Origin of the sequence: Actinoplanes sp. NPDC051411, assembly GCF_040682075.1 — a bacterium.
In the GTDB taxonomy this organism is placed as follows: domain Bacteria; phylum Actinomycetota; class Actinomycetes; order Mycobacteriales; family Micromonosporaceae; genus Actinoplanes.
This window is the reverse complement of the sequence record NZ_JBFBAD010000088.1, coordinates 1-40,619: the sequence shown is the minus strand read 5'-3', so window position 1 is coordinate 40,619 and position 40,619 is coordinate 1. Positions and strand designations below refer to the sequence as shown.

The following is a 40,619-nucleotide window of genomic DNA, read 5'->3' as shown; positions in this document are numbered from 1 at the left end:
CGACGACCGTCATGTCAGGGTGGTCAGGATCGCGGGGACCGCATGCTCGACCGGTCGATCGGGGCGGGCGCGATCCGCTCGCCCCGCTCATAGGCGGTCAGGCGCCGCAGGATCTCGGGACGGTCGTAGCCCGGGAAGCGGATCAGCAGCAGGCGGAGCTGGAACCGCGACTCGCGCAGTTGGTTCAAAATCGCCTGGTCGGTCGGCCCGGCGCTCACGTCCCGGGCGTCGGCGCCGCCCAGTGCGTCATCCGCAGATAGAAGGCATCGCGGGGGCCGGCCTGGGCGAGCGCGGTCAGGAAGGCAAGCCCGTCGTCGACCGGAAAGTCGATGTAGGCCCGGCCGCGCATCGCGGCGACCACCGGGGCCATATGGGGCAGGTCCCAACTGGCATTGCTCTCACCCGCATGCTGAGCAGGTCCACGTGTTCCAGCCGAGGCGCCACTTCCTCGTCGATGTCGGCACTCAGCTCGCCGACGGTGACCCGGCGGACGGGGTGGAGGTTTTTGGCCACGCGCCGACCTTACGAATGGTCGTCCAGGTAGGCGGCCGGCGTGTAGGCGCGGGCCTCGGCCGGGGTCAGCTGGGGCCGGTCCGGGGTGATCAGGGCGCCCGGGCCGTAGTTGCGGTACTCGGCGAAGCGGGCCTCCCGCCACGGCCAGGTGCCGAAGTCGCTCCACGCGGCCGGGCCGATGTGGGCGCCGATCGCCGAGTCGCGGATGACGGTCTGGCCGATCGCGTCGGGGTCGTTGCTCGGGTGCCAGGGGCGGCCCAGGAAGACGCTGCCGGCCGGTGCGTCCGAGGTGAAAGCGCACCGGGTGAACAGGAAGCCGTGCGGATTGGTGAGGTCGGTGCTCGGTGCCGTCGCGTACCCGGCCGGTGTCGACGCCCGGTTGAGGGAGTGGATCCGGCAGCGGTCGAAGACCGCTGTGCCGCGGCCGAAGATGAAGTCGACGTCGCCCTCGACGTAGCAGTCGCGGAAGCTCGCCCGGGCAATCGCCGAGACCGAGCTGCTGTTGACGTAGAGCGTGTCCTGATTGGCGATGAACCGGACCCGGCGGAAGGTGGTCCGGTCGGCCCGGGTCAGCACCGCGACCGCCTGCTGTGAGGTGATCTCCGGGTGGGCGGTCTCGTCGAACAGATTGGCGAAGGTCAGGTTGGAGGCGCTGAATCCGGGGCCGTCGATCGTCACCGAGGCGCTTCCGGTGGTGCCCCAGGTGCCGGAGCCGTCCGGCTTGGGCGTGCCGTTGGCCCGGTCGTCGGCGATGACCACGTCGGACGGCCGGAGGCCGAGCCCGATGAGCCGGACGCCCGACTTGGCGGCCGGCACGATCACCTGGCCTCGGTAGACGCCGGGTCGCACGAGAATGGTGCCGCCCGGTGGCACGGCGTCGACCGCCGCCTGCACGGTCGGGAGGTCGCCGCCGGCCGCGACGACGAGACAGGCCGGGGAGGCGGAGGCCCGATCCGGGTACGCCAGAGCGGCGCCCGCCCCAGCGGCGAGTCCCAGGAAGTGGCGGCGGCGCATGGCGGCTCCTCGAGTCAGGAAAGGCCTTTCCCGCCGGACGGTAGGCCCGTCGTCAACCCTCGTCAAGTCACCCAACGTAATCGACGCGAGAACGTCCTGCGTAGACCCTTGATCTGCAAATATCCGCAGTGGAAAACGCATTCCTAGGATGCCAAGACACTTGCTTTCATCGATGTCTTGGCTAAGCTCGCCCCTCAACGGCTCGACGATGGGTAACCGAAGGGTGGAAGGCATGCGAAGAATCCGGCGGATCTCGATCGCCGCGGCGGTCGTGGCCGCGGTCGGCGCGGCGACCATGCTGCTCGGCCAGAGCGCGAACGCCACGACCGTACCCGGCAACACCGGCTCGATCGCACTCGGCGCGACCAAGGTCGTCTCGGGCACGTTCGACGGCGGTATGAAGCGCTACTACGGCACCGGCGACCTCGGCAGCGGCGGCCAGGACGAGGGGCAGGACCCCCTGTTCGACCTGCCCAACGGCGGCACCCTGAAGAACGTCATCCTGGGCGCCCCAGCGGCCGACGGCGTGCACTGCGAGGCCACCTGCACCCTGCAGAACGTCTGGTGGGAGGACGTCGGCGAGGACGCGGCGACGTTCAAGCCGAAGTCGGCGTCGGCCACGATGACGGTCAGCGGCGGTGGCGCGCTGCACGCCAGCGACAAGGTGTTCCAGCACAACGGCGTCGGCGGCACGTTCGTCATCGACGGCTTCCAGGTGCAGGACTTCGGCAAGCTCTACCGGTCCTGCGGGAACTGCTCGACCCAGGGCAAGCGCACCGTGGTGATCCGCAACGTGACCGCGACCTACAAGGGCAGCGCGATCGCCGGCATCAACACCAACTACGGCGACACGGCCACGTTCAGCAACCTGACGATCATCGGTGACAGCAGCAAGAAGATCACGATCTGCCAGAAGTACACCGGCAACAGCACCGGGGCCGAACCGCCGAAGAACGGCTCAGGCCCCGACGGCACGTACTGCAAGTACAGCAGCTCGGACATCCACTATCAGTGAGTCAACGGCCAGGTGCTCTCGCGCTGAATGAGCTCGGCATCGACCCGCTCCGTCCTCGGGTCGGCGCCGGGCTCGCCGAGTGCCAGCTCCATGGCCCGCGAACCCATCTCGGTCAACGGGAGCCGGACCGAGGTGAGCGACGGCGTCACGTCGCGCGCGATCGGCATGTCGTCGAAGCCGACGACCGCGATCGTCCGGCCGGCCTCCCGGAGGGCGGCCAGGGCGCCGACCGCCATCGAGTCGTTGAGCGCGACGATGGCGGTGAATTCGGGATGCGCGTCGATGAGGGTCGCGGCGGCCGAAAAGCCGCCGTCGCGGGTGAAGTCGGCGTGCACGACGCGCTGCTTCGGCAGCTTTCGCTTGTGCAGACGGGCCGCTCGCCGCAGGCCGTCGAGCCGGTCGGCGGTCGTGGTCAGTCCGGCCGGCCCGGCGATCACACCGACCTCGGTGTGGCCCAGCGCGTACAGATGGTCGGCGGCGAGGAAGCCGCCCTGCTCGTTGTCCGGCAGCACCGCGTCGCCGGTGCGGCCGTGCCGCCCGACCACCGCGATGCGGCCGCCGGTCGCCTCGTAGGCCCGCATCCGGGCGTCGAGCCGGGCGGACGCCTCCTCGTCGAGATAGCCCGAGCCGGCCACCACGATCGCGGCGACCTGGTGGGCGTGCAGCAGTTCGAGATATTCCAGCTCGCGCTCGGGTTCCCGGAAGCTGTTGCAGATGATCACGAGCCGCCCGTTGGCGCTGGCCACCCGCTGCAGGCCACGGGTGATCTCGGCGAAGTAGGGGTCGGAGACGTCGTGCACGATCACGCCGACCGCGCTGCGGTGCGAGCGCGCCAGCATCTGGGCGTGCGCGTTCGGCACATACTGCAGTTCGGCGACCGCCGCGAGCACGCGTTCGCGCAGGGTGTCGGCAACCGGCTTGCTGCTGCCGTTGATGATTCGGGACGCGGTCGCGGTGGAAACGCCGGCTCGGCGCGCGACGTCCGCCAACGTGGCCATGCCCCGCAGGATACCGGCGTGGGTCTTGTGCGCCGGGCGACACGCCTCTAGGTTCTAGGAAAGCGCTTACCTCAGGTATTCGTGGGAACCGGGGTCAGGGAGGAATCGACACAATGAGCCGGACGACGATCGGGATCGTGCTCAACGGCGTCACCGGGCGGATGGGCTTGCGCCAGCATCTGATCCGCTCGGTGCTCGCCATCCGGGAGACCGGCGGCCTGCCGCTCGCCGACGGCTCGACCCTCTGGCCCGAGCCGGTGCTGGTCGGGCGCAGCGAGGCCAAGCTGCGGGCCATCGCCGACCAGCACGGCCTCACCGACTGGACGACCGATCTGCCGGCCGCGCTGGCCCGCTCCGACGTGCAGATCTACTTCGACGCCCAGGTCACGTCGGCCCGCGACAAGGCGCTGCGGATGGCGATCGACGCGGGCAAACACGTCTATACCGAGAAGCCGGTCGCCGAGACCCTGGAAAACGCGGTCGAACTGGCCCGGCTCGCCGACGCGGCCGGCATCAAACACGGCGTGGTGCAGGACAAGCTCTATCTGCCCGGGCTTCGCAAGCTCGCCCGGCTGGTCCGCGGCGGCTTCTTCGGCCGCGTTCTTTCCGTACGCGGCGAGTTCGGCTACTGGGTCTTCGAGGGCGACTGGCAGTCGGCGCAACGACCATCGTGGAACTACCGGACGGCCGACGGCGGCGGCATCACCCTCGACATGTTCCCGCACTGGCACTACGTGCTCGAACAGATCTTCGGGCCGGTACGCGCGGTGACCGCCCTCTCGACCACCCACATCGACCGGAGGTGGGACGAGGACGGGCAGCCCTACGACGCGACCGCCGACGACGCGGCGTACGGACTGTTCGAACTCGACGGCGGCGTCGTCGCCCAGATCAACTCGTCCTGGGCGGTCCGGGTCAACCGCGACGAACTGGTCGAGTTCCAGGTCGACGGCACGCTCGGCAGCGCGGTCGCCGGCCTGCACCACTGCCGCGTCCAGCCCCGGGCCGCCACCCCCAAGCCGGTGTGGAACCCCGACGAGCCGACCACGCAGCGGTTCCGCGGGCAGTGGCAGGAGGTGCCCGACAACGAGGTGTTCATCAACGGCTTCCGGGCCCAGTGGGAGCAGTTCCTGCGCTACGTCGCCGAGGACGGCCCCTACACCGGTGACCTGTGGGCGGGCGCCCGCGGCGTACAGGTCGCCGAGCTCGGGCTGCGGTCCTCGCGCGAGGGCCGCCGGCTGGAGATCCCGGAGCTGCTGCGATGAGCTTCTCCTCGCGCATCGCCTACGCGGCCGTGCCGGTGACCGCCGACCCGCGGGCCGAGAACGTGCCCGGCGCCCCCGCGGCCCTCGACTGGGAGGCGACGCTGGCCTTCCGGCGGCATCTGTGGTCGCTCGGGTTCGGGGTCGCCGAGGCGATGGACACCGCCCAGCGCGGCGCCGGCCTCGACTACGCGGCCACCCGCGAACTGATCCGGCGCAGCGCGGCCGAGGCCCGGGCGGCCGGCGGGCGGATCGTGGCCGGGGTCGGCACCGACCAGTTGCCGCCCGGCCCGGCCACGCTCGGTGACATCCGGAAGGCGTACGCGGAGCAGCTGGAAGATGTGCAGCAGGCCGGCGCCGCGCCGGTTCTGATGTGCAGCCGCCATCTGGCGGCGGCCGCGCGGGGCCCGGACGACTACAAGCAGGTCTACGGCGAGCTGATCGAGCGGGCGGATCAGCCCGTCCTGCTGCACTGGCTGGGGGAGGCGTTCGATCCCGCGCTGGCCGGCTACTGGGGCACCGACGAGACGGTCGAGGAGATCATCGCGGCGCACGCCGACCGGATCGACGGGATCAAGATGTCGCTGCTCGACGCGTCGCGCGAGACCGCCCTGCGGCGCCGCCTGCCCGCCGGGGTGCGCATGTACACCGGCGACGACTTCAACTATCCGTCCCTCATCAAGGGCGACGAATCGGGACACTCGGATGCCTTGCTCGGAGTGCTCGCGACGATCGCCGAGCCGGCCGCGGCGGCTTTCCGCGCCCTCGATCGCGGGGACGCGGACGAATACGACCGCATTCTCGCGCCGACGGTTCCCCTGGCGAGACACCTGTTCGCCGCGCCGACCTACTACTACAAGACCGGCATCGTCTTTCTCAACTGGCTGGCCGGCCACCAGGACCATTTCGTGATGGTCGGCGGCCTCCAGTCGGGACGCTCCCCGGCCCACCTGGCGCGATTGACAGAACTGGCGCGGGAGGCCGGTGTGCTTCCGGTTACCGACCAGACCGACGCCCGCATCGAGGCCTGGAAAACGACCGTGGGATGGGACCGATGAAGTTCTCCCTCAATCAGGCGACGACGAAATACTGGCCGATGGAAGATCTGGTGCGAGGGCTCCTCGACGCGGGAGTCGGTGCGGTCGGATTGTGGCGCGAGGATGTCACCGCGTACGGCCTGGAGCGCACCGCATCCCTGATGCGGGAGTCCGGTCTGGTGGTCTCGTCCCTCTGCCGGGGCGGGTTCTTCCATCGACCGGACTGGCTCGACGACAATCGCCGGGCGATCGACGAGGCCGCCGCGCTCGGCACCGGCACATTGGTGTTGGTCAGTGGCGGCCTGCCCGACGGCAGCCGCGATATCGACGGAGCCCGCAAGCACGTCGGCGAGGCGATCGGCCGGCTGGTCGAGCACGCCACGGCGTCCGGGGTGCGGCTGGCGATCGAGCCACTGCACCCGATGTTCTGCAGCGACCGCTGCGTCGTCGCCACGCTGAGTCAGGCCCTCGCGATCGCCGCTCCCTACCCGGCGTCAGCGGTCGGCGTCTGCGTCGACACCTACCACCTGTGGTGGGACGACACGGTCTGGGAGCAGCTGCGGGCCCACCCGGACCGGATCGCCGCCTTTCAGCTGGCCGACTGGATCACCCCGCTGCCGGCCGGCGTGCTCACCGGCCGCGGGCTGCCGGGCACCGGCTGCGTCGACCTGGCCCGCTTCTCACGGGCGGTCACCGAGGCCGGTTACACCGGGTGGACCGAGGTCGAGGTCTTCAACGACGAGGTGTGGTCCCGGCCGGGCGCCGAGGTCCTCGCCGACGTGCTCAAAGGGCTTCCGGCATGAGAACGCTGCGGGTCGGCGACGTGCAGGTGGCGGCCTATGTGACCGACCCGCCGCTGGACATTCGATTGGCGCCCCGGCCCTATCTGCATCCGGTGCGCACCTTGGGCGGCCGGGTTGTGACCGATGCGCTGTGCTTCGACCACCCGTGGCATCTCGGGGCGTCGCTGACAATGTCCGACGTCAATGGCCACAACCTGTGGGGCGGCCGCACCTTCGTGCGCGATCAGGGCTACGTCTGGCGGCCCGACCACGGGCGCATCCGGCACAATTCCTGGCTGCCCTCGCCGGACGGCATGGCCGAATCGCTGAGCTGGTGCGACGGCGAGGGCAAGGAACTGCTGCGCGAGCAACGGACGATCACGGCCACCGCCGCGACGCACGGTTGGTCGCTCGGATTTTCGTACGCGCTCGCGACGCCCCGCCAGACATCGGTCGCTCTCGGCTCTCCAGCGACCCATGGCCGCACCGGGGGAGCCGGATACGGTGGCTTCTTCTGGCGTTTTCCGCCCGGTCGCGCCGAGGCCTTCACCGCGTCGTCGTCCGACCCCAACGGCAGTGCCGAACCGTGGGTCGCGATGACCGTCGACGACGCCTATACGCTGGTTTTCCAAGGCTTGCGGGGTGACGACCGGTGGTTCGTGCGCACCTCGGAATACGCCGGGGTGTGCGCCGCACTGGCCTTCGACCACCCGCTCGTCCTGCCGCCTGACAGCTCGATGAATCGCGACATAACGGTCTTGATCGTGGACGGTGTGCTGACCCGATCGCAGGTCAATAGCATTGTGCGGTGACTCGGAGGATTCTCGCTCTGCTGGCCGTCGTCGCCGTGCTGCTGTTCGGCGGCGCCGCGCCGGCCCGGGCTGACTTTCAGGTGCTGCGAAGCACCCCGGCGGCCGGCTCGACCGTGCTCAAACCTCCGGCCGAGGTGCAGGTCACTTTCGACCGGCCGGTCAGCGATGTGGCCAGCTCGGTGCGGGTCAGCGCCCCCGGCGGCGTCTACAACGACGGGGTCGTCACCCTCTCCGCAGGCAACACGCTGGTGCAGCCCGTCCGGCGGATGTCATCCGGCGACTACACGGTGAGCTGGACCGCGACGGCCGCCCCGGGCGCCCCGGCGACGTCGGGAAAGTTCACCTTCACCGTCTCGGCGCCGGCCGAGCCCGGCGCGGGCCCCGGCCAGTGGATCGTGCTCGGCGTGCTGGCCGTGATCATCGCGTTCCTCGGCAACGCCCTGATCCGGCGACGCCTGGCCCGGCGGCCCGAGGCCGAGCCCGGCGGCCGGCGGCCCGGGGCGCGAGGCCGGAAATGAGTTGCGCCGGTTTCACCGGCCTGATCTGCTCGGGCCTTCCGACTCGTGAAAGGAGGACCGCGATGTCTGCCCCGCACACCGCGCTCGTGTCCTCAACCCTCTTCGAGGCACGGCGCTCTCTCTCCTAGGAGAAGCTGTGACCCTTGTCGTTCGCCCGATCAGCGGGCTCGGCGAGATCGACCTGTTCAACCACCTGCCCTACCTGCTCAACGACGAGGTCGCCGCCGACCTGACGGCCGGCCGACGCCGTACGTCCTGGTTGTGGGTCGCTCTGAAGGGCGACCGTGTCGTGGCCCGCGCCGGCTGGTGGGCCCGCGCCGGCGACGAGCACCCGTTCCTGATGGACATCTTCGACGTCGACGGCGCACCGTCCGACGGCCTGGCCCTGCTCTCGGCGGCGTTGCCCGCGATGACCGCCCCGGGCGCGCTCGCGCCGCCCGAGTTCCTCCGTTTCGTGCCCGCCGAAGGCCCGTTCACCGGCCCGTGGCGAACCGTTCTCGAACAGTCCGGCGCCCGCCTCCTGGTCGAGCGCCGCCGCCTCGAATGGCGCCCGTCCTCACCGGTGCCGCCTCCTTCCGGCCGCCTCGAATTTCGCCCCGCCGACGACCCGGAGGAGCTCATCGGCCTGATGACGCTGGTTCTCGACGGCACCCTCGACGCGCACAGCCGGACCGACCTGCGACGGCTGAGCCCGCGCGAGGCGGCGGAGGAGCAATACCGCGAGGAGCTGGTTCGCTATCCCAGCCCTCGCGAGTGGTGGCGGATCGCCGGCCTGCCGTCCGGCGAGCCGGTCGGCTTCGTGATTCCCGCCCGCAACGACTACAACGCCGTCCTCGCCTACATCGGCGTGGTCCCGGCCCACCGCGGCCACGGCTACATCGACGACATCCTGGCCGAGGGCACCCGCATCCTGGCCGACGAAGGCGTCCCGCGCATCCGCGCCAACACCGACGTGGGCAACTTCCCGATGGAGGCCGCCTTCGCCCGCGCCGGCTACGAGACCTTCCAGCGACAGATCGACATGACATGGCCGCGGTCCATGGCCTGAGCCTCGACTGTCAGGATCCCGCGTCCCGGCTTCCGGCCGTGACGAGCAGCGCGGCCAGTTCGCGGGGCCGGGAGAACATCGGCCAGTGGCCGGTGTCCAGCTCGACCAGCTCCCAGCGCTCGCCGGTCAGCAGTTCGGCCACGTCGTCGCTGGGCTCGGGGTCGTCGAGAACGCATTTGAGATAGGTGGCCGGCAGCTCACCGAGCGGCCGCGCCAGCACCGCCGGCTCGACCAGGGAGGCGCCCGGGTGCGGCGTCGAGCCCTCGACGATCCGGGCGACCTGCTCGCTGGTGAGGCCGTTGCCGTCGAAGTGGGCCGCACCGACCACGGGCCAGAACCCGCCGTTCGCGGCGATCGACGCCCGCACCGCCGCCCCGCCGTCGGGCCAGACCGAGGCGAACGACTCACCGTCGGCGGGGACGGCCGAGTCGACGAAGATGACGCGGGTCAGCCGGTCGCCGATCCGCTCGGCGGCCTGCCCGACCGGGATGCCCGAGTAGCTGTGCCCGACCAGGACGACGTCGCGCAGGTCACGGCGCTCGATCTCGTCGACGATGTCACGCACGTGGGTCTGCTGCCCGGCCGGGAGACCGCGCTTGTCGGCGAGCCCGGAGAGCGTCAGCGGGTAGGCGTTGTGGCCGGCCGCCCGCAGATGCGGCACCACGTCGTCCCACGCCCACGCTCCGAGCCGCGCACCGGCAACAAGCACGAAATTCGCCACGGTCGCACCGTAGCGGAGTCTCGCCCCCTCCGGTCGCGGTTCAGAGCAGAGGCGGCGGGCTGGACGGCTGGGTGCTCGGGCGGCGCGGGGCGTGTCGTGGGTGGCACCGACTTGGAGCGACGCCACGGGCTGACGCCGAGGCGGCCGGTGCTGCCCAGGTCGAGGGCGCCGTCCGGGGTGAGCAGCTGGGCGGGCCGGCCCGGTTCGGGGGCCATCTGAAGATAGGGCGCGTTGACCGGTGGCCGGCGGATGTCGTCGTACGTGTTGCGCCACACCACCACGCACTCGGCCTGCTGGCCCGGTTTCAGCGTGACCGGGGCCGGCGGGCCGTTCCAGTCCGGGATCGGGCCGGCGATGTCCGCGACGCCGTGCAGCACCTTGACGGCTGCCGCATGGTGGTCCTTGTCGAGTGCCCGCACCGTCGGGTAGCCGTCGACCCGGTAGTTCTTCTTGCCGCAGTTGAGGAGCGTGATGCCGAGCGCCCGCAGGCCCGCCGCCCCGTCGGTGCCGCCGGATCGCAGCAGGACGCCCTCGGGCGGGCAGGTGGGCGGCGGCGTCTGGGCCGGGGTCGTCGGCGGGTCGGCCCGGCGGCCCGGCGTCGTCGACGTCGGCCGGGGAGGCAGCCGGTGCCCGTACGCGTCGTAGCCGGGCTCGGGGGCGTTGCAGGCGGCGAGCAGGGCCAGGGACAGCACGGCGACGGCGAGGCGTTTCACCGGTCCGATCTTGCCGTACCGCCGCAAAACGGCTGGACCCCGGGAACGGGCCGGTGCCACCGTGGCGGCATGACCAGCGTTCGCATGATGGCCCCCGGCCCGGGGTTCTGACGCGACCATGCCCCGCTCACGCGGGGCATTCCTCTCCGCCGGGCGGGCGGAGGAGGGGACATGTCCGGCTTCTATGTGACGACCGCTATTCCGTACGTCAATGCCGCGCCGCACCTGGGGCATGCGCTGGAGTTGGTGCAGGCCGACGCGCTGGCGCGGCATCGCCGCCGGCGCGGCGGCGACGTTCGTTTCCTGACCGGCACCGACGACAACGCGCTCAAGAACGTCACCGCCGCCCGGGCCGCCGGGGTGCCGACCGGGGATTTCGTAGCGGCCAACGCGGCTCGCTTCGCCGGCCTGCGCGGGCCGCTCGATCTGTCGTTCGACGACTTCATTTCGACCAGCACCGACCCGCGGCACGCCGACGGGGTGCGCCGCCTGTGGGCGGAGTGCGGCCACGACTTCTACCGGCGGCGCTACGAGGGGCTCTACTGCAACGGCTGCGAGCGGTTCCTCGACGGGGATTCCTGCCCCGAGCACGCGGAGCCGCCGGCACCCGTAGCCGAGGAGAACTGGTTCTTCCGCCTGTCCCGCTATCAGGCCCGGCTGCTCGACGCGCTCGAATCCCGCGAGCTCGACATCGTGCCCGCCGCCCGCCGCAACGAGGTGCTCGCCTTCGTGCGGGCCGGGCTGCGGGACATCAGCGTCTCCCGTCCCGCGGCCCGGGCCGACGGCTGGGGCGTTCCGGTCCCCGGCGACCCGTCCCAGGTCGTCTACGTGTGGTGGGACGCGCTGGCCAACTATGTGACGGCTCTGTCGGAAGGCTCCGACTATCAGCGCTGGTGGGTCGAGGCGGAACGCGTCCACGTGATCGGCAAGGGCATCGTCCGCTTCCACGCCGTGCACTGGCCGGCGCTGCTCCTGTCCGCGGGCCGTCCGCTGCCCAGCCGGCTGTTCGTCCACGACTACCTGACCGTCGACGGCGCCAAGATCTCGAAGTCCGCCGGCACCGCCGTCGACCCGGCGGCGCTGGTCGCGGAGTTCGGCACCGACGCCGTCCGCTGGTGGCTCCTGCGCGACCCGGCCCCGAACGGCACCACCGACTTCACGGCCGACCGGCTCCGAACCCGCGCGAACCAGGATCTGGCCAACGGGCTCGGCAACCTGGTGCACCGGACGGTGAAACTCCGCGCCGGCCGGCCCCTGGCCGCCGGCGACGACCTGGCCGCCGATCTGCCCGGCCGCATCGACCGCGCGCTGGCCGCCTTCGACTTCCGCGAGGCGACCGAGGCCGTCATCGAGGCCGTCGACCGGCTCAACCGGGTCATCGAGGCGGAACGGCCGTGGCAACTCGCCCACCCCGAGGCCGTGCTGGCCACGCTCGTCCGGAGCGCGCGAACCGTCGCCGCCGAACTCGTCCCGTTCCTCCCGGGCGGTGCCGCCCGGCTGCGGGCCCAGCTCCGGGACGGCGCGGCGCCCGCACCGGTGTTCCCGCGGCTCGGGTGACGGTTTGCCGCGGTCTGGCATCGTGTGGCGGTGCCCGACTCCATCGTGGAACTGCTCGCCCGTCACGCCGCCGAGCAGCCGGAGCGCATCGCCTACACCTGCGGTGATCGCGAGATCACGTTCGCCGGCCTGGACGAGCGCACCCGGCGGTTCGCGGCCGGCCTGGCCGCCCTCGGACTGCGGCGGGGCGAGCGGGTCCTGATCTGCCTGCCCGCCGGCATCGACGCGGTGGTCGCCCTGCTCGGCACCGTGCGGGCGGCCGGTGTCGGCGTGCCCGTCGACCCGCGCTCGTCGACCGCCGAGCTGGCCGGGCTCGTCGAGGACTGCGGGCCGCGGCTGGTGGTGGCCGGCCTTCCGCGCCGCGACGGCGGCCGCACGGTGGACGAGGTCTTCGCCGCGGCCGGTGACGGCGTGGCCCGCGACGACCTCGGGCCGGACGAGCAGGCGTGGATCCACTACACCTCCGGCAGCACCGGGCGGCCCAAGGGCGTGGTCTCGACCCAGGGCGCCTGGCTGGGCATGGCGCGCCGGGCGCTGGTCGAGCACCTCGGCTTCACCGCCGGCGACCGCCTGCTGTGGCCGCTGCCGCTGTTCCACGCGCTGGGACACGCCCGGTGCGTGCTGGCCGTCCCGCTCACCGGGCGAGCGCGACGATCCTCGACCACCCGTCCGACGACGAGCTGATCGCCGCGCTGGAGACGACCCGGCCGACGGTCTTCACCGGGGTGCCGACGGTCTACCACCGACTGCTGAGCGCGCTCGACGGCCGCCGCCTAAACGTGCCCACGCTCCGGATGTGTGTCACCGGCGGGGCGCCCTGCCCGCGGCGGCTGCGCGAGTCGGTGCGGACGCTGCTCGGCGCGCCGCTGGTCAACAGCTACGGCAGCACCGAGACCTGCGGCGCGATCGCGATGGAGCACCCGGCGGTCGAACCGGTCGCGGAGGGCTCGGTCGGGCAGGTGATCCGCGACGTCCGCATCGTCGATCCGGCGACCGGCGACCCGCTGCCACCGGGCGGTGAGGGCGAGGTCGTGGTCGGCCGGCCGTGGCTCATGGAGGGATATCTCGACCGTCCGGAGCGGACCGGGTGGTATTCGACCGGCGACCTGGGCCGGCTGCACGGAGACCAGCTGACGCTGACCGGGCGCGTCCGCGACCTGATCATCCGGGGCGGCGCCAACGTGCACCCGGCCGAGATCGAGAAGGTGCTGCTCGAGCTGCCCGAGGTCGCCGACGCGGCGGTCGCCGGCCGGCCGCATCACCGGCTCGGCCAGGTCGCGGTCGGCTACGTGGTGCCCGCCCGCGCCGGGGTCGACCCGGCGGCGGTGCTGGCCCAGGTCCGCCGGCGGATGTCGGCGGCCAAGGCGCCCGACGACATCCAGTTGGTCGGCGCGCTCCCGCGTACGCCGTCGGGCAAGGTGAAACGCGACGAGCTGGCGGCGGTCCGTGAACCCGATGACCCGGTCGTCATCGTCGCCATGGCCTGCCGCTATCCGGGCGGCGTCGCCTCGCCGGACGACCTGTGGTCGCTGGTGACCGACGAGGTCGACGCGATCGGCCCGTTCCCGGCCGACCGGGGCTGGGACACCGGCCTCTACGACCCCGACCCGGACCGGGCCGGGCACTCCTCCGTACGCCACGGCGGCTTCCTCGACGACGTGACCGGCTTCGACCCGGCCCCGTTCGGCATCGGGCCGGCCGAAGCGCTGGCGATGGACCCGCAGCAGCGGCTGCTCCTGGAAACCTCGTGGGAGCTGTGGGAACGCGCCGGAATCGACCCGGGCACGATGCGCGGCAGCGACACCGGCACCTACGTCGGCCTGATGTACCGCGATTACGCCGGTCAGGCGGTCAACCCGTCGGCCGAGCTCGAGAGTCACCTCGGTCTCGGCTCGGCCGGCAGCGTCGCCTCGGGCCGGATCGCCTACACGTACGGGCTCACGGGCCCGGCCATCACGGTCGACACCGCCTGCTCGTCGTCGCTGGTGGCGATGCACTGGGCGGCCCGGGCGCTGCGGGCCGGCGAGTGCGGCCTGGCCATCGCCGGTGGCGTCACGGTGATGGCGACCCCGGGACCGTTCGTCGCGTTCAGCCGGCTGCGGGGGCTCGCCCCGGACGGCCGGGTCAAGGCGTTCTCGAACGACGCCGACGGCACCGGCTGGGCCGAGGGCGCCGGGCTCCTGCTGCTGGAACGGCTCTCGGACGCCCGTCGCAACGGTCACCCGGTGCTCGCCGTGCTGCGGGGTTCCGCGGTCGGCTCGGACGGCGCGTCGAACGGGCTGGCCGCCCCGCACGGCCCGGCCCAGCAGCGGGTGATCCGGGCCGCGCTGGCCGACGCGGGCCTGCGGACGTCCGATGTGGATGCCGTCGAGGCGCACGGCACCGGCACACCGCTGGGCGATCCGATCGAGGCGCAGGCGCTGCTGGCGACGTACGGACGGGACCGGCCGGCCGGGCAGCCGCTGTGGCTCGGCACGGTCAAGTCGAACATCGGGCACACGCAGGCCGCGGCCGGTGCCGCCGGTGTCATCAAGATGGTGCAGGCGCTGCGGCACGGCCGGCTGCCGCGCACGCTGCACGTCGGGGAGACCAACGCGTACGTCGACTGGACAGCGGGCGACGTACGCGTCCTGACCGAGGCCCGGCCGTGGCCGGAGACCGGCCGCCCGGCGCGCGTGGGCATCTCGTCGTTCGGCATCTCCGGCACCAACGCGCACGTCATCCTCGAACAGGCGCCGCCGGCCGAGCCGGTCGAAGCATCCGGCCACATCGGACAGCCGCTGCTGCTCTCCGCGGCCGACGACACGGCCCTGAGCCGTCGCGCCGCCCAACTTCTCCGCCTTGATCCGGCGTCGTCGGGTGCGATCAGCGCGAGCCGGGCCGCGCAACGGCACCGCGCCGCACTGCTGGGCGGCCCCGACCACTGGCCGGACGCCCTCGCCGCCCTCGCGGACGGGCGCGCCCACCCCGGCCTGGTGACCGGCGACGGCCGACCGGCCGGCCGGGTCGCCTTCCTCTTCCCGGGCCAGGGCGCCCAGCGCGCGGGCATGCGCGACCGGTTGCCCTTCGACACCTTCCGCCGGGCGTACGACGAGGTGATGGCCGCCCTCGGCGACCCGGTGCCCGCGGGCGCCGACGTGGACCGCACCGAGCACGCCCAGCCGCTGCTCTTCGCCTACGGCGTGGCCGCCGCCCGGCTCCTGCGGTCGTGGGGCGTCCGGCCGGACGTGCTCGCCGGCCACTCGATCGGCGAGCTGGCGGCCGCGCACGTCGCCGGCATCCTCACGCTGGAGGACGCCGCGAAGCTGGTGACCGCCCGGGCGCGGCTGATGGGCGCGTTGCCGCCCGGCGGGGCGATGGCCGCGGTCGACGCCACCGAGGAGGAGCTGCGCCCGCTGCTGCGCCCGGGCGTCGAGATCGCCGCCGTCAACGGTCCCCGCTCGGTGGTTCTCTCCGGCGACCGGTCCGCCGTGGCCGAACTGGCCGGCCGCTACCGCCACACGATGCTGCGGGTCAGCCACGCCTTCCACTCCGCGCACATCGATCCGGTTCTCGCCGAATTCGAGAAGGTGGCGGCCGAGGTCACCTATCATCCGTCCGCGGTCGCGGTGGTCAGCACCCGTACGGGACGGCCGGCTACCGGCGACGATCTGCGCTCGGCGGCCTACTGGACGGGTCAGCTGCGTCACGCGGTGCGCTTTGCCGACGCCGTACGGGAATTGCCGCGGCTCGTCGTCGAGCTCGGCCCCGTCCCGACGTTGGCACCGCAGGTGCCGCAGGGCACCGTTCCCGCGTCGGCCGAAGGTGCCGCCGCGCTGTGGGCGCACGGCGTCGAGGTCGACCGCGCCGCGCTGCTCGGCCGGCCCGATCCGCGCGTGGCCGCGTCGCTGCCGACCTATCCGTTCACCCGCCGCCGCTACTGGCTCGACGGCGCCACCGCCGCGAAGAGCGGCCCGGCCCTGCTCGACACCATGATGGAGGTGCCGGGAAGCGGCCGTCGCGTGGCCACCGGCCGCCTGTCGCCGTCGGGGCAGCCCTGGCTGGCCGACCACACGATCGGCGGGGAGACGCTGGTTCCGGGTATGCTGTTCGCTTCGCTGGCCGCCTCGTTCGGGCGCTGGGCCGGTGTTCCGGTCGTCGCCGAGCTGGTGATCGACCATCCGCTGGTTCTGGAGCGGTCCGATGTGGAACTCCAGCTGGTTCTCGACCCGGAGCAGGCGCTGACCGTCTATGCGCTCCACGGCGACCAGTGGGTTCCGCACGCCAGTGGCCGTTGCGCCGCCGACCCCGCCGAGGCGTCGCCGTGGGACTGGGCCACCTCGTGGCCGCCGGAGAACGCCTCCCCGGCCGGCCTGCGCGGCTTCTACGACGGCAGCGGCTACGGTCCCGCGTTCCGTGGCGTGACCGCGGCGTGGCGCCGGGGCCCGGACGAGGTCTTCGCCGACGTGCGGTTGCCGTCGGTGGTCGACCGTGGTTCTTCGCTCCATCCCGCCCTGCTTGACGCCGCCCTGCACCCGGCACGGCTGCTCGGCCGGGCCGGCGACGCTTCGCGGGTGCCGTTCGTGTGGTCCGGGGTGCGGCTGCACGGCGTCGCGACCGAGGCCCGGGTGCGGATCCGCGAGCTCGGGCCGGACCGGATCGAGGTGCGGGTGGCCGGGACCGACGGGCAACCGCTGTTCGAGGTCGCCGAGCTGGTTCTGCGGGAGTTGCCGCGGGCGCTCTACCGCGTGTCGGTCATGCCGGTGTCGTCGCGGTCCGGCGGTCCGGCGCCCGTTGTGCTGGACGCCCGGCGGCCTTCGGCGGACAGCCCGGAGGCGACCCGCGACCAGTTCTGGGCGGTGACCTCGCAACTGCGCTCCCGCCTGGCCGGCGCCGACCGGGTCGTGGTGACCACCGACTCCCCGGTGGTGGCGGGCCTGGTCCGGGTCGCCGCGGCGGAATACCCGGGCCAGGTCGCACTGGTCGACCTCGACGGCAGTGCCGCGTCACGGGAGGCGCTGCCCGCCGCGATCCGGGCCGCCGCCACCGAGCCGGAGATCCGCGTCGTCGCGGGCGTGCCGGGCATTCCCCGCCTGGTCCGGGCCGACCTCCCGGCCGGCGGTGCCCCCGGCTTCGGCGGCGGAACCGTGCTGGTCACCGGCGGCACGGGCGCCCTCGGGCGGCTGCTCGCCGGGCATCTGGTGGCCGCGCACGGCGTACGGCATCTGCTGCTCGTGTCGCGCTCCGGCGCCGCGGGCCGGGAGCAGGAGCTGCATCCGGCGGTCGTGACCGTCCGGGCGGCCGACGTCGCCGACCGCGGACAGGTCGCGGCGCTGATCGCGGCGGCCGACCCGCCGGTGACCGCGGTCGTGCACGCCGCCGGGGTGATCGACGACGGCCCGATCGCCACTCTGACCCGCGAGCGGGCCGACAAAGTGTTGCGCCCCAAGGTGGATGCGGCCCGGCACCTGCACGAGCTCACCGGCGACCTGGCCGCGTTCGTGCTCTGCTCCTCGGCCTCGGGGGTGCTCGGCAAGGCGGGCCAGAGTGCGTACGCGGCCGGCAACGCGTACCTCGACGACCTGGCCCGGCGGCGGCGGGCGGCCGGGCAGCCGGCGCTGTCGCTGGCCTGGGGCCCGCTCGACCTGGACGGCGGCATGCCGTCGTCGGGCGGCAAGCTGCGCCCGCTCAGCCCGGCCGAGGTGACGGCCGCGTTCGACGCCGCCCTGCGCAGCGACGAGGCGGTGCTCGCGCCGATCGCCTTCGACCGGCCGGCGGACGCCGTGGCGCGGCCGGCCGGCCCCCGTCCGGCTCCGGCCGCCGACGGTCTGCGCGACCTTTCCGGCGCCGAGTTGGTGACCGCGCTGGAGGGCCTGCTCCGCGACGAGGTGGCGGGCGAGATCGGCCACGCCGACTCCGCGATGGTCGACGTGCGGGCGGCCTTCACCGACCAGGGCCTCGACTCGGTCAGCTCGATCCAGCTCCGGACCCGCCTGGTCGCCGCGACCGGCGTCGCCATGCCGCCCACGGTGGTCTTCGACCATCCGACACCGGCCGCCCTGGCCCGCTGGATCGCCGGTCGCCTGGCCGAATCGCCGCGGGCGGCGCCGGTCGCCGTTGCGGCCCCCGGCGGCCCCGCGGATTCTCTCGCGTCGATGTTCGCGGCGATCGCCGGCACCGGGCAGGCCTGCCTGGCGGTCAACCTGCTGGCGAGCGCGTCCGCGATGCCGATCGAGTCACCCCGCAGCCCGTCCGTGCGGCCGGTCGAGCTCTCCACCAACCCCGACGGGCCGCTGCTCATCTGCCTGCCGTCGCTGAGCCCGGCCGGGGCGGCCGAGTTCCTCGGCTTCGCCCGGGCCGTCCGGGAGGCGGTCACGGTGCTGCCTCTGCCGGGCTTCGACGTACGCGCGAGCACGCCCAGCTCGCTCGCCGAGCTGGTCGACCGTCTCGCCGCAGCGACCGTGAACGCCGCCTGCGACCGGCCGTTCGCCCTGGTCGGCCGGTCGAGCGGCGGCCTGCTGGCCCACGCGGTCGCCGAACGCCTGGACGGCCACGCTCCGGCCGGGCTGATCCTGCTCGACACCTACGAGCGGGACCTGGGCCGGCTCACCGAGGACTGGATAGCCTCCCTGGTCGTCGCCGGACTCGACCGCCTGCGGGAACACCTCGACCCGGCCGCCCGCCGCGACGCCCTGCTGACGGTCGGCAGCTATCTGCGCCTGCTCCGCGGCTGGCGACCCGGCCCGGTCACGACCCCGAGCCTGCTGATCGCCGCCGGCCGCCCACTCCCCGGGATGCCGGAGGACGGCTGGCGGGCCTCCCGCGAGGTCCCCCACGACCGCGTCGAGGTCCCCGGCGACCACTTCACCATGCTCGACGATCAGGTCGCCGCGACCGCCGCCGCGGTCAGCCGGTGGATTTCTCAGCCGAGCGGCACCCGTCGCGTGTAGGGCGGGGCGGCCCACGACAGGCCCAGCTCGGACGGCAGCGACCCGCTGGCCGCGACCTGCCGGACGACGGCGTTCACGCCCCGGATGACGCGGACACCGTCCACCTGGTCCACATATTTGTCGTCGATGAGGGCCGGTGCCGGGATCTCCGGCTCGGTCAGCGCTTCCAGCACGGCGGTGAAGTCGCGGGTGGATTCGAGCGGTACCAGCAGCGGGACGCCCGCGGATCGGTGGTCGAGCAGGTTGGTCAGCAGGTCGTCGCGGCCGGGGACGACGGCCGGGGACGGATCGCCGGGGAGGGCCAGCCGGTCGGTCGGATATTCGAGCGTCGCCGGCCCGTCCGGCAGCACCGCGTCGATCTGGCCGGCGATGAACTCCTCGCCCGCCAGCGTCACCGCGATCGTCACGGTCAGCCCGCTGTCGAAGGTCACCCGCGCGAACGCGGTGTCGTCCACCTCGATGGGCCGGGTCCGGTAGCGTTCCACGGCCAGCTGCCGCGGCCGTCCCGCCCCGGCGGCCGACGCGCTGGCCAGCGCCTGCACCACGGCGTGGGCCAGCGGGTTGACCAGCGACCCGTCGATGACCGGCCGCCCGCCGACGTTGCGGCGGCCGGCCCACGGCGCCCGGGTGTAGTAGGCGTCGTCGCGCTGCCACGACGCCATCGCCGACACCGACGACGCCGGCCCACTCGCCACCGCGGCGCGGAAACGGGCCCACGCCCGCGAGGCCAGGGCCTGAAAGCCGACCTGGCACGACCGGCCGGTCGCGTTCAGCTGGGCGGCCAGCGTGCGGTGGGCGGCCAGCGAGGCGACCGGCGGTTTCTCCAGCAGCAGGTCGCACCCGGCGTCGAGCACGTCCAGCGCGATCGGCAGGTGCGTGTGCGGGGGAGTGCAGACCACCACGACCTCGGGGGCGGTGGTGGCGAGCAGTTCCCGGTGGTCGGTGAGGAGCGCGACGCCCTCGCCGACCGGGGGGTCGGGGTCGATCGGCTGGGGATCGGCCAGCCCGACCAGCCGCACCCGGCCGGTGGCGGCCAGCTCGGCGATCCGCCGCCGATGCCAGCGGCCGTGCCCGTTGGCCCCGATCAGCGCGACCCGCACCTCATCCGTCATGCACCATCTCCTTCTCCCGGCCCGGACGACAGCGTCGCGGCCACGCCGTGCTTCGTGAGCGCGGTCAACCACTCCACCAGCAACGAGCGCACCACACTGTCGTCGGCCAGGGCGCGATCGAAGACGGTGGTCAAGCCGAGGAGCGCGTCGACCACACCCTCCGGCGTCGACGACGAGGCGGCGAGCCGGGCGCGGATGTCGGAAGCCAGCGGATCGTCGAGCGGCAGCGCGCGACCGTCGTCGGCCACGCCCTGCACGAACCGCATCCACGCCGCGACCACCAGGGCACCCCACCGGGGAGTTCCGCCCGCCGCGCGCCGGTCCAGAAGCGTATGCAGGACCCGTTGCGGCAGTTTCTGGCTGCCGTCCATCGCCACCTGCAGCGTGCGGTGCCCCATCGCCGGGTTGGCGAAGCGCGTGAGGACCGATTCGCCGTAGGAGACGACGGTGACGCCGGGCGGCGGGTCCAGGGTCGGCGCGACATCCGAGGCGATGAACGCGCGCATCACGGCATCCATCCCGGGAAGCTCGAGCGCGGCCGCGATCGTCGAGCACCCGGCCACCGCACCGAGATAGGCGATCGCCGAGTGCACCCCGTTGAGGGCCCGCAACTTCAGCCGTTCCCACGGTCGCGCGTCGCCGGTCATCACCGCGCCCGCGAGCTCCCACGGCGGCCGCCCACCGGGGAAGGAATCCTCGATGACCCACTGCGAATAGGGCTCCCCGCACACGGCCGCCCGATCCGAGGCCCCGAGCGCCGATTCGGCGGTGGAGAGCAGATCGGGGGTGGCCGCGGGGACGATCCGGTCGACCATCGTGCCCGGGAACGTCACGCTCGCGCGTACCCAATCGAGCAGTGACCCCGCGGTCTGGGTGACCAGACCGCTCAGCCGGTGTCCGTTGGCCGGCAGGTTGTCGCAGCTGACCAGCGCGATCGGGCCGGCGTCGGCCTTCTGCCGCGCCCGCAGGCCGCGGATGAGCAGGCCCGGGATCGTACGTGGCGGGCGATCCGTCCCGAGGTCGGCGCGCAGTTCGTCGTCCCAGAGAACCTCGCCGGTGGCCGGATCGAGCCGATAGCCCTTCTCGGTCACGGTCAGCGTGACCACCCGGATCCGCGGGTCGGCCAGAAGCTCGACCACGGTTGAGGGTGAGGCGGACGCTCGAAGAGCCCCGGCGACCGAGCCGACGACCCGCGTCGACGTCGAGGAGGGGCCGAGCGTGGTCACGCTGTAGAGCAGGTCCTGCTCGGTCAGCGCGTCGACGATCGACGCCGACCGCGGCGCGACCTCGACGATGCCCCAGTCGCCTCCGCCGGCCGCCATCGCGTCCTCGGTGTAGACCGCCTGATGAGCCCGGTGGAACGCGCCCACGCCGAGGTGCACGATTCCGGGCCCGAAGGACCCGGGCGAGACCCGTGGCCGCGATTCGGCGGGCAGGCTTCCCAGCGACGCCCGCGACAGCCTCATCGCCACGCCGGCCCGTCCGGGAAGGAGAACTCGGCGACCGAGGACGGCTTGATGTCGCTGGAGTATCCGGGCGCGGACGGCAGCAGATAGCGCCCGCCCCGCGTCCGCACCGGATCCTCGAAGTGCTCGTGCAGATGGTCGACGTACTCGACCATCCGGCCGTCCAGCGACGTCCCCACGCGCAGGTAGTCGAAGACGGCGATGTGCTGCACCAGTTCGCACAGCCCGACCCCGCCGGCGTGCGGGCACACCGGCACCCCGAACCTGGCCGCCAGCAACAGTTCGGCCAGCACCTCGCCGACCCCGGCGACCCGGCACGCGTCGACCTGCACGACCCGGATCGCGTCGGCCTGCAGCAGCTGCTTGAAGATGACCCGGTTGGCGGCCACCTCGCCGGTCGCGACGCGTACGGGAGCAACCGCGCGCTGAATGCGCGCGTGCCCCAGAATGTCGTCGGGGTGGGTGGGTTCCTCGATCCAGTAGGGGTCGGCCGCCCGCAGGCGGGCCATGTTGCCGATCGCCTCGTCCACGCCCCACACCTGGTTGGCGTCCATCATGAGCAGCGCGTCCGGCCCGATCTCGGAGCGGATGATGCCGGCCCGCCGCACGTCGTCCTCGATGTCGCCGCCGACCTTCATCTTCATCGCCCGCCAGCCCTCGGCGTAGGCCTGCCGGGTCAGCGCCCGCACCTTGTCGTCCGGGTAGCCGAGCCAGCCGACGCTGGTCGTGTAGGACGGGAAGCCGTCGCTCTCCAGCTCGGCGAGGCGGTCCGCGAGGCCGACCTGGCCCTTGTCGAGAATGGACGCCGCCTCGGCCGGGGTGATCGCGTCGCTGATGTGCTGGAAGTCGACGGCCGCGACGAGCGCGGACGTCGGCATCTCGGCGAGGAAGCGCCACAGCGGCTTTCCCGCCTGCTTGGCCCACAGGTCCCAGACCGCGTTGACCAGGGCGCCGGTCGCCATGTGCAGCACGCCCTTCTCCGGGCCGAGCCAGCGCAGCTGCACGTCGGCGATCAGCGACCGGTGGAAGGCCAGGCGGTCGGCCGCCAGCTCCTCGAGCGTACGGCCCTCGACGTGATGCGCGAGCGCACGCACCGCGGCACAGGTCAGTTCGTTGCCGCGCCCGTTGGTGAAGGTGAAACCGGCGCCCTTGAGGGGGCCGTCGGTCTGAAGCTCCACATAGGTCGCCGAGTAGTCGCCGCGATTGATCGCGTCGGACCCGTCGCCGGCGGCCGCGGTGGGGAAGCGGACGTCGTGCACATCCACCCCGGTGATGGTGACGGTCATGCGGTTGCTCCGGCGGTGTCGAGGCGGAAGATCCGCTTGGGCAGGTGGTAGGCGAGGTCGGCCATCGTCTCGGCCGCCTCGTCGAGCGGGAGCCGGTTCTGGGTGACCAGCGAGGCGAGGTAGGCGGCGTCGGACCGGCGGGCGATGTCGTGCCGCACCGGGATCGAGCAGAACGCCCGGGTGTCGTCGACGAAGCCGGCCGTGTTGTAGAAGCCGGCCGTCTCGGTGACCGCGTCCCGGTAGCGGCGCAGCCCGTCCGGCGAGTCGAGGAACCACCACGGCGCGCCCAGGAACAACGCCGGATAGCCGCCGGCCAGCGGGGCCAGCTCGCGGCTGAACGTGTATTCGTCCAGTGTGTACACCACCACGCGCAGGCGCGGATCCATCCCGTACGCGTCGAGCAGCGGCCGCAAGGCGTGCACGTAGTCGGTGGCCTGCGGGATGTCGCCGCCGACGTCGCGACCGTGCGCGGCGAAGAGCCGCTTGTTGTGGTCGCGCACCGCGCCCGGGTGCAGCTGCATGACCAGGCCGTCGTCGATCGACATCCGGGCGAACTCGAGCAGCATGTGCCCCCGGAAGGTCTCGGCGTCGCTGGGCGACGCCATCCCGCGCCGGGCGCGGTCATAGAGGGCGCCGGCCTCGTCGGCCGAGAGGTTTTCGGTACGCGCGGTCGGGTGCCCGTGGTCGGACGAGGTGGCCCCGGCGACGATGAAGGCCTCGCGCCGCGACCGCAGGGCGGCGAGGTAGCCGGCGAACGTGCCCGTGTCCTCCCCGGCCAGTTCGCCCAGCCGGGCCACCGCCTCGGCCCAGCCCTCGCGCTCGAAGTCGACGACCAGGTCGGGCCGGAACGTGGTGATGACCCGCCCGCCCGGGCCGCCCCAGCCGTCGGCCGCCAGCTTGGCGTGCTCGGCCAGGTCGTCGGTCGGCGACTCGGTGGTGGCCAGCACCTCGATGCGGAACTTCTCGAACAGTGCCCGCGGCCGGAACTCCGGCTCGGCGATCTTCGCGGCGATCGCGTCGTACATCTCGTCGGCCGTCCCGGCGGAGAGCCGCGTCTCGATGCCGAAGACGGTCCGGAAGGTCTGCTCCAGCCAGAGCCGCGACGGGGTGCCCCGGAACAGGTGCCAGTTCTCGGCCAGGAGCCGCCAGATCGTGCGGCCGTCGGTCTCGGCCTCACCGCCGTCGCACCGCGGCACGCCCAGCCGGTCCGGCGGGATCCCCTGGCTCAGCAGCATCCGCGTCACGTAGTGATCGGGCACGATGAGCAGCCGGGCCGGATCGCCGAACGGCTCGTCGTCGGCCAGCAGGCGCGGGTCGACGTGGCCGTGCGGGCAGAGCAGCGGCAGGTCGCGCACGACCTCGTGGAGTTCGCGGGCGATCTGCGCCTGCCGCGGGTCGACGGCGAATACGGGGTCGGTCACGGTTACCTCTCGGATAGATTCAGCAGATCCGCGACGCGGACCGGCGCGTGAGTCTCCAGGGAGCGGTTCGCGGCGAGGCCGGTCAGCAGGGCGAACGCGCCGTCGCGGGCGGTCGCCGAGCGGGCCAGCGGGTCGGCCCGGCCGCCGAGCAGCACCCCGGTCATCCGGCTGTCGGCGCCGCCGTGCCCGCCACGGTCGTGCGGTTGCAGTTCGATCGCCTGCGGGGGCTTCCAGTAGGGCCGCAGCGTCAGCGTGACCCCGCCCTGCTCCGGCGGCACGTCGTCGCCGCGCTTGATCTCGCCGGTCGCCTCCGGGCTGACGTGGTCGCTCTCCACCACCTCCAGCTCGAGCCGGCCCTGGCTGCCGTTGACCATCAGCCGGTAGCCCTCCCAGGGCGCGTACGCCGTGAGGTGGTAGGTCATCGTGGCGCCGGTGTCGTAGCGGACCAGCACCGCCATGTCGTCCTCGATCGTCACGCCGGGGGCGAAGACGTTCTGGTCGCGGAAGTAGCCGTCCTCGGCCTCCGCGTCGAGATAGAGCTCCTTGAGCCGGGGGCTGGCCGCCAGGTCGATCGCGAACGGGTCGTCCTTCGCCTCCGCCGCGCCGTGGGCCCGCTCGTAGTCGCGGGCGTAGCCGTGGCGCTTGCCCTCGGGCCCGTACATGAAGAGGCGGCCCTGGGCGTAGACCTCGGCCGGTGCGGCGCCGAGCCACCAGTTGACCAGGTCGAAGTGGTGGCCGGACTTGTGCACGAGCAGGCCGCCCGAGTTGGCCTTGTCGCGGTGCCAGCGGCGGAAGTAGTCGGCGCCGTGCCGCACGTCGAGCAGCCACTCGAAGTGCACCGAGCCGATCTCGCCGACCGCGCCGCCGGCCAGCAGCGTGCGGACCACCTCGTGGACCGGGTTGAACCGGTAGTTGAAGGCAACTTGAACGTCGCGCCCGGTGCGCTCGACCGCGTCGAGGATGAGCCGGGCCGACTCGGCGTCGACGGTCATCGGCTTCTCGGTGATGACGTCGACGCCGGCCTCGAGCGCGGTCACGATGTGCCCGGCGTGGGTGCGGTCGACGCTGATCACCAGCAGTTGATCGACGCGTTGGTCGGCGAGCATCCGGGCGAGCTCGGACGCGGGGTAGGTGGGGACCGGCGAGGGCAGCCACCGGTTGTGGGCGTCCATCCGGGCCTGGTTGGTGTCGGCCAGCGCGACCAGCTCGACCCGGTCGGCATGGTCGCCGATCGCGCGCACCCACATCTCGGCCCGGTCCCCGGTGCCGACCACGGCGAGCCGTCGTCGTCTGTCTGCGGACAATGGGTCCTCCGCCCGGTAGCTGTATCCGGATCGTAACTACAAAGGTTTGCAGTGAAGTTAGGGGTCTCGATGATGAGGGGTCAATCAGGCGGCCCTGATTATCCAAGTTCGTCCAGTTTGACGCATCGGGTAAGCGTTTACCTGTCACCTGTTTGCAACGAATCGCCGTTGACATCGATGCAACCGCTTGCATTAATGGGGAACACCGCGTGACCGCCACCACACCGAATCCGAACGCAGACCGAGGAGGCCGGAGCGTGTCCGTCACCATTCGCGACGTCGCTCGGGCGTCCGGCGTGCACATCTCCACGGTGTCGCGCACGTTCTCGGCGCCCCACCTGGTCAACCCCAACACCCGCAGCCGCGTGCTGGCCTGCGCCGAGCAGCTGGGCTACCGGCCCAACCGGGCGGCCCGCGCGCTGATCACCGGCCGGACGTACAACATCGGCCTGATCGTGGCCGACATCGCCAACCCGTTCTTCCCCCCGCTCATCAAGGCCGCCGAGAGTCACGCCCGCAAGCGCGACCACCACATCTTCGTGGCCGACACGAACGAGGACCCGTTCGTCGAGGAAGAGGTCGTGCGGGCCCTGGCCAAGCAGGTCGACGGCGTGCTGCTGTGCAGCCCGCGCATGAGCAACACCCTGATCGAGCAGCTCAGCCGCGAGGTGCCGCTGGTCGTGGTCAACCGCCAGATCCCCGGCCTGCCGGCCGTGGTGATGGACGTGGCCCAGGGCGCCGGCCTGGCGATCGAGCACCTCACCGGCCTCGGCCACCGGCGGATCGCCCTGATCAGCGGCCCGCGCGGGTCGTGGACCAGCCGCGAGATCCGGCGCTCGGCCACCGCGTCGGCGCGGTCCGGCCGGGCCGAGCTGACCATCATCGGCCCCAACTCGCCGACCGAGAACGGCGGGCTGGCCCTGGCCGAGGACGTGCTGCGGGCCGGGGCCACCGCCGTGCTGGCCTACAACGACCTGATGGCCATCGGCCTGATCGAGGGCCTGCTGGCGGCCGGCGCCCGGGTGCCGCAGGACGTCAGCGTCGTCGGCATCGACGACATCATGCTCAGCCGTCTCACCCGTCCCAAGCTGACCACGGTGGCGACTCCCACCGCCGCCGCCGGTCGGGCGGCCGTCGACATGCTGCTCGCGCACGGCGACGACCGCCGCACCACCGCTCACGTTCATCTGCAGACCGAACTGGTCATCCGCGACTCGACCGGGCCGGGCCCGGATCCGCACAGCCCTGCGGACCCGGGCGACGCGCTCGCTCCGGCCACCGGTGGTGTCGCCTCCTAAAAAGGAGTCCGATCCATGTCTTCCCACGCCGGTACGGGTGCGAACGCGCCCGACCAACGTACCCCCGGTTTCCGTCCCACCCGTCGTCATCTGCTCGGAGCCATGGCGGCCGTGCCGTTCCTGGCCGCGACCGCGGCCTGCGGGGACGACGACTCGTCCGGCGGCTCGTCGTCCAAGACGACCGAGTTGTCGTTCTTCTGGTGGGGTGCCCAGGCGCGCGCCGACCTGACCGACCAGGCGCTCGCGCTTTACACCAAGAAGCACCCGAACGTGACGTTCAAGAAGACGTGGCAGGCCAACCAGGGCTACTTCGACAAGCTGGCCACCCTGGTCGCCGGCGGCAACGCGCCCGACATCTTCCAGATCGACGACAACTACATCGCCGAGTACTCCTCGCGGGGCATCACGCTCGACCTCACGCCCTACAAGGAGAGCAACAAGATCGACTTCTCCAAGTTCCCGGAGAGCCTCTGGAAGTACGGCCTGGTCGACAACAAGCTGGCCGGGATGGCGTTCGGCGAGAACACCCAGGGCCTGGTCTGGGACCAGTCGCTGCTCGACAAATACAAGCTGCAGCCGCCCAAGACCGGCATGAGCTGGGACGACTTCATCACCTGGGCGGTCGGCGTCTCCAAGACCGCCAAGATCCCGGGCACCATGGACCCGAGCGCGATCTACCAGGCGCTCTGGGTCTACCTGCGCCAGAACGGCGCCGACCTCTACAAGAACAACCAGCTCGGCTTCGACGAGTCGCACATCAACGCCTGGTTCTCGCTCTGGAAGGGCGCCCGCGCCAAGGGCGCGTGCCCGACCCCGGACGTCATTCACGAGGGCAACGCCACCGACATCAGCAAGCAGCTGGTCGTCACCGGCAAGGCCGACACCTCGTGGGTCTGGGTCAACCAGATGCCCGAGCTGAAGAAGAACACGAAGGACGAGCTCGGCGTCATGGCGTACCCGGGTGACCCGAGCGCGCAGTGGGCGCGGGCCTCGATGTACTTCTCCATCTTCCGCGGCTCGAAGAACAAGGACGCCGCCGCCGACGTACTCAACTTCCTGGCCAACGACCCCGACGCGGGCAAGATCCTGGGCACCGACCGCGGCCTGCCGTCCAACCTGGACGTCCGCAAGCTGGTCGCCGACACCACGACCGACCCCAACATGAAGCAGACCATCGCCGTGCAGACCGACCTCGGCACCAAGTTCGGCCCCAACTCGCCGACCGTCCCGCCGAAGGGCCACAGCAAGGTCAAGACGGAGCTGGTCCGCATCGCCGAGGAGGTCACGTTCGGCCGTCAGACGCCCGCTCAGGGCGCCACGGCGTTCGTGATCGCCGCCAAGGCCGCGATCGGGCAGAGCTGAGGGTGCCTGTGCTCACGGCGACGACGCCCGCGCCCCCGGTTCCCGCCGCTCAGCGGCGGGGCCGTGGGGCCCGCCGGCGGCGACAGGACGCGGCCAGCTACATCTTCCTCACGCCGTGGCTGCTCGGCCTGCTCGGCATCACGGCGATCCCGATGCTCATCTCGCTCTACCTGAGCTTCACCGACTACAGCCCGCTCGGCTCGCTGTCCGACGCCAACTGGATCGGGTTCGACAACTACCGGCGGATGTTCACCACCGACCCGTCCTACTGGCACGCGGTGCGGGTCACGGTGGAGTTCGCGGTCATCGCCGTACCGCTGAAGCTCGCCGCCGCCCTGGCGGTGGCGCTCCTGCTCAACCGCACCTTCCGCGGCATCGCGTGGTTCCGGGGTCTGTTCTATCTGCCGTCGCTGCTGGGCGGCAGCGTGGCGCTGGCGATCGTGTGGCGCAGCATGTTCAACCGGGAGGGCGCGTTCAACTCGCTCCTCTCGCTGTTCGGCATCCACGGGCAGCCATGGGTCAACGACCCGACCTTCGCCCTGGAAACCCTGATGCTGCTGGCGATCTGGCAGTTCGGCGCCCCGATGGTGATCTTCCTGGCCGGCCTCAAGCAGGTGCCGACCGAGCTCTACGAGGCGGCCTCGGTCGACGGGGCCGGCGCGTGGCGCAAGTTCCGCAACATCACGCTGCCCATGCTCTCGCCGGTCATCTTCTTCAACCTGGTGCTCGAGACGATCCACGGCTTCCAGGGCTTCACGTCGGCGTTCGTCGTCTCCGGCGGCACCGGCGGCCCGGTCGACTCGACGCTGATGTACACCCTGGACCTGTACATCAAGGGCTTCACCGAGCTGGACATGGGTTACGCGTCGGCGATGGCCTGGGTCTTCCTGGTCGTGGTCGGCCTCGTCACGGTCGTGCTGTTCAGCACCGGGCGCTTCTGGGTCCACTACTCCGACAGCGAGGCGAAATGATGCGCTCGAGGCTGCGTCTGCTCGTGCTGATCCTGATCCTCGCGGTGGTGCTCTATCCGCTGGTCTGGATGGTCGGCACGTCGTTCAAGTCGCCGCAGGAGATCGTCAGCAACATCGGCCTGATCCCGGACCACTGGACGCCCGGCAACTTCACGCTCGGCTGGACCAAATTCGACGTCGACTTCGGACGGTTCTTCCTCAACAGCGCGATGGTGGCGATCCTGACCGTGGTCGGCAACGTGCTCTCGTGCCTGCTCGCCGCGTACGCCTTGGGGCGGTTGAAGTTCCGTCTGCGCGGCATGTGGTTCGCGATCATGATCGGGACCCTGCTGCTCCCCGCGCACGTGCTGATCATTCCGCAGTACATCCTGTTCCGGACCCTGGGCTGGGTCGGCGGCTCCTGGCCCTACCTCCCGTTGCTGATACCGCATTTCCTGGCCACCGAGGCGTTCTTCGTCTTTCTGATGGTCCAGTTCATGCGCGGCATCCCGCGCGAACTCGACGAGGCGGCGGTCATCGACGGCGCCTCGCCCTACCGCGTCTTCCGGCACGTGATCCTGCCGCTCAGCCGGCCGGCGCTGGTCACCACCGCCATCTTCTCGGCCATCTGGACCTGGAACGACTTCTTCCGCCAGCTGGTCTACCTGTCCGACCTGAAGGACTACACCGCGCCGGTCGCGCTGACCCTGTTCATCGACTCGACCAGCGAGGCGTCGGTCGGGCCGATGTTCGCGATGTCGCTGGTGTCGCTGATCCCGGTGTTCCTGTTCTTCATCGCCTTCCAGCGCCTGCTGGTCGAAGGCATCAACACGAGCGGCCTGAAGGGGTGATCCCGTCGTGACCAGAGACTGGCGTGATTCGGTGCGGGCGGCCGCCGATCTGGCGATCCTCGGCTTCGTGGTCACGGTCGCTTCGCTTCCGCTCCTGACCGCGGGCGCCGCGGTGGGCACCGCTTCGGTCGCGGTGCGGCACTTCCAGGAGTACGAGACGTGGCCGCGCCTCTCCTCGCTGAGCGTGGCCTTCCGGGGCCGCCTCGTGCGCGGACTCTGGGCCGGTCCGGCATTTCTGGGCGGTCTCTTCTTCATCTGGCTCGATGTCCTCGGTCTGCGCCGGGGCGTCGTGCCAGGCGGCCCGGTGGTGCTGACCGCCGTCCTGGCCGTGGCGGTGCTGGCCCTCGGCTGGGCCGCCCTGGTCGCGGTTCTCGGCGGCCACCCACGGGACGCGTACGCCCTCGCCCTGTCGCGGCCGCCGCTGCTGCTCGCGGCGGTCGGTGTGGTGTTGGTCGCACTGACCCTGGCGCTGTTCGTGCACCCGGCGCTAGTTCCCCTGCTCGTGGGCTTCCTCCTCTACGCCCTACACGCGGTGACGGCCCGATTGCGATGAACTCCGCGGCCCCGGCGCCGTTGTTTCCCCCGTGACCAATCGTTCTTTCCGTTTCGGTGTCAGTCTCCTCAAGGTCGGCTCGCTCACCTCGTGGCAGTCGCGCGTCCGCGAGGCCGAGGACCTCGGCTACGACGTACTCCAGGTTCCCGACCACCTCGGCCTCGCCGCGCCGTTCCCGGCCCTGATCGCCGCGGCGGCGGTGAGCAACCTGACCGTCGGCCCGTACGTCCTCAACGCCGGCGTACTGACGTCGGCCTACCTGGCCCGCGAGGCCGCCGACACCTGGCGGCTCACCGGCGGCCGGCTCGAACTCGGGCTGGGCGCCGGCTACGTCGAGGCCGAGTTCGAGGCGGCCGGCGTACCGTTCGGAACGCCGGGCAGCCGCCTGCGCAAGCTGACGTCGGTGCTGACCGAGACCCGCGCCCTGCTGGACGCCGAGGACGACAAGCCCAACCCGCCGATCATGGTGGCCGGTGTCGGCGACCGGATCCTGGCCATGGCCGCCGCCTCCGCCGACATCATCAGCTTCCCGATCAACGTCGGGTTCGGCCCCGGCACCCCGGAGGAGGCCCTGGCGGCCCGGGTCGGCGTGGTCCGCGAGGCGGCGGGCGGCCGCGACATCGAACTGAACCTGTTCGTGGCCGGGGTCGGCGACACCCCCGACGAGATCGACCTCTCGGTGATCAGCAAGGCGACCGGCATGTCGAACGCCCAACTGGCCGAACTGCCCGGCGTCCTCGCCGGCTCACCGGCCCAGATCGCCGAGCGGCTGCTGCGCTACCGCGAGCAGTACGGCCTGTCGTACATCAGCGTGCTCGAGCCCCACATGGCGGCGTTCGCCAAGGTGATTGCGCTGCTGCGGTAATTTTCAATCGACCTCGACCAGGGCGAACGCCTCGGGGAAGTCGAGCAGGAACTCGCGGCGGTCCGGGTCTTCCTCCCGGGCCGCCCGCGCCTCGGCCATCTCGGCCAGGCGCAGCCGGTCGGCCGGAGACAGGTCGCCGAGCAGGTGCGCCACCCACTCCATCATGCGGACGGCGTCGTCCGGGTTCACCGCCTCGTCGTCGCTGAGCTCCAGGAACATCAGACAATCCAGCAGGGCCTCGACCACGATCTCCAGCACGCCGGTCACCCTAGTGGGGTCCCACCCGAACAGTCACCACGACCCTGGAGAACGCCACGTTGCCGACAGTCAAGATCCAGCGGATGGACGCGTCCCCTTCGTCGCGGCGGTGACCGTGACGGCCGACACACCGGCGCAGTTCATGCGCCGCTACGAGCGGGCCACCAACCAGCATGACTTCACCGTGCTGGCACCGCTGATCGCGCCGGACGCGGTGTACTGGTTCACCGACGGGTCCTATCGCGGCCGGGCGGCCATCGAGGAGGCGGTTTCCCGCACGTTCGCCGCCATCCGGGACGAGGTCTACGAGATCCACGACCTGGACTGGGTCACGGTCGGGGAGGAGTCGGCGGTCTGCCGCTACCGCTTCCACTGGACGGGCCTCGTCGACGGGAAGCCGGCCTCCGGCGAGGGCCGTGGCACCAACGTCCTGACGAGGCGCGACGGCCGCTGGCAGATCCTCCACGAACACCTGAGCCGATAGAGGGCCGGCCGCCGGCGGCCGAGGTCGTGGACGAGGAGGCCCATAGCGCGGCGTTCGCAGCGCGGGCCGCACCGCCGGATCGGCATGCGCGGCTCTTCGGCTCGTGCGATCTCGCCCAGGATCGGGCTCCGGCCGCCGGCCGCCTCGCGGATCAGCCCACGGAGCCGCTCCAGCGAGAGCCCGGCCGAGCCGGCCGGAAATACTTGTCCGTCGGCCATGCGGGCACTCGCGTGGAGTCGGGGAGTCTCTGGTAGACGGACGAGTGGCGGCGCAGCGCAGCCGCCGGGACGACGAGAGACCCGTTCAAGGCTCAGTGATTGCCTGGCGGTCGTCGCTTTTGCGCCATTGGGCGCGGGCCTACGTGATTCACGGTTTTTCAAGCGGTGCGCGGGTGCGCGACCACTACCGCCTCAACTCGATCTGGAACTTCTGGCTCGTTGTGCATTGCTCATTGGAGCGTGGGGCCGAGGCCGAAGCGGGATATGGCCAGGAACATGGTCAGCGCCAGGTAGGTCAGGTCGACCAGGACGTGGACGTATTCGCGGCGGCGGAGCACCACCACGGTGGCGCCGGTCATCAGGGCGGCCAGGCACGTGGCGGCGATCGGCACCAGCACCGGGGCGATGTGCAGCAGCGCCGGGAGGGTCAGGCCGGCGGCACCGAGGATTTCCAGGGTGCCGAGGAGTTTGATGAATCGGGGGGTGAAGTCCAGGGCCCAGCCGCCGCCCGGGGCCTTGGCGAGTTTCTCCCGGGGGATCAGCAGCTTGTTGAGGCCGGCGACCAGGAAAGCGGCGGCCAGCAGGGCGGCGACGGTCCAGAGGGCGGCGTTCATGACAGCGCCGCCAGGCGGGCCGGGTCGGAGACGCTGAGGATTTCGGTGATGTGGTCGCCGGTGACCGTGAAGGCGAGGACGCCGAGGAGTTTGCCGGTGTGCGACCACGCCATGAGGCCGGGCTCGCCGTTCACCACGACCGGGCGGGCATCCAGTGTGGACCGTGCGCCGCGCCGGATGCGGTCGGCCACGTCGGCCGCGCCGTGGTGGAGCGTCAGGCCGCGGGCGTTGTGGGAGCGGAGAATGACGTCCGGGTCAAGGACCTGAAGCAGGGCCTCGAAATCGCCGTCCCGGGCGGCCGCCATGAAGGCGTCGACGATCGCGCGCTGGCGGCGGCGTTCGACCGGTGGGGGTGGGGTGCCCCGCACCTTGTGGCGGGCTCGGCTGGCCAGCATCTTGGTGGCGTCGGCCGACTTGCCGAGCAGGCCGGCGATCTCGTCGAACGGGACGCCGAACGTGTCGTGCAGGACGAAGGCGAGGCGTTCGGCCGGTTTCAGGGTGTCGAGCACCACCAGCAGGGCCAGGCCGACCGAGTCGGCCAGGACCGTGTCGTCCTCGGGGGTCTGGGTGACGATGAGTTCCGGCCGGTCGGCCGACGGCCGGCGGGCCCGGAGCATGTCCAGGCAGATGCGGCCGACGACCGTGGTCAGCCAGGCCGGCAGGTTGTCGATGGAGGCCGGGTCGTGGCGGGTCAGGCGCAGCCAGGCCTCCTGGACGGCGTCCTCGGCGTCCGGGCGGGAGCCGAGGACGCGGTGGGCGAGCGCGGTCAGCCTCGGGCGCTGCCGGTCGAATTCCACGGCCAGGGGTGACGAGCCGATCATGAGCGAGCCTTCCTCGTGGGTTGCGTCGACGGTGTGACGCGCGAGCACGCGGAGAGGTAACAGCTCAGTCGAGTTCGTCGGCGAGCAGCTTCACCTCGGCGACGAACTCGGCCGACGCCCAGGCGCCGGTCGCGTCGAGGACGCGGTGCACGGCGGCCGGGCTGAGTTCCCACATCACGTGCAGGACCCGCTGTACGACCTCGCGTTCCATGCCGACCAGGAACATCACCGTGGTGAGCACCGCGACGCGGCGGTGCAGCTCCCAGAGAACGAGCGGGAAGTTGAGCGTGGAGACGGCGGGCAGGTTGTCGCGGTCGACGTCGGCCAGCACCCGCAGGAACTCGCCGACCGTCAGCTCGCGGAGGCGGCCGGCCACATCGTCGCCGAACGCACCCCACAGGCTGTCGAGCAGGTCGAGCCGTTCGTCGCCGCCCAGCGCGGCCGCCGGGACCTCGTCGAGGATCTCGGTGACCTCGGTGTGCCGGCCGACCGCCTGGACCATCGCGACCAGGACGGCCTCGGCCCAGGTGGGCGACTCGGTGGCGGACGCGGCGTCGGCCGCCCGCAGGAGCAGGTCGGCCAGGGCTTCCGGGCCGGCGGCCGGCTGCTCGCCCAGAGCCTGCACGGTGAGCAGCGTCAGCAGGGGCGAGCCGGGCGAGCGCAGGGCGGCCGCCAGTTCCTCGCGGCCCGAACCGGTCCAGCCCGCGACCACGGTGGCGAGCAGGCGCTCGTCGGATTCGCCGAACTCCAGCGTGGCGCGCATCAGGCCCTCGTCGATGCCGGCCTCGGCCTCGCCGGACAGCAGCCGGGCCGCCTCGCGCAGCGGATGGCCGTCGACCCGGGGCGCGACGGTCCAGGCGGCGAACCCGACCAGGTCGACCGCGTCGGCCCGCCGCTGCCGGTTCCAGTCGACCAGCCCGGCGTAGTAACGGAACAGGTCGGGGTCGGTTCCGCCCGGGCGGAAACCCAGGCCACGCAGGCAACGGGCGATGCCGCGGCGCCGATCGGGGTCGGCCGCCGCGAGCGTACGGCGTAGCTCGGGCACCGCCTCGACCCCGAGCCGCAGGCACTGACCCCACGCGCGTACGGCGACGGCGAACCGGACCCGCTCGTCGCCGTCGCGGGGCGACCAGCCGCTCTCGACCAGCTGCTCGGCGGCGGGCAGCCACAGGTCGGGTTCGTCGCCGCCGAGGGCCGCCCGCAGGGCCGCGCGACCGGACGGCCCGAGCCCGGCGAGCGTCGCCGCGGCGGCCTTGCGCACGCTGTCCGGCCCTTCGGCGAGCGCGTCGGCCAGGGCGTCGACCATCTCCTCACCACCGGAGTCTCCGACGGCCAGGGCGGCGGCGGACGCGGCCTCCTCCCGTACGTCTTCAGCCGCGTCACCCAGAGCGGCCACCAGCCGGGCCGGCGCGTCGGCACCCAGCCCGGCCGCCGCCCGGACCGCCGCCCGGCGCACCGCCCCCTCGGGATCGGCCAGCGCCGCGTCGATCTGGGCCCGGCCGGCCGTGTCGCCGAAGGCGGCGAACGCCGTCATCACCGCGGCCCGCACCCGGGGATCGTCGTCGGTCGCGTGCCGGGCCACCACCCCGGCCGAGCGCCGCGCCCCGATCTCGCCCAGCGAGATGATCGCGGCCGCGCGGACCCGGGGATCGTCGTCGTCGGCCAGATGCACCAGGTCGGCCTCGCGGGCCGGGCGGTCGACGTGACCGAGCGCGGTCGCCGCGGCCGCCCGCAGGCCCGGTTCGGCGTCGGATGTCCACTCGGCGAGGGTCCGGTAGGCCTCTTCGTCGTCGATGCCGGTCAGCGCCGACCAGGCGTGGGCCCGGGGGAGGCCGGGGGTGGTGCGCAGCATCGGGCGCAGCGCGGCGACCGCGCCGGGGCCGCCGATGCGGCCGAGCACGAACGCGATGCGGGCCTTGGCCTGTTCGTCGCTGGCCGACGCGAGACCCGAGACCAGGGCGGGGACCGCCTGCTCGCCGATGCGGGCGAGCCCGGTCAGCACCGGCTGGAAGGTGCGCCACTCGCCGGCGAACAGGTCGCTCATCGCCCGCTCGACGTGGCGGCGGACCGCGGCCGGGCCGGCGACGTAGCCGCGCCCGATCAGTTCGGCCGCGTCGGTCCAGTGCAGCTTGGCTAGGAAGTCGTCGGCCTGGGCGCTCAGGCCGCTCCACGAGAGCGCGGTCACCTGCCAGTGCGCGGTGTGGGCGCGGCACCAGGTCAGGAAGCCGTCGGCGCCGACGCCGGCGAACGCCTCGGCCAGGAAGTACGAGCGGAGCAGGTCGTGCTCGAAGCGGACGTATTCGCCGTCGTGTACGAGCAGGCCGGCCGCGACCGAGGCGGCGGGCAGGGCCTCCCCGACGAAGATCGACACGATCTGGGGCGGGGTGAGGTCGTCGCCCATCTCGTCCGGGTCCATCGCGCGGGCCAGCCGGACGTGCGCGTCGATGGCGTGCGACCAGGGCGGCATCGACGGCTCGTGGTGGCGCTGCTGCTCCCAGACCGTCTCGGCGAGCCGGGCCAGCAGGCGGCCGGCGCTCAGCGGCAGGCGCTCGCCCGGGTGCTGCTCGAAGAGGTAGAGCAGGGCGGTGAGCAGGTAGGGGTTGTGGGCCGGGCGGCACCGGGGGAGCTGGGCCACGAACTCGGCCGCCGGCTCGGCGCCGAGGCGGCGTTCGGCGATCTCGCGGACCTGGCTCGCCGTCAGTTCCCGCAGGGTGGCCCGGGCCAGGTCGCCGCCGAGGTCGAAGTGGTCGGGGCCGGGCGGCCGGGAGGTCAGCACGACCTGGGCCGGGCTGGCCTCGGAGAGCCACTCGGCGAGTTCCTTGAGGCGGGCCTCGGGGTGGGGTCCGAGCTCGTTGAGGCCGTCGAGCAGCAGCATCAGTTCTTCCGGCGGCCCTTGCGGGGCGATGAACTCGGCGAAGCTCTGACCGACCGGCCAGCGGGAGAGCGGGACGAGTGCCGGTCGCATCGTCGCCGACCGCCGGGCCAGCCAGCGGAGCGCGGTGCTTTTGCCTGATCCGGGGTCGCCGAGCAGCAACAATCGGGGGCGGACGGCGAGAATCCGCTCGAGGTCGTGGAGCGCGCGGGACTCACCGTCGACGTCGACCGGCACGTCGAAAGTCCAGTCGTCGCAGAAGGCGAGCTGGTCCGCCATGTGTGTCGTTCCCGTCGAAGACCTGACCGGCACGTCCGAGAAGAGAATGATCCAACGACGAGTGTGGGGCACTCATCCGGACGGTTCAACCTGGCACGGGCTCAGCATAGGCTGAGTCGGGCGGGATAGAACGATCTTGGGAGCGGCGTTGACTGAGCGGATAACCAACTGGGCCGGAAATGTCGTGTTCGGGGCGAAGAGCGTGCACCGGCCGACCTCGGTCGACGAGGTTCGGCGGCTGGTCTCCTCCGGTGGGCCTCTGCGGGTGCTCGGGAGTGGGCACTCGTTCAACCGGATGGCCGACACCACCGGAGGCCTGATCTCGCTGGCTTCCCTGCCGCGGGTTTTCGAGATCAGCGCCAACCGCCGCAGCGTGCGCGTCGACGGCGGGGTGCGCTACGGCGAGCTGGCCCCCCTCCTGCAGGCTGAGGGGCTGGCCCTGCACAACACGGCCTCGCTGCCGCACATCTCGGTGGCCGGCGCGATCGCCACCGCGACCCACGGGTCGGGCGTGCTCAACGCGAACCTGGCGACCGCGGTGTCATCGATCGAGTTGGTGACGGGCACCGGCGAGCTCGTCACGCTGAATCGTGATAAGCCGGACTTCTCGGGTGCGGTGGTGCATCTCGGAGCGCTGGGCGTGATCACCGCGCTGACGCTGGACGTGCAGCCCACCTTCGACATCCGGCAATACGTCTACGACGACATTCCGCGGGCGTCGATCGCCGACTCGCTGCTCGACATGCTGGCCGACGGCTACAGCGTCAGCCTGTTCACCGACTGGACCGGGCTCGACGCCAACATGGCCTGGCTCAAGCGGCGGGCCGACGACCCGATGAGCGGCGACTGGTTCGGCGCGCACCCGGCCGACGGGCCGCGGCACCCGGTGCCCGGCATGCCGGCGGCCAACAGCACCGAGCAGGGCGGGGTGCCCGGCCCCTGGCACGCGCGGCTGCCGCACTTCCGCATGGAGTTCACGCCCTCGGCCGGCGAGGAGCTGCAGTCGGAATTCCACGTCGCCCGGTCCGACGCCCCGGCGGCGATCGACGCGATCGCCACGATCCGGGCCGAAGTGGCACCGGTGCTGCAGGTCTGCGAGATCCGGTCGATCGCGGCCGACGACCTGTGGCTGAGCCCCAACTACGAGCGCGACAGCGTGGCCCTGCACTTCACCTGGATCGCGGACACCGACGCCGTGCTCCCGGTGGTCGGGGCGGTCCAGGAACAGCTCGCTCCGCTCGCTGCCCGACCCCATTGGGGCAAGGTCTTCACGACCGCTCCGGCCGATTTGCGTACGCTGTTTCCCCGCCTCACCGACTTTGCGGCCCTCGCCGCTTCCTTCGACCCGGCCGGCGTTTTCCGCAACGAGTGGCTGGACGCTGTCCTGGGCCTCGACGCCTGAGTGTTCGCTGAGGGCGTGCGTCGTTTCACGTCCCGCGGGACCAGATTTGTCACACGGGAGGAGTAACTTTCCTCCATGCCCGCCGATGCGCCGCCGAACAACTCCAGCCGGTCGAGCGACCGCCCCGCCGGCCCGCCACCCTGGCGGGTCGAGGGCGCGCCGCCCGGCCACGGGTCCGACAGCCCGAAGAAGCCGCGGCCGGCCTGGATGCGCTTCGGGTGGATGCTGGTGCTGCTCCTCGCGGTCAACTGGATCATCTCGTCGTTCCTGCTGGCGCCGCCGGCCCGCACCCCGGTGTCCTACACGTTCTTCACCACCCAGGTGACGGCCGACAACGTCTCCGAGATCACCTCGACCGGCGACACCATCGAGGGCACCTTCCGCAAAAAGACGTCCTATACGCCGAGCGGCGAGAAGAAGGCCGAAGACGTCGACCGGTTCAAGACCCAGCGGCCGTCGTTCGCCGACGACCGGCTCTTCGCCGAGCTGCAGGCCAACAACGTGCCGGTCAACGCCAACCCGCCCGACGCGCCCGCCCCCATCTGGCAGCAGCTGCTGGTCGGCTTCGGCCCGACGATCCTGCTCGTCGGCCTGCTGGTCTGGGTCAGCCGGCGGATGGCGGCGGGCCTCGGCGGCGGCGGTGGGCTCGGCGGCTTCGGCCGGTCGCGGGCCAAGCTCTACCAACCCGAGTCCGGCCCGCGCACGACGTTCGCCGACGTGGCCGGCATCGAAGAGGTCGAGCAGGAGGTCACCGAGATCGTCGACTTCCTGCGCGAGCCGGAAAAATACCGCAAGCTCGGCGCGCAGATCCCGCACGGCGTGCTGCTGTCCGGCCCGCCCGGCACCGGCAAGACGCTGCTGGCCCGCGCGGTCGCCGGCGAGGCCCAGGTGCCGTTCTTCTCGATCTCGGCGTCCGAGTTCATCGAGATGATCGTCGGCGTCGGCGCCTCCCGCGTCCGCGACCTGTTCGACCAGGCGAAAAAGGTCGCCCCGTCGATCATCTTCATCGACGAGCTCGACGCAATCGGCCGGGCCCGCGGCGGCGCCCAGTCCCTCGGCGGCAACGACGAGCGCGAGCAGACGCTCAACCAGATCCTCACCGAGATGGACGGCTTCACCGGCAGCGAGGGCGTGGTCGTGCTGGCCGCGACCAACCGGGCCGAGATCCTCGACTCGGCGCTGCTGCGGCCCGGCCGCTTCGACCGCCGCGTCACCGTCAGCCCGCCCGACCTGGTCGGCCGGCGCAAGATCCTCGAGGTGCACACCCGGGGCGTCCCGGTCGCGCCCGGCGTGCGGCTCGAAGACCTCGCCTCGGCCACCCCCGGCATGGTCGGCGCCGACCTGAAAAACCTGGTCAACGAGGCCGCCCTGCTGGCCGCCCGGCGCGGGCACACCCAGGTCGAGACGCCCGACTTCACCGACGCCCTCGAAAAGATCATGCTGGGCACGGTCCGCGGCATCATGCTGACCTCCGAAGAGAAGGAGCGCACCGCGTTCCACGAATCCGGCCACGCGCTGCTCGGCATGCTCACCCCCGGCGCCGACCCGGTCCGCAAAATCTCGATCATCCCGCGCGGCCAGGCGCTCGGCGTCACGTTCCAGTCCCCGTCCACCGATCGTTACGGCTACTCGGCCAAATACCTGCGCGGCCGCATCATCGGGGCGCTCGGCGGGCGGGCGGCCGAAGAAGTCGTGTTCGGCGACATGACCACCGGCGCCGAGAGCGACCTCGACCAGGTCAGCAACATCGCCCGCCAGATGGTCGGGCGCTGGGGCATGTCCGAGGCGATCGGGCCGGTCACGGTGCTGCCGCCGCCGGGGCAGGAGTCGCCGCTCGGGCTCGACGGGGTGGCGCCGGCTACCAAGGAACTGATCGACGCCGAGGTTCGTAAAATCGTCGACTCGTGTTATGCGGAGGCGATTGAATTGCTCCGCGGGCATCGGCCGCAGCTCAATCAGTTGGCGCATCGGTTGCTGGAGTCCGAGACGCTCGATGAGGACGATGCTTACGCTGCGGCTGGGATTGACCGGGATACCGCTCCGGGGGCTGTTGCCCGGGGTGAGGCTCCTGGGCATAATCCTGCTCCTGGTCTTCCGGCTGCTCCGGTGGCTGGGCAGTCGGCTTCGTCCTAAGTTTTTCGCTGTCCTTTTACTTGCGGTGGGACGGGATTCGGGGCGAGGGTGACCAAGAGCGAGGTAAAGCATCTAGTTCGATAGTGGTGACCCACGCCCCGAATCCCGTGCAGGGTTTTTGTGAGGAGGGTTGGGCGTTTATGGTGGTTGG

34 protein-coding genes are annotated in these 40,619 nt (G+C 71.9%); 19 read left to right on the top strand and 15 right to left on the bottom strand.

Going from position 1 to position 40,619, the window contains the following annotated elements:
* Window positions 1–23 precede the first annotated feature (23 nt).
* The 3 genes from AB0M88_RS36625 to AB0M88_RS36615 all read right to left on the bottom strand — a co-directional run bounded on the left by AB0M88_RS36625 (window position 24) and on the right by AB0M88_RS36615 (window position 1,527).
* The gene (locus AB0M88_RS36625; protein ID WP_364110418.1) at window positions 24–218 is read right to left on the bottom strand and encodes a hypothetical protein; all 195 of its coding nucleotides are present in this window, start codon (window positions 216–218) and stop codon (window positions 24–26) included.
* Window positions 215–370, bottom strand: coding sequence for a hypothetical protein (locus AB0M88_RS36620; protein WP_364110417.1), 156 nt, complete (start codon window positions 368–370; stop codon window positions 215–217). Before AB0M88_RS36620 ends, AB0M88_RS36625 begins: the two co-directional genes overlap by 4 nt.
* 152 nt (window positions 371–522) lie before the next feature.
* Entirely contained in the window at window positions 523–1,527 is a 1,005-nt protein-coding gene (locus AB0M88_RS36615; RefSeq protein ID WP_364110416.1) for a pectinesterase family protein, read from the bottom strand.
* 232 nt (window positions 1,528–1,759) lie between these two features.
* On the opposite strand from AB0M88_RS36615, the gene AB0M88_RS36610 reads away from it, so the two are divergent.
* Complete coding sequence (locus AB0M88_RS36610; RefSeq protein WP_364110415.1) at window positions 1,760–2,542, top strand: pectate lyase; 783 nt, start codon at window positions 1,760–1,762, stop codon at window positions 2,540–2,542.
* Here AB0M88_RS36610 and AB0M88_RS36605 read toward each other — a convergent pair.
* Window positions 2,536–3,540, bottom strand: a complete 1,005-nt coding sequence (locus AB0M88_RS36605) for a LacI family DNA-binding transcriptional regulator (protein WP_364110414.1) — start codon at window positions 3,538–3,540, stop codon at window positions 2,536–2,538. The two genes, AB0M88_RS36610 and AB0M88_RS36605, sit on opposite strands and share 7 nt — an antisense overlap.
* Window positions 3,541–3,653: 113 nt before the next feature.
* Between AB0M88_RS36605 and AB0M88_RS36600 the strand changes: the two genes are divergently transcribed.
* The 6 genes from AB0M88_RS36600 to AB0M88_RS36575 all read left to right on the top strand — a co-directional run bounded on the left by AB0M88_RS36600 (window position 3,654) and on the right by AB0M88_RS36575 (window position 8,999).
* Window positions 3,654–4,805, top strand: a complete 1,152-nt coding sequence (locus AB0M88_RS36600) for a Gfo/Idh/MocA family oxidoreductase (protein ID WP_364110413.1) — start codon at window positions 3,654–3,656, stop codon at window positions 4,803–4,805.
* Entirely contained in the window at window positions 4,802–5,860 is a 1,059-nt protein-coding gene (locus AB0M88_RS36595; RefSeq protein ID WP_364110412.1) for a DUF993 family protein, read from the top strand. Before AB0M88_RS36600 ends, AB0M88_RS36595 begins: the two co-directional genes overlap by 4 nt.
* The gene (locus AB0M88_RS36590; protein WP_364110411.1) at window positions 5,857–6,642 is read left to right on the top strand and encodes a sugar phosphate isomerase/epimerase family protein; all 786 of its coding nucleotides are present in this window, start codon (window positions 5,857–5,859) and stop codon (window positions 6,640–6,642) included. The genes AB0M88_RS36595 and AB0M88_RS36590 overlap by 4 nt, the downstream gene beginning before the upstream one ends.
* Complete coding sequence (locus tag AB0M88_RS36585; RefSeq protein ID WP_364110410.1) at window positions 6,639–7,433, top strand: PmoA family protein; 795 nt, start codon at window positions 6,639–6,641, stop codon at window positions 7,431–7,433. The genes AB0M88_RS36590 and AB0M88_RS36585 overlap by 4 nt, the downstream gene beginning before the upstream one ends.
* Window positions 7,430–7,951 carry a copper resistance CopC family protein gene (locus AB0M88_RS36580; protein ID WP_364110409.1) on the top strand — a complete coding sequence of 174 codons (522 nt, stop codon included), beginning with the start codon at window positions 7,430–7,432 and terminating at the stop codon, window positions 7,949–7,951. Before AB0M88_RS36585 ends, AB0M88_RS36580 begins: the two co-directional genes overlap by 4 nt.
* Window positions 7,952–8,087: 136 nt before the next feature.
* Window positions 8,088–8,999, top strand: a complete 912-nt coding sequence (locus AB0M88_RS36575) for a GNAT family N-acetyltransferase (protein WP_364110408.1) — start codon at window positions 8,088–8,090, stop codon at window positions 8,997–8,999.
* A gap of 10 nt (window positions 9,000–9,009) precedes the next feature.
* Here AB0M88_RS36575 and AB0M88_RS36570 read toward each other — a convergent pair whose 3' ends face one another.
* Window positions 9,010–9,660, bottom strand: a complete 651-nt coding sequence (locus AB0M88_RS36570) for an alpha/beta hydrolase (RefSeq protein ID WP_364110407.1) — start codon at window positions 9,658–9,660, stop codon at window positions 9,010–9,012.
* Window positions 9,618–10,433: a DUF4232 domain-containing protein gene (locus tag AB0M88_RS36565; RefSeq protein WP_364110406.1), complete on the bottom strand. Its 816-nt coding sequence runs from the start codon at window positions 10,431–10,433 to the stop codon at window positions 9,618–9,620. The genes AB0M88_RS36570 and AB0M88_RS36565 overlap by 43 nt, the downstream gene beginning before the upstream one ends.
* 171 nt (window positions 10,434–10,604) lie before the next feature.
* Here AB0M88_RS36565 and AB0M88_RS36560 point away from each other — a divergent pair, with 171 nt between their 5' ends.
* The 3 genes from AB0M88_RS36560 to AB0M88_RS36550 are packed head-to-tail and all read left to right on the top strand — an operon-like array spanning window position 10,605 to window position 18,919.
* A complete protein-coding gene (locus AB0M88_RS36560) occupies window positions 10,605–11,990 on the top strand; it encodes a methionine--tRNA ligase (protein ID WP_364110405.1) in 1,386 nt (461 codons plus the stop codon).
* Window positions 11,991–12,020: 30 nt separating this feature from the next.
* Window positions 12,021–12,674, top strand: a complete 654-nt coding sequence (locus tag AB0M88_RS36555) for an AMP-binding protein (RefSeq protein ID WP_364110404.1) — start codon at window positions 12,021–12,023, stop codon at window positions 12,672–12,674.
* Complete coding sequence (locus tag AB0M88_RS36550) at window positions 12,605–18,919, top strand: SDR family NAD(P)-dependent oxidoreductase (RefSeq protein ID WP_364110403.1); 6,315 nt, start codon at window positions 12,605–12,607, stop codon at window positions 18,917–18,919. The genes AB0M88_RS36555 and AB0M88_RS36550 overlap by 70 nt, the downstream gene beginning before the upstream one ends.
* Here the strand turns inward: AB0M88_RS36550 and AB0M88_RS36545 are convergent.
* Genes AB0M88_RS36545 through AB0M88_RS36525 form a run of 5 tightly spaced genes read right to left on the bottom strand, consistent with a single transcriptional unit; the run spans window position 18,892 to window position 25,508 of the window.
* Entirely contained in the window at window positions 18,892–20,031 is a 1,140-nt protein-coding gene (locus tag AB0M88_RS36545) for a Gfo/Idh/MocA family oxidoreductase (protein WP_364110402.1), read from the bottom strand. The two genes, AB0M88_RS36550 and AB0M88_RS36545, sit on opposite strands and share 28 nt — an antisense overlap.
* The gene (locus AB0M88_RS36540; protein ID WP_364110422.1) at window positions 20,028–21,497 is read right to left on the bottom strand and encodes a mannitol dehydrogenase family protein; all 1,470 of its coding nucleotides are present in this window, start codon (window positions 21,495–21,497) and stop codon (window positions 20,028–20,030) included. Before AB0M88_RS36540 ends, AB0M88_RS36545 begins: the two co-directional genes overlap by 4 nt.
* Window positions 21,494–22,783 carry an enolase C-terminal domain-like protein gene (locus AB0M88_RS36535; protein WP_364110401.1) on the bottom strand — a complete coding sequence of 430 codons (1,290 nt, stop codon included), beginning with the start codon at window positions 22,781–22,783 and terminating at the stop codon, window positions 21,494–21,496. The genes AB0M88_RS36540 and AB0M88_RS36535 overlap by 4 nt, the downstream gene beginning before the upstream one ends.
* Complete coding sequence (uxaC, locus tag AB0M88_RS36530) at window positions 22,780–24,204, bottom strand: glucuronate isomerase (RefSeq protein WP_364110400.1); 1,425 nt, start codon at window positions 24,202–24,204, stop codon at window positions 22,780–22,782. Before uxaC ends, AB0M88_RS36535 begins: the two co-directional genes overlap by 4 nt.
* Before the next feature lie 2 nt (window positions 24,205–24,206).
* Window positions 24,207–25,508, bottom strand: a complete 1,302-nt coding sequence (locus AB0M88_RS36525; RefSeq protein WP_364110399.1) for a Gfo/Idh/MocA family oxidoreductase — start codon at window positions 25,506–25,508, stop codon at window positions 24,207–24,209.
* Between the two features lie 257 nt (window positions 25,509–25,765).
* Between AB0M88_RS36525 and AB0M88_RS36520 the strand changes: the two genes are divergently transcribed.
* From AB0M88_RS36520 to AB0M88_RS36495, 6 genes are all read left to right on the top strand, one after another.
* The gene (locus AB0M88_RS36520; RefSeq protein ID WP_364110398.1) at window positions 25,766–26,806 is read left to right on the top strand and encodes a LacI family DNA-binding transcriptional regulator; all 1,041 of its coding nucleotides are present in this window, start codon (window positions 25,766–25,768) and stop codon (window positions 26,804–26,806) included.
* Between the two features lie 102 nt (window positions 26,807–26,908).
* Window positions 26,909–28,168, top strand: coding sequence for an extracellular solute-binding protein (locus AB0M88_RS36515; RefSeq protein WP_364110421.1), 1,260 nt, complete (start codon window positions 26,909–26,911; stop codon window positions 28,166–28,168).
* A gap of 8 nt (window positions 28,169–28,176) precedes the next feature.
* Window positions 28,177–29,139, top strand: a complete 963-nt coding sequence (locus AB0M88_RS36510) for a sugar ABC transporter permease (protein ID WP_364110420.1) — start codon at window positions 28,177–28,179, stop codon at window positions 29,137–29,139.
* Complete coding sequence (locus AB0M88_RS36505) at window positions 29,139–29,969, top strand: carbohydrate ABC transporter permease (RefSeq protein WP_364110419.1); 831 nt, start codon at window positions 29,139–29,141, stop codon at window positions 29,967–29,969. Before AB0M88_RS36510 ends, AB0M88_RS36505 begins: the two co-directional genes overlap by 1 nt.
* 7 nt (window positions 29,970–29,976) lie before the next feature.
* The gene (locus AB0M88_RS36500; protein WP_364110397.1) at window positions 29,977–30,522 is read left to right on the top strand and encodes a hypothetical protein; all 546 of its coding nucleotides are present in this window, start codon (window positions 29,977–29,979) and stop codon (window positions 30,520–30,522) included.
* Between the two features lie 31 nt (window positions 30,523–30,553).
* Window positions 30,554–31,387 (top strand): TIGR03621 family F420-dependent LLM class oxidoreductase, encoded by an 834-nt coding sequence (locus AB0M88_RS36495; RefSeq protein WP_364110396.1) that lies wholly within the window; start codon window positions 30,554–30,556, stop codon window positions 31,385–31,387.
* Between the two features lie 3 nt (window positions 31,388–31,390).
* Here the strand turns inward: AB0M88_RS36495 and AB0M88_RS36490 are convergent, their stop codons facing one another.
* On the bottom strand, window positions 31,391–31,645 hold the full coding sequence (locus AB0M88_RS36490; RefSeq protein ID WP_364110395.1) for a hypothetical protein: 255 nt from the start codon (window positions 31,643–31,645) through the stop codon (window positions 31,391–31,393).
* 109 nt (window positions 31,646–31,754) lie between these two features.
* Between AB0M88_RS36490 and AB0M88_RS36485 the strand changes: the two genes are divergently transcribed.
* Window positions 31,755–32,129, top strand: a complete 375-nt coding sequence (locus AB0M88_RS36485) for a nuclear transport factor 2 family protein (protein WP_364110394.1) — start codon at window positions 31,755–31,757, stop codon at window positions 32,127–32,129.
* A gap of 448 nt (window positions 32,130–32,577) precedes the next feature.
* Here AB0M88_RS36485 and AB0M88_RS36480 read toward each other — a convergent pair whose 3' ends face one another.
* From AB0M88_RS36480 to AB0M88_RS36470, 3 genes are read right to left on the bottom strand one after another with little or no spacing between them, the layout of a single operon-like run.
* Window positions 32,578–32,961, bottom strand: a complete 384-nt coding sequence (locus tag AB0M88_RS36480) for a DoxX family protein (RefSeq protein WP_364110393.1) — start codon at window positions 32,959–32,961, stop codon at window positions 32,578–32,580.
* Window positions 32,958–33,830: a sigma-70 family RNA polymerase sigma factor gene (locus tag AB0M88_RS36475; protein WP_364110392.1), complete on the bottom strand. Its 873-nt coding sequence runs from the start codon at window positions 33,828–33,830 to the stop codon at window positions 32,958–32,960. The genes AB0M88_RS36480 and AB0M88_RS36475 overlap by 4 nt, the downstream gene beginning before the upstream one ends.
* Window positions 33,831–33,846: 16 nt before the next feature.
* Window positions 33,847–36,933: a HEAT repeat domain-containing protein gene (locus AB0M88_RS36470; protein WP_364110391.1), complete on the bottom strand. Its 3,087-nt coding sequence runs from the start codon at window positions 36,931–36,933 to the stop codon at window positions 33,847–33,849.
* Window positions 36,934–37,081: 148 nt separating this feature from the next.
* Between AB0M88_RS36470 and AB0M88_RS36465 the strand changes: the two genes are divergently transcribed.
* Complete coding sequence (locus AB0M88_RS36465; protein WP_364110390.1) at window positions 37,082–38,335, top strand: FAD-binding protein; 1,254 nt, start codon at window positions 37,082–37,084, stop codon at window positions 38,333–38,335.
* A 75-nt stretch (window positions 38,336–38,410) separates the two neighbouring features.
* On the top strand, window positions 38,411–40,468 hold the full coding sequence (ftsH, locus tag AB0M88_RS36460; RefSeq protein WP_364110389.1) for an ATP-dependent zinc metalloprotease FtsH: 2,058 nt from the start codon (window positions 38,411–38,413) through the stop codon (window positions 40,466–40,468).
* The last annotated feature ends 151 nt before the right edge of the window (window positions 40,469–40,619 follow it).

Coding starts and splice junctions, on each gene's coding strand:
- AB0M88_RS36620 (WP_364110417.1), bottom strand. CDS start 370: ATGGCCCCGGTGGTCGCCGCGATGCGCGGCCGGGCCTACATCGACTTT.
- AB0M88_RS36615 (WP_364110416.1), bottom strand. CDS start 1,527: ATGCGCCGCCGCCACTTCCTGGGACTCGCCGCTGGGGCGGGCGCCGCT.
- AB0M88_RS36610 (WP_364110415.1), top strand. CDS start 1,760: ATGCGAAGAATCCGGCGGATCTCGATCGCCGCGGCGGTCGTGGCCGCG.
- AB0M88_RS36605 (WP_364110414.1), bottom strand. CDS start 3,540: ATGGCCACGTTGGCGGACGTCGCGCGCCGAGCCGGCGTTTCCACCGCG.
- AB0M88_RS36600 (WP_364110413.1), top strand. CDS start 3,654: ATGAGCCGGACGACGATCGGGATCGTGCTCAACGGCGTCACCGGGCGG.
- AB0M88_RS36595 (WP_364110412.1), top strand. CDS start 4,802: ATGAGCTTCTCCTCGCGCATCGCCTACGCGGCCGTGCCGGTGACCGCC.
- AB0M88_RS36590 (WP_364110411.1), top strand. CDS start 5,857: ATGAAGTTCTCCCTCAATCAGGCGACGACGAAATACTGGCCGATGGAA.
- AB0M88_RS36585 (WP_364110410.1), top strand. CDS start 6,639: ATGAGAACGCTGCGGGTCGGCGACGTGCAGGTGGCGGCCTATGTGACC.
- AB0M88_RS36560 (WP_364110405.1), top strand. CDS start 10,605: ATGTCCGGCTTCTATGTGACGACCGCTATTCCGTACGTCAATGCCGCG.
- AB0M88_RS36545 (WP_364110402.1), bottom strand. CDS start 20,031: ATGACGGATGAGGTGCGGGTCGCGCTGATCGGGGCCAACGGGCACGGC.
- AB0M88_RS36540 (WP_364110422.1), bottom strand. CDS start 21,497: ATGAGGCTGTCGCGGGCGTCGCTGGGAAGCCTGCCCGCCGAATCGCGG.
- AB0M88_RS36535 (WP_364110401.1), bottom strand. CDS start 22,783: ATGACCGTCACCATCACCGGGGTGGATGTGCACGACGTCCGCTTCCCC.
- AB0M88_RS36515 (WP_364110421.1), top strand. CDS start 26,909: ATGGCGGCCGTGCCGTTCCTGGCCGCGACCGCGGCCTGCGGGGACGAC.
- AB0M88_RS36505 (WP_364110419.1), top strand. CDS start 29,139: ATGCGCTCGAGGCTGCGTCTGCTCGTGCTGATCCTGATCCTCGCGGTG.
- AB0M88_RS36480 (WP_364110393.1), bottom strand. CDS start 32,961: ATGAACGCCGCCCTCTGGACCGTCGCCGCCCTGCTGGCCGCCGCTTTC.
- AB0M88_RS36470 (WP_364110391.1), bottom strand. CDS start 36,933: ATGGCGGACCAGCTCGCCTTCTGCGACGACTGGACTTTCGACGTGCCG.
- ftsH (WP_364110389.1), top strand. CDS start 38,411: ATGCCCGCCGATGCGCCGCCGAACAACTCCAGCCGGTCGAGCGACCGC.